The organism is Photorhabdus temperata (assembly GCF_025384845.1).
GTDB classification, from domain to species: domain Bacteria; phylum Pseudomonadota; class Gammaproteobacteria; order Enterobacterales; family Enterobacteriaceae; genus Photorhabdus; species Photorhabdus temperata.
Genome location: NZ_JAJAFX010000040.1, coordinates 1 through 50,008, shown reverse-complemented (window position 1 = coordinate 50,008; position 50,008 = coordinate 1). Strand labels below are relative to the sequence as shown.

The window sequence follows — 50,008 nt, the reverse complement described above, 5'->3', positions numbered from 1 at the left end:
TACATAATGTGAACTTTCGGCGTGCCATTTATAGCACATAAAGAACGTTGCATCAGAACTCAAGGATCCGCATTCATCTGCCGCATAGTAAGGATTTTTCATATGTCATTTCCTTTTCTTGAATAAATTTATCTATATCGGCACTCCGGTCGCCATTAACTTATCCTTAATAGTTCCAGTAAGTCGTATAACTCCAGTATATTCATAATTTTAATTCTGGGAAGAGGTTTTGTAACAAAAATGATTAAATCTGGGGTGAGCTGATAGTAGAAAATATAAAGATTTGAAAAATAGATAGCGTAGTAATCATCACCTCATTTGTAGTTTAAAGTAAAAGTTTCTGGCTGATATTAAAATTTTCAAGTTTCATATTTTCCTTATGGTTAGAATAAAAAGTGCCTATCTTGCTATAAATAGTATTGGTGTTTATGTTTCGCGAGTATTTTTTTCCCGCCAAAGGCTGGGAGAACAGCCAACTAATCGATTAAAAAAGCGGGCAAAATAGGCGGGATCTTTGAATCCAAGCTGATAAGCAACTTCAAATACAGCGCAATCACTGAATAGTAATAACCGTTTGGCTTCACGTAATTGACGGTCGAAAATTAATCGTTTAGGTGGGCGATTGGCAAACCGACGACACATGTCTTTTAACCGCGATTCGGTAATTCCTAGCTTATAGGCATATTCCGGTACGGAAAGATGATTACGATAATAGTTGTCTATTAATTGGTTAAATCGCTGAAATAATCTAATTTCTCCCCGCATCCCATTAACGGGGTGGTCATCAAGGGGAATATTGCGCAATAGCAGGGTAAATAGCGCTTGCGCTAAAAATGTCAGTGATTGCGTCCGCCCGATAAAGTTATTGGATGATTCACGGGCTATTAACGCCCAGTAATGGTTAAAAGCTTCCAGCTCTTCCGGTTTATCTGCGACAGATAAGCAAATAGCCGGAATATCCAGAATATCTTTGTTGGCAGGATAGAGGGATTCTAATAGCGGCAATATTAATTCCTGCCGCACGGTAAGTACATATCCGTCACTGTCATCCTGAGTAAAGAAAGCATGAGGAACGGAGGGCGGCGTCAGGATAAACAGCGGTGCCTGTACAGAATAGTGTTGATCGTCCAATTGCAATTCAATATGACCGGTGATCAAAAAATGAAGCTGGAAGAAACCGTCATGACGATGAGCTTGCATATCACGACCGAAAAATGCCGCCATTCGGCCAAAAGTTTGGTAATGCACATCATCTGTGCCTTGGGTCTCATCATAATCTTTGCTGATATCAATATTGGCAATGATAGGCCCGGTCATGAGGTTTTTCCTTTATTATTGAAAATTACGTTGTTGCTCTCGGTCTGGCATGTTTCATTGGGATCGCACAAATAATGGCTGCACCAATGACCAGTAATCCGGCAACAAAATAGAGACCCGTATTAAAGCTCCCTGTTTGATCTTTCAGCCAGCCGATTAATAACGGGCTGAGTGCCGAACCTATGTTACCTGTGGCGCTAATAACTGCAATGCCGATCGCTCTTGCGCGTAAGCTGATAGCTTGATCCGGCGTTGTCCAGAAGACCGCCATTGCGGTAAATGAACCGGTTGAAGCCATAATAATCCCAATCAACTGAATGAGACTGTGGCTGGTCAGTGAGGTCAATATCCAGCCCACGGCAGCGAACAGATAGGGCAGAGCGGTATGCATTTTACGTTCTTGTAATCGGTCGGAACGGCGGCTCCAGTAAACCATCCCGATAATGGTACAAAACTGAGGAATGGCGGTCAGAATACCGATCGTGATGTTACTGCTGCCCTGATTGAAGCTCTGCACAATCTGTGGCGTCCAGATATTAATCGCGCTCAGTGTGTTGGTCAGACAGAAATAGGACAGGGTATACATCAGCATGATCGGCGTGAAAATCTCATGCCATATACTGCGTTTTTGCATGGCCTGATGAGTTGATGAGCCTGCCGGTTGAACCGGAGCAGGTTGGTCGTTATCCATCATCTCTTGTAAGCATTTTTTATCTTCATCTGTCAGCCATTTGGCTCGCTTTGGTGAATCATCAAGATAGAACCAAACGATAATTCCCAGTAATACCGAAGGAAAACCTTCCAGCAGGAATAGCCATTGCCAACCATGAAGGTTCAGGAGGCCATCCATTGCCAGAATGTAACCGGAAGCTAGAGAGCCAAACGCCATGGTCACCGGCATTGCCACCATAAACAGCGCATTGGCACGGGCGCGGTAGTAAGCCGGGAACCAGTAAGTCAGATAGACCAAGATACCCGGCACGAAACCCGCTTCGGCGATACCGACCAGCATACGTAAGATGTACAGACTGGTTGGTCCGGTGGCGAACATGGTGGCCGTGGAGGAGATCCCCCAGAGCACCATGATCGTGGCTATCCAGCGTCGCGCCCCGACAATACTGAGCATGATATTGCTGGGAATACCGAAGATGACATAAGTCGCATAAAACAGCGTTGCTGCCAGACCGAACATCGTCGCGTTCAATCCAAGATCTTTGCCCATGGTCAGGCCGGCAAACCCGATATTAATTCGATCCAGAAACGAGAATACAAATAAGACGAACAGGAAAATGATCAGGCGACGGAATAGCTTGTTAATGACGGATTGCTGTTGTGCCGTTAGCTGTTTATGTTGACCCGCCGGGAGATCCGGCTGTTGCGCGGCAGTGGATGAATCGCTCATTGTCATTTTCCTTAATTTACTGTTTTATGTGTATTACGTTGTTTAGGAAATAAAAAGCTTATCGGGTAATCGGTTGTTAATATTGTGATTGCTGAGATTAATAAACACTGGATACAGGTGCTGTCGGAAGGTCTTTAACGGCGCCAAACCGTGCTGCCAGCGCTTCTGCCGCCCGAGCCAGTAACGTTGTGTCAATACCAACAGCGACAAACAACGCGCCGAGTTTCAGGTAATGTTCGGCAACATCGGGTGCTGACATCAGAATACCCGGTGCTTTACCCGCCGCTTTGATTTGAGCGATCGCTTGCTCAATTGCTGCTTTCACTTCGGGGTGATGTGGATTATTGGTAAAACCCATATCGGAACTGAGATCCGCCGGGCCGATAAAAACACCATCCACACCGTCTACTTTAAGAATCTCCGGCAAGTTACGCAGTGCTTCACGGGTTTCTACCTGAACCAGAACGCATATTTCATCGTTGGCGCGATGCAGGTAATCAGGAATCCGGTTCCAGTGGGAAGCTCTTGCCAGAGCGCTGCCCACGCCACGAATACCCTCCGGTGGGTAACGGGTGGCGCGAACCGCTTCGTAAGCCTGTTCGGCGTTTTGTATCATGGGTATGAGTAAGGTTTGGGCGCCCACATCCAGCAATTGCTTGATGATCACTGGATCATTCCAAGGCGGGCGTACAATGGGATGGCTTGGATAAGGTGCGACTGCTTGCAATTGGTTCAGAATAGTCTGAACGTTGTTCGGCGCATGTTCGCCATCGATCAATAGCCAGTCGAAACCGGCTCCGGCCACTAATTCTGCGCTGTAGGAGCTGCAAAGCCCCAGCCATAAGCCGATTTGTGGATGGCCTGCTTTTAACGCCTGTTTAAATTTGTTGGTTAATCGATCCATATTTTTCCCCCTTAAACGAAACGGCAACTGATGGAGCCGAGTGGGCCGTAATCCACATGGAAAGTATCCCCTTTACGTGCCGGAACCGGGCGGGTAAAAGATCCGCCAAGGATGATTTGCCCTGCTTCAAGTTGAACGTCATGTGGCGCCAGTTTGTTTGCTAACCATGCAACACCGTTAGCCGGGTGATTAAGTACCGCTGCCGCGACGCCGGATTCTTCAATCACGCCATTGCGATAGAGCAGGGCGCTGATCCAGCGCAGATCAAACTGGTCTGGCTTAATCGGACGACCGCCCATAATCACACCGCCGTTGGCGGCATTGTCAGAAATCGTATCGAACACTTTGCGCGGGCGTTGGGTTTCCGGATCGATGTTGTGGCAACGAGCGTCGATCAATTCCAGCGCCGGAATGACGTAATCTGTTGCATTGTAAACATCAAACAGGGTGCAATTCGGGCCACGCAGCGGTTTTGCCAGGATGAATGCCAGTTCGACTTCAATACGAGGCACAATAAAGCGGTCGCATGGAATATCGCTGCCATCAGGGAAAAACATATCATCCAGCAGAGCGCCATAGTCTGGTTCGCTGATTTGTGAACTGGCTTGCATGGCTTTGGAGGTCAGGCCAATTTTGTGGCCTTTGAGTACGCGACCTTCCGCAATTTTCAAATTCACCCATTCACGCTGAATGGCATAAGCGTCGTCAATGGTGATTTCAGGGTGATCCAACGAGATCTGGCGTATTTGCTCACGACTTTTCTCTGCCTGATGCAGACGGTGTGCAACCTGTGATACGACTTCTTTCTGTAACATGCGGTTAAGCTCCTGTGTCCTCTATGCCACCAAAGCAGAGATATTTCACTTCCAGATAATCTTCGATGCCGTAACGCGAACCTTCGCGCCCCAGCCCTGATTGTTTAATGCCGCCAAATGGAGCGACTTCATTAGAAATTAAACCTTCATTGATGCCGACCATGCCGCTTTCCAGCGCTTCAGCCACACGGTAGATCCGGCCGATATCACGGGAATAAAAATAAGCCGCCAGGCCGAATTCAGTATCATTTGCCAGATGAATGGCTTCTGCTTCATCACGGAATTTGAAGAGGGGTGCGATAGGCCCGAATGTTTCCTCACGGGAGATAAGCATGGATTCAGTGACGTCAACCAGCACGGTAGGTTCGAAGAATAAACCGCCCAGAGCGTGTGATTTACCGCCAGCCAGTATGCGTGCACCATGAGAAACGGCATCACTGAGGTGTTCTTGCACTTTATCGACAGCTGCTTGATTGATCAGCGGGCCTTGCTGTGATTTGACGTCGCTGGCTGGGCCAACCTGCAACGTATTGACTGCTTGTGCCAAACGTTCTGCAAAGGTGTCATAAATGGTTTCCTGAACCAGGATACGGTTAGCGCAAACGCATGTTTGACCGCTGTTGCGGAATTTAGCGGTAAGTGCGCCCTGCACAGCGGCATCAATATCCGCGTCATCGAAAACGATAAATGGCGCATTGCCGCCCAGTTCCAGTGATAGCTTTTTCACCGTATCGGCGCTTTGGGCCATCAGTAATTTGCCGACACCAGTTGAGCCGGTAAACGAGAGTTTGCGCACAATCGGGCTTTGGGTCATAACACCGCCGATAGCCTTAGCATCTTTTCCCGTGACAACATTCAGTACGCCAGCGGGGATGCCCGCTTGTTCAGCCAACGCGGCTAAAGCCAGAGCTGAAAGTGGTGTTTCTGCGGCAGGTTTCAGTACCACAGTACAGCCAGCGGCCAATGCCGGGCCAACTTTGCGGGCAATCATGGCATTAGGGAAGTTCCACGGCGTAATAGCAGCGACAACGCCGATAGGTTGTTTGATCGTGATGATCCGGCGACCGGGCAGCGGGCTTGGGATCGTTTCACCATAGGTACGTTTACCTTCTTCGGCAAACCACTCAATGAAACTGGCGCCATAAGCGATCTCTCCCATCGCTTCCGCCTGCGGTTTCCCTTGCTCCAGACTCAACAATGCTGCCAGAGCCTGTTGATTCTCCATCATTAACCGAAACCAGCGTTGCAGAAGCTGGCTGCGTTGTTTGGCGGTCATTGCTCTCCAGGCAGGCAGGGCTTGTTGAGCGGCGGCAATTGCCCGTTCTGTTTCCGCCGCACCCATATTACTGACGTGTGCAATAACCTCGCCATTTGCCGGGTTAGTCACCTTGAATGTGACTTTGTTATCGGCATCGATCCATTGCCCATTGATATAAGCTTGCTGGCGCAATAGTTCTGTATTCACATTATTTGTCATTGTTTTTTTCTCCTGAAAACACTTGGATGAGTTGCGTCTGTTGGTGAGAAGTTGCCAGTAGCTGGCATAACCAACTCAACCCGGCGCAAACGGCCATCACAAGGGCCATAGCAAAAGGGGTTTCATCTTGTAATAAAGAGACGGCAACGCTGGCGAGCGCCGCCATCGCGAATTGCGAAGAGATAGCGAGTGCGCTGGCGCTGCCGGCAAGTTGACCACGATGTTGAAGCAATAGGGAGAGGCCGTTAGTACCAATGGCATTAACCAGCGAGATTACTAGCATGACCAAAATAACGATAACAGTCAGATTTTGCTGATAAAAAATAACCAGTAAAATACCAAACAGTAATTGAGCGCTGGTTTGGATAAATAACAGGCCGGAAAGGTTATAAAATTTCAGTAACCGAACATTGATCAGCACCATCACTATCATGCCCAGTGCATTACAGCCGAACAGTAATCCGTAGTAGTTCGCCGGAACCTGAAAGTAATTGATATAGACGAAAGGCGAACCACTGATAAAAGCGAACATGGCGGCGCAGGTGAATGACAATGTGCCGATGGTTGCCATTGCTTCACGGTCAGCCAGCAATTTGCCGTAGTTTTTAAACGCGGTGATAAGTTTTCCGCCGTCATTATTGGCAGGCAGCGTTTCCGGCAACAAAAATAATAATAGTAACCCACTGATACAACCGACCAGCGTCAGTAAAATAAATATGGCCTGCCAGTTGAAATAGGTTAACAGTAAGCCACCGAGTAAGGGGGCGATAAGTGGCGCTATCATTGTCACCAGCGTCATCAGTGACAGCACTCGGGGTAATTCCGCAGGGCGATAGATATCACGGGCGATGGCTCGGGCCATAACAACCGCCGCGCCGCTGCCAAATGCCTGTAATGCACGCAGTAAAATCAAATGTTCAACTTGCGTTACCCATGTACACGCCCCACTGGCGATGACGAATAACGCCATGCCACTGAGCAACAGCTTTCTGCGTCCTAAACGGTCGCTCAATGGGCCATATAACAGCATTCCAATGCAAAAACCGGCGAAAAATGCGCCCAGAGTATATTGCATCTGCCCTTGTGTCGCCTGTAATTGCCTTGCCATTTCCGGCAAGGCTGGCAGGTACATATCAATCGACAAAGGCCCGAATGCCACCAGCGCACCCAATAACGGGATCAGCCAGCGCGGGGGATGTTGATTAAAGGGCTTCGGCATCACTATTCCTTACGAAACAAAGCGTGAACGTTGTTTTGTTTGTAGTTCAGTACCGGGTCCAATTCTTCCATCGAAAAAGAGAGGGCGAGGTAACGCTGTGCCATCAGTGAGGCAAAATGTTCTTTGATCAGGCTGAACAGCATCTCGCCAACCTGTTGACGACTTTCAAGGCTGCGTCCGGCGCCGATTTTTAGCGTCATATGGACGAAAGCGTAATCATGTTCACCGTCAGCCATGTGCCAGGTATCCAGCCAGACAGCACGGCTGCGTATTCCTGCTAATGGAAAAATGCCGGTATCCGCCAGTGCTTGATTCACTTTAGCAAACAGCGCTGGCAGATTGGCTTGTTCACGGATATTTTCCGTACATTCAGCATAAAAATGTGGCATAGGTGACTCCAAATCAGGCTGTGGCTTGCTCATCGGTAATGTCATCAGGCAACGGGAATACCGCGTTGACTTGCCCGGTACCGGAACTGGGGAACAGTTCGGTCAGGAATTCCACTTTACCACCATATTTATCCCAACCGAGCAGGCCCAGCAGCATCACGGTATCGTGCATATTGCCTTCGCCGTAGCAGTAATCCGCATATTCCGGCAGCATCTTGCAGAACTCTTTGAATTTACCCTCTTTCCAAAGCTGTACCACCCGGCGATCCATCTGTTCATCAAATTCGCGGGTGTAGCTGTTCATGCCCTCTTCCGCGCGCTGATCATCAATAAAACGGTGAGAAAGAGAGCCACTGGCCAGCACCGCAACTGTGCCGTCATATTTCTCAATCGCTTTCAGAATGGCTTCCCCAAGACGACGACTGTCCTCAAAAGCATGAACAGTACAGAACGCGGAGATAGAGATGATTTTAAAATGCCGGTCACTATTCATGTAACGCATTGGTACCAACGTGCCGTATTCCAGTGTCAGGCTTGGGATTTCATGTGCCTGAGCGCGAACCCCCATATTGCGCGCCTCTTCCGCGATCATTTGTCCCAATTCAGGGTTGCCGTCATATTCATAACTCATATCGCGGATGAAATGTGGCAATTCATTACTGGTGTAAATACCGGAAAAATGGTCGGCGCAATTGATGTGATAGGCACTGTTTACCAGCCAGTGGGTATCAAACACGATAATCGTATCAACACCCATTTCACGGCAACGACGGCTGATCTCTTTGTGCCCGTCAATGGCTCCCTGACGGCAACCATGATGTTTTCCCGGCAGTTCAGAAAGATACATTGATGGCACATGTGTAATTTTGGCCGCTAACGCTAACTTACCCATAAAATCCTCATTTGATATCAGGACGGCGAACCGGAGTCCGCCGTGGTTAACGCTGATGAAACCGTTATACCCCCCAACGCGGGATTGGATGATCCCCCATAGAGATACAGACGTTTTTCATCTCTGCAAACACTTCAAAACTGTATTCACCGCCTTCACGACCGGTACCAGAGGCTTTCACTCCGCCGAATGGCTGGCGCAGGTCGCGGACATTCTGGGTATTGACGAATACCATGCCTGCTTCAATATTACGGGCCAGGCGCAATACTTTGCTGACATCCTGAGTCCAGATGTAAGAAGCCAGACCATATTCCACGTCGTTTGCCAGGCGCAGACCTTCTGCTTCATCTTTGAATGGCAACAGGCACGCGACAGGGCCGAAGATCTCTTCCTGCGCAACGCGCATACGGTTATCGACATCCGCCAGAACTGTTGGGCGTAGGAAGTTGCCGCCTTTCAGGTGTTCCGGCAAATCAGTGGGTTTATCTGGGCCGCCTGCCAGCAGCGTTGCCCCTTCTTCGATGCCCAGACGGATGTAACCGGAGACTTTTTCCCAATGCTGTTTGCTGATAAGCGCACCAACCTGCGTGCCTGGATCTTGTGGATCGCCAACCCGCAGACGATTCGCACGTTCGGCAAAACGTTGCACAAATTCAGGGTAGATGCTTGCTTGAATAAAAATGCGTGAACCGGCGGTACAACGTTCACCATTGATAGAGAAAATGGTGAACAGAGCGGCATCCAGCGCACGTTCAATATCGGCGTCTTCGAAGATCAGAACCGGCGATTTACCGCCCAGCTCCATTGAGTATTTTTTCAGACCGGCATTTTTCATGATCTGGCGGCCAGTTGCAGTACCGCCGGTAAAAGAGACCGCCCGAACATCGTGATGTTTCACTAATGCATCACCGGCAGTAGCGCCGTATCCTTGCACTACGTTTAAAACACCGGCAGGGATGCCGGCTTCCAGCGCCAGTTCTCCCAGGCGGTTTGCGGTTAATGGCGAGAGTTCTGACATTTTCAGCACCGCGGTGTTACCCAGCGCCAGACAAGGTGCGACTTTCCAGGTCGCGGTCATAAATGGCACATTCCACGGCGAAATCAGCGCACAAACACCGACTGGCTGCACCAGCGTATAGTTGAGCATCTTGTCGTCAACCGGATAGGTCCGGCCATTCATTTGCTGACAAATCTCAGCAAAGAAGTTGAAGTTGTGAGAAGCGCGTGGGATCAGGACATTTTGCGTTTGATGAATAGGCAAACCGGTGTCTTTGGTTTCCATTGCCGCGATTTCAGGCACATTCTCATCAATTAGCTCACCCAAACGGCGCATCAGGCGTGCGCGTTCTTTCATCGGCAGATCAGCCCATTTGGGGAAAGCTGCTTTTGCCGCGGCTACCGCTTGATCAATCTCTTCCTGACCACCGGAAGCCACTTCAGCCAGCACTTCACCGCTAGCTGGGTTGGTGGTTGCAAAATACTCTTTACTGCTGACGTTTTTGCCGTTGATCCAATGATTAATCATCGTCATGACAGGCTATCCTCATATTCTTGCTGGCTGACAATACGGTTGGCCAGACGTCCAACGCCTTCAACCTCAACAATAACTTCATCTCCCGGTACGACATCAGACAACCCTTTGGGTGTCCCGGTGGCGATCATGTCTCCCGGTTGCAGCGTCATAAAGTCGCTCAGATAGGCGATCAGGAATGGGATATCGAAGATCAGATCGGTGGTGGTGCCGCGTTGACGCAGTTCACCATTGACCCAGGTGCTTAATGCCAGATTATGTGGATCCGGGACATCTTCTTTATCAATGATCCACGGGCCAATGGGGGTCAGGGTGTCGCGGCTTTTTACCCGGAGGTTAGGGCGATAATAGTTTTCCAGATAGTCACGGATCGCATAGTCGTTACAAACGGTGTATCCGGCAACGTAATCCATCGCCTGTTCTTTGGCGACTTTATGGGCGGTCTTGCCGATGACAACCACCAGCTCGGATTCATAATGCATGTATTCCACATTATCCGGGCGAACGGAAACCTGACGATGGCCGATCAGCGTATTGGATGCCTTGATAAAAACCAGTGGTTCTTCCGGTGGCTTAAATTCAAGTTCAGTGGCGTGATCGGCATAGTTCAGACCGAGGGCAAACAGAGTTCCATCTGCGGGGGGCAGCCATTGAACGGATTCACTGCTGACTTTGCTGCCATCCGGCAGGCAGACATTTTCCTGATCATCAACCGTCACATTCAGATCCTGACCCTGATAACGAACTCTTGCGTGTTTCATGCTTTTTCTCCTGCCTGCACAACCCGATTCTCCAGCGATGGGAAACCTGCTGCCTGAATAACCACATTATCACCTGGTTTGATGGAAACCCGTTGATGCGGAGTGCCAAGCAAGATCACATCACCTTCTTTCAGGGTGACGAAATCACTTAATGCTGCGACTAATTCCGCTGCTGGACGCACCAGATCGGTTGTTGACCAGCGATCAACTTCCTGACCATTGATTTCAGTAATGATGTCCAGCGCATCAGTGGATTCAGGATTGATCATTTGACCTATAGGGCAAAAACCGTCACGACATTTCGCTTTAATGGCCGGGCGATAGAACGCCGTTTCAGGCAGGCTGACTTCATTGGCTAATGCATAACCTGCGATATATTCGGCTGCGTTTTCAGCGGCAACTTTACGGGCAGTTTTACCTATCACCAGTGCCAGTGTTGCGCCGCTCTGCACCTCCTCCCCCGCAGGATGGGGAATAACGTCCCCGGAGGTGATAACGGTATTCCGCGGTTTGATAAACCATACCGGGGTCTTAGGCAGGGTGTTATAAGGTGCTTGCTGAAATGAGTCATGCCAGAAATCGACCTGGCTCTGATGGTTGAGGGCTACGGCGAAGACAGTGCCTTTCATTAACGACTCCTCTGGGCTTAAACAGACAGCTTTAAGATGTATTTATTAATATATTAATAAACTATAAATCAATTTGTTGCAATATGTTAACGTATTTGTTAATTTTAATTGTGATCTCAGTAACAATATCTCTGCTAAATTTGTTTTTTATCATTATTAATCAACATGTTAATATTTTTCAAAATAAAATTATTACTACTGTATTAACTTTTTATTGACCTCGTTTTCAGGGTTTATTTTTGTTTACTTATTAATATTTTTATGATTTTTTCTTTGAGGTTGGTGGAGTGACGTGCTAGTCTTTTTACTGTGGTTATAGTGACATAGACGCTCTCGACAGAGAGTAAATCAGTGATTAACTAAGATGAGAGCCTCCATTACCCATGCATGAATCTCTGACAATTGCATTACTTCAGGCGCGGGAAACTGCGATGGGTTTTTTCCGCCCAATCCTTAAGAGTCATAATTTGACTGAACAGCAGTGGCGTATTATTCGCGTGCTGTCTGATAGCCGGTCAATTGATTTTTATGATTTATCCTGCCAGACCTGTATTCTTCGTCCAAGTTTGACTGGGATATTGACTCGCATGGAACGTGATGGATTGATTTTTCGTCTTAAACCGATGAATGACCAGCGCAAACTTTATGTCTCTTTGACGCAGGATGGTCAGAAACTTTATGAAAAGGCGAAAGAGCAGGTGGAACAGGGATATCAGGCCATTGAAAAAGCCTTTTCGCCGGAGAAGATGGTTCAGCTTTCAGTATTGTTGGAGGAGTTAATTGCTGTTGGTAAGAACTCACCGGGAAATAAGGATAAGGAAACGAAATAAAAATTTTATTCAGAATTATGATGATGAATAATAGTAAAATTGCTGATCAGGGACGGTATCAGCAATTATTATTTTGGACTATTGAATAATCAGCGTTAATATTTCCTGTGGATAGATAATAAATTGCCCACGGAATACTGTACCTGCCAGATAATGAGGGGGGAGTGTTTCCCGCAACACTAATGTTATTGCATTATTTTCGAGGGACAGGGCAGTAATTTCAGCCGCTTCAAAGCCAAAGAACCTTTTTACTTGTGGATAAAGCGCTTTATACAAGCTTTCTTTTACCGAAAAAGCGAGGATAAACGCCTGTTCAAGGGGCAAATGACAATGTTTCAGGAGTTGTATTTCTCTGTCATTCACGATCATTGTTGTGAGTTCATCCACATTTTGACGGCTGACAATAGTTTCGATATCGACACCAATTAATCTGTTATTCGTTTGCGGTGCTGCCAGTACAATTGCACAATGAGCTGAATGAGAAACAGAACCGCAAATATCCTTAGGCCAGATTGGGGCGCGATCATTGCCTGAGATCAGATTAAACTCCGGTTGCCCTAATTGTGCTAAAAGTTGTCTGGCGCAATAGCGTGCTGCCAGATATTCAGCCCGCCGCTTATTGACAGCTTTGGCTAATTGAGCTGGGAAGGGGAGATCTAACTGTTCGAACAGTTCATCGTGATAATGTGACAGATCAAAACGGGTTCGCCAAAGATGTACCTGAGGATATTGAATAACGGTTCCATACTCGATTCGAGTGATAAAGCCATTGCCATATTCTGGCAGCGGTGCCTGAGCGGTGTGTATAACTGTCTGTTCCATGTTCATTATCCAGATAATGAGATATGCTACAGTCTATACTTAATATCACTCATATTGAATTGTAAAATGTGCTGTGGCGTTAGCTTCTCCACCTGTTATTTTATTATCAGTTTGGTAATAACGGGCGATGAAAGGTAATGTATAGGTAGTGTTTGCTGTTGCATATCCGAAAACCAACGGATTTTCTAGAGAAACCGGTGTTGTTCCCATATATAAGATTTGTACACCAACTCCTTTAGCTGTATTTTTACTGTTGGGGTTATTTAATTGAATTACACTATCTGGAGCATAATTTACTTTTTCTCCTGAAAAAGTAATTTTTGGTTTAACATTTTCTGTACATTTAATGTCGATATTAAAACCTGCATTACCCGCAGTAGAGCTTATACCTTTAAATAAATAACTATTCACACTACCAAAATCTACCATTGGCCTTGGGGTTGTTGTCGAGCAAGTTTGAGTTTTTATCGTGTAGTTATTTTTAGTTTTTATTCTTATTAATTCTGTACCTGCAAGTGTCTGTAACATAGCAATCTTTCTTGGCCTGAGTACTTTACCCGATGGCAACGTCCCTTCTTGGTAAAGATAAACACTGATTTTTCCTATATCTTTTAATGTCATTCCATCTTTATATTTATAAATGTAATTACTGCCGCTTGTTGTGGGTAATTTCATATTTTCTTCTTCTCCAGAGGCAATAAGATAGAAATAGAGATTATCTATTCCTGTGGTTATCATACCTGTGCCATGAGGCGTATTTCCAGGTTTAGATGGGTATACATCTCCCATAAAAATAAGAGGTTCTCCGGTTGGAGAGCAATCATGGGGATTAAGAAGCGGCGTATTTTCATTAATATTCATCAGTTGGGCGAGTTGCAATGGTCTGAACTCGCCAACAAGAATGCTTTTTTTCTCATTTATATTGGGATTAATGTTAATACTATTAAGTTCAATATCTAAGCTAATTTGTCTTGCATTTAATAAGCAGCGTGCATATGTATTTGTAATACTGAGTAATATTAATGTAAATATTGTGATTATCATTAAGTAGCGTTTCATATATATTCCAGTTGAGATTTATTCTTAATTACTGATAATTCAATGAAGCCAGAATAATGCTATTATCTTTCTGATATAATTTACTGATGAAATTAATATATACCCTTCATCTTTCAAGTTGCTGCTTTGTTGGCTGCTTTCACTTACCCCAGTCACATAGTTATCTATGCTCCTGGGGATGCGTTCATTTGCCGCCGCGCTGCAACTTGAAATCTATTGGGTATAGCAGATTTATTTATCACATAAATCTGCTTTTAATTCTTGGTTAACACGACTGCGGAGAGTTTCTCTTTTTATATGTTAGCATAATGTTAATATGCTAATCTCAATAGAGGAAATTGTAAAGCTATTTGTATTCAATTGTAAAATGTACTGTGGCATTAGCTTTTCCCCCAGTTATTTTATCGTCGGTTTGATAATAGTGGGCAGTAAGTGGTAAATAATAGAGCTCTTTTTCACTACTTCCCCATTCAGCTATAGGAATACGTGTGTTCATATAAACAGGTCTATTTTCATGTAACAATTGAACACCAATACCGCTGGCTGTATTTCCATCGCCGTATTGATGTAGTTTAATAATGTTATTTAGGCTTGAGCTCACTACTTCCCCTGAGAAACTAATATCAGGGATATTTTTATCTTTACATTGAATAAAAATATAAAAATCATTACGACCGGCTATAGAGCCTTTTCCTTTAAATGCAGAAGAATGAATTTTTCCGAGTTTTATTTCTTTATAGGGTGTTGATGTCATACAGCTTTTATTGCCAATGATATTGTCTTTGTTATATATGATATTTATTAATTTTTTACCATCATCTGTTGATAAAGAAGATATCAATCCTTTTTTTAATATAGAGCCTGATCGGATATTTCTTTCTTGAACAAGCTCAATTTTTATTTTCCCGATATCTCTTAAAGTTATTTTTTTATTGATACCATCATGAGAACTACCATTTCCATCATAGGATACGACAAAATATAAATTATCTACGCTTGTATTTATCCAGCCACTATTTTTGGATAGTTTTATTTCACCTGATTTTGTTTTATGAACTATATTTTCATTATTATCACAGATAGCAATAGTTGTATCGGATTTAATTCCCACTTTGTTAGCCAGCTCCATTGGGCCATATTCAGCGATGGTAATAGGTCTTCGAGTGTTAAAATCTGCATTGATAATTTCATTTATATTAACATTTAAATCAATAGCCTTAAATTTTTTGTTTAATGTACATGTGGCAATTGATTCTGTAATATTGAATAGTGTCAATGTTGATATTGCCAGTGTAATTAATTTATTTTTCATATTGTTCCGGGATAAATACTATTTTATTTACTGACAACTCAATGAAGCCAGGATAATACCATTGTTTTTATGATATAATTTACTGTCAAAATTAATATAACAGCTTTGTTTATCGCCTAAATCAGATTTTAATTCTGCTGTGTCACCTACACCGCTAAGGAAGACTTCACTTCTTTCGTTAACCATACCATTGACGCCATTTTTGCCGGTGATGACCGTTCCGAAAGGGAGTTTTTTACCTTTATGCTGTAAAGTTAAAAATACTCTATGACCGACGCGAATAGAATAATCCGCCAGTACCAATGCGCCTTTCGTTGGAATAACTTTAGCTGTCGGGTTGTCAATATCGACGTCATCACTGAATGTATTTGTATCAAGAGATAACGAATTTTCCCGATATTGCGATATATAAGGAACCACGGTATATCCCCGCCAGTCTGTACTGATAGAAGTATTATTAAGGACTTTTGCGTTGACTGCCCCAGGGGCGCGGATTAAGGCACTGGCGCCGCTTTCGCTGATATTTTGAGCCAGTGTAACACCATAGGGATGTGCAATAATTGCACCCTCTAATCCATAATTAATGCGTTGATTTTTACCATGATCCGTGGTGTAACCGGCATTAATTGAACCATATGAGCCTCTATAATGCAGGCTGGCGGCATTACCTGATTCTTTTTCTTTCTCTGATTTTTCGTAACTGTAATCCTGAGAAATCGTATAATTTAGATTCTGTTGTTCCAGTAACGAGCCGGATAATGTCATCGAATGCTGGCTGTCACCGTTTGTATTATAAGAGGTGTTATAATCTACGGTTGCACTGTGATTACCTGATGGCAACCATTTGTCTAAAGGGACACTGATATTGAGTGAAAAAACCTGATCGTTATTAATTCGTGAGCGATTGCGGTGATAATTGTAGCCCAATGATAAAGAGATATCATGAATACTGGTGTTATAAGACATCGAATATGATTGATTCTTGCTGGTTTTATCTTGCCAGTAATCTTGCTGCCAGGCAGATAATGAAAAATTGCCATATTGACCTAAACTCTGGCTCATTGTTATTTGCATCCGATTTTTTGGCGCACTATTTCGGTGGTTATCAGTAAATTGGTGGTTATTATTGGCATCGCTAAAGCTGTAATAACCATTGGTATTATAACGATAGCCCGCTAATGTCACCGTTGTATTGGTCGCGGTAAAACCTTTGCTGTAACGTATTTGATAAGACTGGCCGGTTTTCTTTTCTCCGGTTGGGAAATGCGTTTTTGCATTTGTCACATCTATTGACACCGCACCAAGTGAGCCAAGATTATGTCCTAAGCCTAATGCACTACCTAAATAATCAGGAGAAATAATGGCGCCACCATAAATCGTGGTGCTGTCCCATAGCCCGTAAATAGCCTCTGTTTGAATAAACCTTTTTTTACTGGTTTGTTTGCCGCCACTGAATTTACCGAGATTAGCCAAGTATTTTATTTGGCCTTCACGGATCATCAACGGTGAGGCAGAAAAGGGCTGAGTAAATTTCCTGACTTTGCCATTTTCTTCATAAATGGATACTTCCAGATCACCATTTAGGTTGCTGGGATAAATATCAGTAATTTCAAAGGCACCCGGTGGAACAAAAGTTTGATAAATAAGATTATCTTTCTGATGGACTTCTATTCTGGCGTGAGTCATGGCAATACTGCGAACAACAGGGGCAAAACCTTGCTGGCTATCTGGCAGCATTTGGCTATCAGACATCAATTTAACACCATTAAAAGTGAAACTATCGAATACCATACTGTCGGTTGATGTTTCACCTAATACCAGACGGGATCTTAATGGACGAATGTCCCGTTCAGCATAGGCTTTAAGTGATTTCCATTCAGATGTTGTGTTATTACGGCTGTAATAACTACTATGGCGGACACGCCACGGACCTAAATTAACACCACTGCGTAAATTCAGATATTGATTCTGTTCACGTTGATTTTTTTTCCCGGATTGCATCCCTGTCAAATGATAATTGGTGAAAAACATAGGCAAACCATCATTCCACTGATCAGGAGAGATATCACCCCTGATTTGTGATTTCATTGCCGCCTGAGGAAAATTCAGGTGCAAAGTAAGCTGACTTAAATCCAGCTCTGTTGATGCCTGTTTGATATATTTCTCTGGTTGAGAAATAATTTCTTGTTCAGAAAGTGACGCTAATTCAGGAAAGCTTTCTGTTTTTACCCCGATTTCCTTTAGTAAACTGACAGATAGTTCAGGGCAAAGTTTATTTCCACACTCAATAAAGGAGAGATTTTTAATGCCGATATCTTTTTTATTGACAATAACATTCACTTTATAGATACCTGGAATGTGAGAGTCTGTTTTTGCTAGGCTATCGAGGTTAATATTTTCTCGGTCTTCATCTGATAATTGTAATGCATTGATATCAAAGTACAGCTCTGCATAGGCTGGCAATGATAAACAATAAGCAATTAAAGCAACGCTGATTATTTTTTTCACAATACACTCATCAGATTATTTGATCAAAAACTAAATTGGCGCTCTTCTGTTGTTCCACCGTAGTCATTGATAGCAGTCAGAGTCACCCTTTTTATGCCATTTTGGGTGGGAAATACCTTGTTGCTAAAAGGTGGGATAAATCCGGGTTTATCGATTGATTTCCCGTCAATTCTCATTTCATTAAGATTAACGTAATAGGCAGTGGGATTAGTTAACTGAATGCCATTGGTATTACGTGATATTTCTAAACGATTGATTGCATTATTAGCGTCATTATCAGATAGCCCGGTTGGACGATAAATCAGTTTGATAATGTTTTTTATCGTGATGATCATTTTGCTGTTGTCATTTTTTTCCACTGCTGGAATAGCGTTGACATTTAGCAAAAATATTGATTCCCGATCCGCTGGCAGATGATTGCCGATATATGAAACACGGATCTGATGCTCGCTCTCTTTTGACACTTTAAACAGTGGTGGGGTGATAACAAACGGTACTTTTTTCTGGCTGTTATCGATATTATCTACCCACGACTGAACAAGATAAGGTCTTTCTGTGTCCGAGTTTGTGATAGAAATAGTGGCTTCTTTTTGTGAGCCATTATAGATAAGGCGTGTGCCGCCTAAGGTAATCCCTGCTTGTACTTGTCCCATAAAAAGGACAAGTAAAAAGGGAGTAATGAAGCGAAGCATTTTTACTCCTTTAGTTATAAATAAACTTTAATAAAGTTTTTAACTGAATTTTATGGGTAAATAAGTGTGAAGTTTACATCTGAATGAATCGCACCATCACCTACTGTAGCATGTGTTGATTGTAATTTTGCGATAAGAGGAATTGTGGCTTTTTGTGTTGTGATTGTATAACCAGATGCTTTTGTATTGGCATTTATTTTAGTTCCATCATTTTTAGCTAATAGGATACCTGCACCAGAAACCGTTGTGGAGTATAGAGTAGAATCATTCCTATCTTTTTCACCAATAAATTCAATATCAACAGTTGAACCTGGGCAACTGGTTAGTTCTATAGAAAAACTCTTAGTAATTGCCACAGTTCCTGGTGTACTTCCAAGAGCGCTTTTAGATATTTTTCCAAAATCAACTGTTTGATCTTTCCCGCTACTAATGGTACAGCCGTTATTAATAATTGTCCCTCTGAATTTAATGACTCCATCATAAGACAATGCATTGAAACTGGTAAAAATCCCCAAGACCATAGCCAAGGAAGCCCAAATAAAATTCTTTCTCATTTAAAAATACCTTCCCTTAATAAAGATGTGTGTGATTTTTTTGTGCAATAAAACTATATACCCAACCAGAGTTATAATTTAATGGCTGATTATATAATTGAATTAATTTACATAGTGATATAACTCGATTGAGTTTTTACCTCTATTTTGTATATGCGTTTAACTTTCTACTAAGCGTTTTTTACTGATAAATAGTTTGTCAGTAATTTCTGTGATCTTTTCTGGATATATCATCATGTTTGTTAATAATAATGTTTGATATTAATTTTAGCCCAAGGAGCAATTTTTTCTCCCAAGTATCATTTATTACTGCAAATCTCTTAACGTTATTAATAATGATTCTTATTTTTGTTAAAATATCGCAAGTACTAAGATACGATAAATTTTCATACCAATCATGAAATTTTTACAAGGTGATTGCTATAATGCAGTGAAAAGCTCTTGTGGGTAAGATATATGCATGGATAAATTTATCTTTATTGTCTGTTGAGCGGATGTCCACTAGTGAAATAACTGCATTAATGAAAATGAACCATTACTGTTAAGCTCGGTACATGTATCTTACACAGAGATTTACATCAATGTTCTGATTGAGCTAACCGTAGTGTTGCTATATTAATACAATTAGACAAGCTGCCATCTTGATTATAACTATGATAGCAATAAATTTTTCTTAATATCATTAACTTGTTTTCAAATTGGAACTTTCATCTTTACTTTAGGGCTATTCTCATGCGATGGAGAGGAGTATTAACTAAAATATGATCTTTTTCAACAACTTAAATAAAAAAAGAGTGTTTTTTTTCTGTTTTATAAAAATATCTTGTTATTTCATAATGTTATAATTATAAATTAATCGTTTGATTTGGTGTGTTTGTATGTGATTTTCAGATTTAAACAATTGATTAAATGATTTGAATAGAGGAAATAGTAGTGATATTTATTATCTAATCTAATGTTTTATCATTAATAATGATATGAATCAGACGATTTAGTTCGTTTTTTCTGGTAGTTTGTTGGAATATTCTATTGTTAGTGATTCTAACGTGTATTTTATGATCAAAATCATTATCGATAGTTTTGATTGTGAAGATTTAATCATTAATCAGGCAAAAATAACGGTGTTAGCAAGGGCTAATCTGTGTTTCCGCTGTTTTTTTATCGTAGGCCCTAATAGTAGTAACTTAGGGAAGTTATAGGGGGATCATGAATATGGACGTTGTAATGGAAAGATGAACTATCATAATAAGGTAGATGGAAAAGGAAACCATCAGTTTCAGATAGGTTTTCCGACAGAATAATAATTGATTTTTAAATGTGCTATGTGGTTCATGGATTCGATGGTTTTATATCTCATTTCGTAGTTGGTGAAATTCAATTCAAGAAAAAATTCAGTCAGAAGAGAAGCCAAGGTGATTAACAGGGCGTATACACAGTGTTGAGTGAAAAAAATTAGCCATTGTTATTTCCCATGTATTGACTATCGAGCAGGCAATATTTGTGTTATCAGGGCTTGAATTAGTGATGTTGCAGTATTAGCGTATACGCATCAGTAATACAGCATTACATGTTATAGAAAATAAAGCGGTGGGAGGTAAGAAAATAAAACGTATGACTGCAAAATTTGAACGATTGCACCAGCTCGCCCAGCACGTCGATTTTTCGGCTCTTATTCCCCCTTTGGTAGCACTTCCTGCCAATGAAGCACCTGCTATCACAGCGGTTTCTCCACAGGCTGATGCTGCTCTGCTATGCACCATCTACAGCAAGTATATTACTGAGCAGCACGATTGGGTTAAACAGGTAGTGGAAGTCTGTGGTCCGCCTCCCTGGATTGTTCGTAGCGCTGGTCTGGAGGATGGTGACACTTTCGTCAATGCGGGTGGCTATGCCAGTGTAATCTGCCCTCGCACAGCAGATTTTGCCGATACTGTTGCTGCGGTTACTTTTAGTGGATTTGAACCTCAGGCGATTGCACAGCAGCGGCTAATAAATCCGGATTATCAACCACAACCAATCGCGTGTTTTGTTCAGCAGTTGATCGAAGGCATTCCCTCTCTAGTGGAACCTTTACAGGCACCCTATCTGACTGCTGATGTATGTCATGATTTGTACAAAATTATCATGCAGTTGCATCAACATTTTTCTGAAGTTGCGTTAGATACTGAGTGGGTATTGGAAACAGATCATGGCCTGGTATCAGCCACCGGACTGACCTTGGCCGCCTCCGATGGTGTTCGGGGAGAACTGGCGTTTGGTTTTGGCTTTGCGTCGGCGCAATCACCTGGTTCAAGGGTAAACTCGGTCGCCTATCATTGGCCGACATTAGCCGCTCCCTTGTGGTATGGCTCACAATTACGCCAAGTGCATGTAAATAAACTTTGGTTAGTACAGGTACGCCCTGCACCGGGTTACACGCTTGAACGTCGTGTTCAACGGTTAACAGCCGAGGTGCGAACCGAGTTGGCGCGTTGTATGCGCGCAGTACCGGTGACAACTCTATTGCATCCTACCGCGCCCTCTTTAGGGAGCTTCCTTTCTGCGTCGACATTGGATGATGCCTGGTCTCGTTATCTGCGTCTTCCCCCATCGGTGCAAACGGCGCTTACCGCTGTCTTTGTTGAATATGGGGTGGCTAGTGAACATGCCGGCATCATGTTTCGCCAACAAAATTTGCCGGTTTTTCTTACCCAACTAACAGATCTACCCGCTGTTCCCTGGGTAGTCATTGATGGTATGGATGAACTGGCCTACTTTAGTGCACAAAAACCGCTTATTGTACTGAAAACGGAAACTGCCGAATCGGTTAATTTGCCGGCTTTAGTGCAACGTGTGTTTGACGACAGTGAATCCCTGCCGATAGCGGAGCTTACATCTCAATGTATTACCGATCTTCTGCAAAACGCGTTGACCGGTTTACCTGTGTTAACGGAAGAAGCCTATACTACTCTTAAACAACGCTCAATTTTTCCAACAGACACCTGGCTACAAAAGGGTAATGTTGTCCGAAGCCCCAGTTTAACCGGTTGGCTCCTTACACAGGCAGGTGAGAGAGCCATGGAGTTTCTACCTTTTGATTGGTCGGCAACTGATGTAACAGCAGATTATCTTTGTGTTCTCACAGCTAAAAGCAATCCGCAATCTGCGTTACCGTGCTTATGCAAGGCTATCCCAACACTTGCAGACCGGGTCATCCAACTCAATGATTTGCGCCTGCTTATGCAATTAATCAAAACCGAAGCATGGATTGAGAAATTGCCATCCATCCGATTGGTACCATGGGTTGATGCTACGATAACCACACCGTATGGCGATGCACACTTGTTGCTGGAATGTATACTTCATGTACTCGCAGATACAGAAATGCTGCCCATTTACGAGGATGCCGATCGGCTAACTATCGTACATGCTTTGGTCAGTGCAGCAGAATCCGGGCTTTCTCCTGCCTTTCTATTAGAAATAATACACCACAGCCAATTAGCACCGACTGCGCTTGCTAGCCTGGTATGTGCACCCAAAGCATTTGCCGCCTATCTGGCTTTTTTGGCTCCGCTCAAACGCTTTAAGGTGGCTGCTGCATTGGCTGACGCCAGCGAAGCAGCCGATTTACTGCAAGCTACAGCCAGCCTGATGAAGGCCCTGCATGATGCAAACTTACCAACATTGAAGGGGCTCTGTCGTATTGACCTGGTGGATACTTATGATCAGGTGCTTAAGGCTGTATTAACCGATGTGGTAGATCGGCGTGATCCCATTGCATATCAACGTTACTTGGATCTGCTGAGTGGTTGGCTTGCCTTTGCTCAACTGTCGACTCTTTCTGCCACGGAGGAGGCTGCATTACGCTCTTTCTTAAGATGGATAGAGCGTGCTCGTTATCAATCCATACCAGATAATTTTTTTCTTGAGTTAAAAGAAGATATTGCGGAATGTTTGGGAGACGACTTCTTACGTTGGCAAGTTCTAATTCCCATTGCCGGTAATATGGATCCTGAGCAGCTCCCTTTAGAAAATGCACATCAACTACACAATCTCTTACATCAGTGGATGCTGGCTCGCTTCCGAACTGGATCAGGTTCTGAACTGCCTGCTCCTCTACGCAAACTGATAAATATCGCAGATGGTTTTGGCGATGCACGCTCTTGTTTGCTGAGGTTAACACGGAACATTTTAGAGATCTCACTCCCCTTTGTGGTACACAAGGCCAGCTTCCTTTTCAATGAGAAAGAGTTGATTGTTGAATTTGCCGAATTACCGAATGCTCTGGAAGAGGACATTGGCCGTTTACATGTATTCGAAGCGTTGGCATTGCGTATCGTCGAATGGGAACCTATATGGCGGGTATCATTGAATCGGGTCTGTCAGTTAGGCACCTGGACGCTTTTTTTGCGCATGCAGCGTACTGATGGTGCAGGTTGGCAAGCTAAGGATCTACATCAATTGGTGCTCTGGTTGCGAGTGCTGTTCGATACAGCTTATGACTTCTCGTATGTTCCTAACGATGACGTTTCTCATGTATATGAAATGGTTGGTCATCCTCCTTGGCGTGAGCTGTTTCGCGCTTATGCCACTTACCGGGCAGCGGTTGATTTTTCTACTCAACGTATTACCGTCTATTCATTGCCCTTTGCCACAACGTTAGCAGCACTCTGCCTGAATCGGTCTGTACGTGATGAGGTCACTGGAGCTTGCATTGCCGGTTTTGAAAGTGCCTGGAAAGCCTTCCATTGTATTGTTGAAAAACTGGAGAGAGCCGAAACTGACCAAAACCAGTGGGGGATCCTTCACACTACAGCAGGGCAACTGGGATTGCTGCTTTCAGCGATGTGGCCGGAGCAGACACTGACACGGATGATACAAGCGCCATTATCACCTGTTGCCGCTGAACGAATTGGTGTCAGTCTGTTACATCGTCGCGGCCTGACTGCCACGTTGCAACAGCTGATTACAGTGCCGGAAAATGCGGCTTTGCGTGATTTGGTGTTACACCATGTTCCTGAAATCGCTGTGAATGTAAACTCTGCCTCCACAATTGCAGATGAAGTGACAGGCTGGAAAAGTAAGTTTAAGCGCTGCAAGGAATACCTGCTTGCTCATCATGCCAATTTACTCTCTGACAGCCAATGCCAGCAATGCGTCAAACAGCTCGGACTGGTGCCCTATGGCATAACTGAGGAAATTGAAACCTCGATTCAACGTGCTCTGGTTCACACAGCCGCAGAGGTGAAAGGTCGTTTTAAACTGGCCGAAGTTGACCCTATTGCTATTATTCGCGCCATTGGTACGGAGGCTGGCGCCAGTGCGCTTCAATGCAAATCAGGTAGTTTGTCATGCGGAAAGATTTTGGGAGAAACCAAGTCAATATCAATGAATTACATTCGGCAATTGATAATCAAAGTCGCCTGCGACACGACAGGTGATAATGCAGAAGAATTAATCGAGCGCGGACGGTTGGAGATCCCTCCACGTGATGCGATTGAATTTGTGGTACGTCTGGAAGCACTGTTTGACTGTACTTTGGGGTGGTTGAGATACGAGCCTTTGTCAATAGAGATTAATGAATTTTCGGCGGTCGTGAATAATGCTCTTAATGCGCGCGTATATACTGTATCAACATTATTTTTACCCAAAAACAGGTAGAACAACATGAAGAATTCTGAAATCCAAAGTGTCGTATTACCGTTGGAGTGTTCTCGCTAAATTATGAGCAACTTCATATGTGACGACAAGCGAATCTCTGCACAAGGAACATGCGTGTTATGAGTAACACTTTTTATCAAAGGGCTGAATGCTATGCACTAACGGCAGCGGCGCTTAATGGCACAATTGGTGTGTTGACATATTTCGGGCTCAACGCTGGGGCCAGTCACCATCAGGTGGCATTCTGGAAGTGTTTTATCGCTTTCTTGATATTGGTGGTGTATTGCCTGGCGAAGCCTTCTGAGCGGCGTACGTTGTGTGCTTTACGACACAAAAGTCACCAGTTTGCTTTGCTCGCTTTCTTCGGGATTTTCTGTTTGTACTTCTTTGAAACTTGGGCGTTCAAGGAAGCGTCTGTTCCGTTAGTCTCTTTCCTGACCTATGCTGCTGGTGGTATCACGCTCATCCTGTCGTCGCTGTTTTTAAGGGAGAGAATGAACATCAACAAGTGCCTGTCGTTTGTGTTGATCATGGTGGGTGTCTATTGCTTGTTTAGTTTCGCGGGACAGACTTCTAGCAGCTATATTGGCATTCTGCTGGCACTGTTGGCTGGACTGGGATACGCTCTGTTCATCTTTCTTTCCAAGCAGGGCTATCAGGCGTGGCAGCTCAGTGAGGCGAATTCAGCTAAAGAAAGCATTAATCAATAAGAATATCGCCATGTTTGAGTGGATCCATGTTCATATCAAGTCATTTAATTGGTCGAGTAGCCCGAGGGGATCTCACCCGCAGGCCCTCACGCAACCGGACATGAATCTCTCGATTCATCCGGCTCCTATCGTCCAGTCATACCAGCATGAGTAATCGGCCAATGAGCGAATAGACTAGGCCACCGCGCGACTACACGCTTTAGCCATGCCGTTGCCCGTGAAGCGCTACCCAGCCGTTTATATTTCCGTTTTGCCCATCGCACAAGAGCATAGTTCAGTTGATCCAAAACCGGAGCAAGCTTCGATCTATAAAATTTGCCATAGTAGTTGATCCAACCCCGTAAAACAGGGTTGAGACTATTAGCCAGTTCCTTGATCGATAACTGTGTCCATCGGTGCGTTTTCCATCTTCGAATTTTCTCCCGCATCGCCTTAGCTGCTTTCACACTGACAGCAGGTAGAAAGCTGAGGAACAGCGTTCCATCCCGACGCTGTGCACATCGAGGTTGGAACCTGTACCCGAGAAAATCAAAATGGATCACCGGATAATCTCCTCGTCTTGTGCCATCTTTGCAATAAACTACCTTCGTCTTGTCCGGGTGCAGTGTTAATCCACACTCAGTGAATCGCTGGCCAATGTCCCGAAACAGCCTTTCGGCTGCCTTTTGCGATTTGCAGTGAACAATCACATCATCAGCATAACGCTCAAATGGCTTGTTCGGGTGGTTGCGCTGCATCCATTTGTCAAACGCATAATGCAAAAACAGATTGGCTAAGAGCGGACTGATAACCCCACCTTGTGGCGTACCCTTGTCCCGAGACTGAACTGTTCCATCCGGCAACTGAACGGGAGCACTAAGCCATCTTTCGATGTACAGTACCACCCACTGGCACGATGTATGTTTCCGTACTGCCCGCATAAGCAATTCATGATCCATACTGTCGAAGAAAGCCTTGATATCCAGATCAACAACCCAATCGAAGTGCCAACACCGACGCCGGGCAACGCCGACAGCATCAGTAGCAGCCCGACCGGGTCGATAACCATAGGAGTTCGGGTGGAAGTGAGGTTCTACTTCTGGCTCCAGTACCAGTTTGACGACCATCTGTGCGATTCGATCTGAAACAGTCGGAATGCCCAGTGGTCGTGTACCACCGCCGTTTTTGGGAATATCTACCCGCCGTACCGGTGGCGGAAAGTAACTCCCGGATGCCATCCGATTCCAGAGTTTGTAGAGATTTGCCTTTAGGTTCATCTCAAAGTCTGTGATCGACTGGCGATCCACACCCGCACTTCCCCTGTTCGCTTTGATACATTGGTATGCTTTCCACACGATGGCTTTGGAAATATTGAATGACTTTACCTTTTCCAACGGAATCCTCCCATTGCTGGTTGTTCTGTCTTGAAGGCTGAACGATGCAGCCCCTTCGCTCCAATCCCATTACAGGATCTTCCTCACTACTACGGACTGCTCCGCCCCTGTGCCTCGCATCGGTACTCAAATCCTTACGGGGTCTCCGCTTGGATCGCTCCCTTAGCATCGAGGCGACAGGTTCTCACGTTCCGTATCAAAGCTTGTACTCAGTTCACGCCATCTCTATGCCGGTCGCCACTTGGGCAGTAAACAGGGCATCCCCCAAGCTGATCCTGGAATGCAGCTAGTCTCCAGTTTTGACGACATCTTATGCTTTCGACACCTCAACGATGGTTCGTTTGCACTCGTCTCCTGAGCACCTACCTGACGCATTTACCTGCGCCTTTTCCTTGACGCTCACTACAACAGCTCTTTACTGATGCAGCTCAAGGTGGTTTGGAACCTGCGCCTGTACGCCGATCCCGAGGGACCCGCCCTCATCTTTGATACAGCATTGCACCTGAAGCTTACACTTTGGTGCATTCGTGACACACTAGCGGCTTGCATTTGAAAATCGCCATGCTTGCAATTATCACTTTTTTTCTTGCATTAAGTGACAACAAAACTGCTATTTATTGTTTAAAAAATAATGGATAACGAACTGGCTTAGGTATTTAGTCCCAGATTTTGATGGTATGATAATTTCCATTCAATCGAAGAAGCAATTATGGGACAGATTTTACACCGGTGCGTCACAACGACTGAGGCAATGCGTCGAGGAATACAAAATAGTCAAGAAAGCCTAAAAGTCCTTGCTGAACGTTATTATATTAATCCCAAGACCGTGGCTAAATGGAAAAAACGGGGTGGGAAAACATCGAATGAATTATTTAAGGTAATATGAACATGCTTACTTCCAGATTAACGATGTTGCACTTATTATGTGAATCTGCCAGTTAATTTGATTGTTCTTTTTGATTGAATGGGCTTAAGTTTAGCTCACTCAGTATCTTGAAATGAGGTTGAACTGAGCCAGATTTGCCACTAATATTTATCTGCAATCCCTTAAAAGAGTAAAAGGGATTGCAGCATATTAATTATTGCCTTGCTAGTCGGAAATGGGAAGGTTTAAAAGGTGTATTGCTACGCCAAGGATTAATATCTAGGCCTCCTCTGCGAGTGTAACGAGCATAAACTGCAAGGTATTCTGGTTTACAGAAATAGTTCAGGTCATTAAAAATACGTTCCACACATTGCTCATGGAACTCATTGTGTTGTCTGAATGATACTAAATATCTAAGAAGTGCTTCCCTATTGATACGACGACCCTGATAATGAATCTGAACCGATCCCCAATCAGGTTGATTTGTAATGAGGCAGTTCGATTTCAGCAAATGGCTGACAAGCGTTTCTTCTATATACTCATCACCTATTGCATTGTTCAGGTAAGCATTACTGAATCTAAAATCCGCGATATTTATATCCTGATTATCAATGCATACCCCTTCAAAGTTTCCAGCCTGTTGAACACTGATGTCAGTAACAGGATAGAGTTCTAATGCTACGTTTCCAGAAGCGCAATTTTCGAGATCGTTAACTATGGTATTATGCACATCGTCCCAGTTTTCAAAATTTGTCTGATTCAGGCTGTTTAAATAGAGCTTGAAACTTTTAGACTCTATCAGATTTTTACTGTGAGCATTAATGGACACTCTTCCTGTGGCAACTTGTGGTAAACCATTTTTATTTAACCAGGATAGCTCATAAAGATTCCAGATATCCTCACCATACTCAGGTGTATCCTTAATTGATAAGGATGATCTGCCGAGAGATCTGGGGACACCATGAAGTAAGTCTGGTGAATATTTTTCTGGATAAGTTGTATCTTTACCAAGTGGTAATTCTGAAATAGTGAAATGGGAATCGCTCATTTTAGCTCCTTTTATTTCTGGTAAATAAATTTATTAAATAGATATCTGAACATGTATATAGGTACGATGCCAATAATTGCATAAATGAGTTTAATAAGAAGCTGACCTCCAATCATACTCCATACCATATGTTGCCCCAGGTGGTGGAAAGCCATGTTTATAAATATAAAACTATCAACAAAGGATGATATGATCGTGCTAGTTATTACCCTGAATGGGAGGAATCTGGCCTTTGTCAATAATTTTAGCCGGTAAAGAAGATAAGCGTTTGTGTGTTCAGAAACTATGTATGATACAGATGAGGCAAACAAAACTCCCATCATATCGAACACAATACTGTTGAAACTGGAAGAAAATTCCCAATTATCCAGTGCCGGTATTTTCGTACTTAGGTAAAGCAGAAAACAAAATGTAAGGTTATTCAGAAAAGCAGAATTAATCGCTTTTCTTGCAAAACGTAATCCATAAAATTCGTTAAGTATATCTGAAATTATATATGTTAATGGATAAATGAATATGGCGGCAGGAACTGTTAATCCAAATACATGGGCTGGTTTTATACCAATAATGTTAGATGATAGATATAACACTGATAAAAAGATGCAAAGATAAAGATATAAAAACCAATTTCTTTCGTTTCGCTCCTCAAATTCATAATATGATTTTGTTGTTCCACTCGAGTATAGCTTTCTGTATATCTCCTTATTTTCCATGTGAGAGAGATTTTCAATTATGTCGCTTTCTACAATTTTATCCAAGGGAGACGTGAATGTTTTCCCTGTTGTAGTCACTAATATTATTGCCTTTACACACTTTCCCCGTTTAAATCCCATTAACTTAAATTTTCTCATCAACCCTTTCCTCAATAATATAACCAATCAACAAGTCGTCAGAGACTATTTCACCTTTAATCTCAATGTTTTTATTCCTAATTGTTACGAGTAATTCATCATCATTACCCTTAAAAAAACGGCGAACAAATAACATCTCGCCACGAAGATAGTATGGTTTTTTATCTGATTCTAACTTGATGCAAATGATGTTCCTTTCATTTGTGTAACAGTATGTGTTATCACACTCAACGATTAATTGGCTAATTTTTCTTGAAAATTTTTTATGAAGTTGGCTTTCTTTTATGATGGGTACGCTTATAGGGTTTATGTTTCCGTCAGGATTATTCTCTGATTCTTCTATGGAAGCAATGTCGTGCTCTTCCAATAGTTTTACAGAAACGCCAAAGAAATTGGCAACTTTTTCTACTGTGCCTTTCTGTATGTTTTTTATCTTGCCATCAAGAATCTTATACACAGTGGATCTTGTTACACCTGACTTTTCTGAGAAAGATAATTTGGACTCTTCTCTGCTTTTTATTAAATAGTTAATGTTTTTAACTATATTATCTTTTGTTTTTTTGACAGGTAAGGGCATTTTCCATTCTCTAATGCGTTTCGGTAATCCAGCAATTCTATTCTATTAAGAAACTATTTAAAAATCAAAAGGATTCATGAAAAAGGACAGTTTGTGTGTGTTTTTGTGTTTTAATCTGGTACGATTTCCATTGATAACTGTATTTTCTTTATTTCAATTTTTCAATGTAATGTCAGACAACTCCCAACTGGTACGAATTGGGCGGAGGAGTTGCCTGTCCTACAAGTTAAATCTGGGTAACTATATGAAATCGTGGTATATTCTCTATCATCATGAACGCCGTTCCCCTTCAATAATGAATACACTCTCTCGAGAGGGAGTGGAATGTTATATGCCCGTCAGGGAATGCTTTGTTCCTCGTTCAGATCGCAAGTCATTGCGTAGGGCAAAACCCAAAGCTTTGTTTCCTTGCTATATGTTCGTTTTTTTTAATCCTGAAGATATTCATACAACCAAGATATCGGCGATTGATGGTGCCATTGGGTTTGTCCGATTCGGGAGTTATCCCTGCAAAGTACCTGAAAGCATTATTGCTGAACTTAAACTTTGCTGCCCAGAGATGTTGAGTGCAAATAATGAATGCCTCGAGTTCAGGGATCCTCCCGATATTTTGTCAGAGAACACTCACCTTCTAAGTACGGTTCTAGCAGGAAAATTAAAAAGGGAAATCAGAAAGGTAATCGAAATTCCTGATGGATATTTACGTTTAATGGCTCTGCTTGATCTTATTGGTATTAGTGAACAACACATTAAGCTTACGGCCTGAGATTTATGTTTTGGAAAGACTTAAGCCCTGAACAGGTGGCTGATTATTTGAAGCAACATGAAGGGATATCTTTGCATCATGAGACGATTTATCAAGATAAAATAGAGGTGGGTGATTTATGGCAACATATGCGAATTGCCAGAAAACCTTATCGCAAGCGCTATGGTCGCTGTGAAAGAAGAGGTAAAATTAAAAATCGGGTCAGTATTGATGAACGCCCGGAAGTTGTTGATAAAAAAGAACGTATTGGTGACTGGGAAGGAGATACGATAATAGGGAAAGATAAAAAAGTGTATTATTAACACTCGTTGACCGCAAAACGCTGTATATAATTATCGTTAAACTTGATAGCAAGCGGGCATCAGAAGTCTCGAAAGCGGCAGTGAAAGTATTATGCCAGTTAAAACAAATGGTTAAGACCATCATGTTCGATAACAGTTTGGAGTTCGCAGATCATGAAATCATCAGTGAAAAATTAGAAACCCAAATTTACTTTGCTCACCCTTACTCGCTTTGGGAAAGAGGGAACAATGAGAATATCAATGGGTTAATCAGACAATCTTTTCCAAAGGGAACCGATTTTAATGAAATCTCTGATCAGGAAATAAATTTTGTGGTAAGCCGAGTAAGTAATCGCCTCCGAAAAACACGGGGTGGGAAAACACCAAATGAATTATTTAAGAGAATACGAACATGTTTACTTCAAGATTAACGATGTTGCACTTATTATGTGAATCTACCAAATAATTTTATTTTGAATGTTTAATTGAACGATGTAGAAGGAATATAATGCGTAATCCTCATCGATTATGTGTACTTTTTCTTTCTGTTATACTGTCTTTTCCGTTATTTGTTATTTATGATAAATTTTGGGCATTATTATCTGCTAGGATATGCACTTATATATTAAATGATTTAATGAAAAATAATGTTTTAAGGACTGCTTGTATATGATTCAATCGAGATGCAAAAATTTTCCTTTAATTACGCATCAATTAACAAATATGTGGGATAGAAGCTCTGAACTGTGGTTTGTAAAAGATAGAGAATGTCGTTTAATTTACGCAAACAGAGCATTTATTCAAGTTAATAAACTCCCTAAAAATTTTGATGTTATTGGATATTCTGAAAAAGAACTACTCACACCATTTAGTCATTTTGCCCATTTGTTTGAAGAGCACGACAGTAAGGTCTTAAAGCATATGCAGAAAATATCAGCCATAGGGATTTACCCAGTAGAGAAAATTAAACGATTTAGATCTTATTTTTATAACAAGTTCCCATTAATGGATGAAAATAATCAATGTATTGGTGTAGCTTCTCACGCCAGAGAAATAGAGTATTTTGCAATATCTCATTATATTAAACACCATATGTTTATTCCTGTTAATTTTAGGCCGCCGAACGATATATTAAAAGAGAAAGAGTGGATAGTCATTTACCTGTTTTGCTGCGGCCTCAATAATAAAGATATAGCTGTAGAAATGAAGATATCATGCTGTACTGTGGAAAAATGTTTTGAAAGTATCTATGAGAAATTATCTGTCGGATCAATTATAGAATTAAGATGCCTTTGTAAAGAAAAGGGTTATGACCTATATGTTCCGCCAAAATATTATCAAGATGTGGGTTATTTTTTATTAAATTAGTTTAATGTCTAGTGAGGGGAAAATCCATAATTACCGCGCCACATCCGACTCTACCTGTTTGCTGCATGACGACGACATGAAGGCCCTCTTATGGCAAGTCTATGGTGGTTTGCCATTTCGAGGGAGGGGTTGGCTAAGGTATTGACTTGGCTGGCTGTCAATACCTGACGCCTTGCCTTCGCTGTTTTGTATTCTATCCGGTGAAATGAGAGAAAATGACGGGTAGGTCAGATAATCACAGAAGCTTTCGGCAGTTCTTCTCTGCTGTTTTTTCTGATTTTCATTTGTTTGAAGAGCTACTCACTTTAGATTCACATATTACTGATAAAGCCACTCACTACATTCAGAAATTGGGCATGGATCATAAAGTAAAAGTAGTAGATGGAAAATTCTCTGCCATAAATATATCCACTGGTCAGCGTAAAAGATTAGCTTTAGTATCTGCTTATTTAGAGGATCGTCCTATTTATATTTTTGATGAATGGGCGGCAGATCAAGACCCAATTTTTAAAAGAGTGTTTTATACGGAATTATTACCTGAATTAAAGGCGCGTGGCAAAACCGTTATTGTTATTACTCATGATGACTCTTATTTCGGAGTGGCAGATAGAGTAGTGAAGTTAGATAATGGACATATGAAGGATATCTAAATAAGATGGCAGCTGTTCGGGCAATATTGACTATAGCTGGAAGATCTAAATTAGCTAATCCTCATCACGAACGGTTAAGTAATCATGCTCTCGGGTTATCCGGGGCCAGTCGGGAGGGGACTAAAATAGCGATGTTCACGTTCCTCAGTCAATCGCTGGATAAATTGGTTTACATTATCTGGCTTGGAAGGGTTAAAAAGCCTGCTGGCAGGTCTGGCATTTATCTCCACGTTTTACTTTACTGTCGTTATTCTGGGCATTTCCTTACCTTATGTTTTATACAGCTACGGTTTTGACAACTGAAAATTATAAGAAAAAGGCCTGTATGCCAGGCCCGTTAAGTTTCACTGATTAGCTTATCATCAGCGATAGTACTGGTGTTTTCTTCTGGAGTTGTGCTTCCAACTTCTGGCTACATCATAAGCATCAGAAGGATAATCATCCCAGGGGTCTGCCAGTAGCTTTCCACGCGCAGCTCTCAGCTTAAGTGGATAACCTTTATACACAATAAGATGTAAATAATAATAGCTCTTTTCCTGCCTGGTACTGAAGCGTTTGTGTAACCAACTCTTCAGTAGAGGGTAATAAGCCCAATCACGGCGAATGCCTGAGAACACCTCAGAGTACTTATACTGTTGTTTCAGTTTTTTCATAATACTTCCAGATTAATTAACGATACCTAGAAGTGATCCTCTGCGTAGTAATTCATAGTGCCTCCAAGTACTAACTATAATTTTATATTATTTAATTACAAGCATCACATCCGGTAGTTGGGGGCCTGAAGGTAGTCTTGCAGGCTAGTCACGCAACCCCTTCTTTGTCTGGTTGAAGTCATGCCCATGATGAATTTGCGCTGAGTCTGCCAATCAGGGCGGAAGTTTTATGCGTAAGGGTTTGTGACGCCGTTGGTAGGATCGCCCTCGGCGAGCATCTCAACTAGGCGTTGTCGTTCGCTCTCATCGGGCAATACACCCGTTGTCTCTGCCTCCAGAACGGTGATTCCATCGCCATTGATGACACGAATCTCCGCCTTGGCACGTCCTTTCTCGTCACTTTCGAGAATGACCCAGTCACAGGTCAAGGTTTCGTCGGCATAGATAGGTCGCTTAAATCGGAACGACATACTCATTGCAAGCCAGCCAATCTGGCCGCCGATTTCAGTGATCAGACTCGCTGTGAGGAGGCCGTGGGCAATAGGAGCCCGAAGACCTTTGAGCTTCGCATAATTGCTATCGCAATGTACCGGGTTGTAGTCTCTGGAAAGACTCGCGAAGGATACTATTTCCTCGGGGGTGAAACGGCGCGTTATCGTAAATCGATCTCCTATACGGAGCCCTTCGGCAGCGAGCTGCCTGATGTTTGTCATGGATGTTCCTCGTAAAGTAGTTTGAACATGTCAGCCTTAGGTTTGCTTTTGAACGGCATGCTATCTTGAAGAATTCGTCAGAAAGAATGCTCGTCTCCGGGAAAAGTACCACCTTCTACGATAGGAGCCAAAAGGTAAATCTGCAATCACCAGTGCACGTTGGGTGGAACGAGATACGGTACGCACAAGGGGAATAAGGTCATTGACGGTAATTGGCAATGAGGTGTCATATCCAAAGATGTTATTGGACGCCGAGTCGCCGACCAATAGCACTGGTATACCAGCCTCTTCAAAGATGGCCGCAGTGTACATATCGTAGTTGGTAAGCATGGCCCATTTGTGGCCTTGTTCTTTCATTTCCCGAAGATGCTGAATACGAACCTTACCAGTGTTGCTGATCGGATTTTTTCCATACGGGGAAATCTGTTCATCCATCTTAATCTCCTTAAATTTTCTAAATTACTGTTTCGGCCAGAAGCACGAGGGCAATACCAATCATCGCCGCACCGGAGATCCGGCTCACCAGCTTCGCAGCAGCAGGTCTAGTTTTAAGAACTACCCGAGAACCGTAACCAACCAACAAATAAACAACGCCACAACTAACTATATGGATACTCCCCAGGGTCAATATTTGTGTAGGCAGTGGCCATGAACTCTTCGGGTCGGAAAATTGTGGAAGTAGAGCCAGAAACAATAAAAACACTTTGGGGTTTAAACCGCTGACGCCTACCCCCTTCAGTATCCACCGCATGGCGTTATCTGGTGTGTCAGTAAGTTCAGTGGTTGGTACCGCAGGATTGCGGATTAAACCAACCCCAAGCCAAAGCAGGTAACCGGCACCTACGATGGTCAGCATGGTCAGTGCGAGGGGCATATTCGCTACCAAAGCGCCGACACCCGCAGCAACTAAACCGGTAGCTGCCAAATGACCAAGCAACATGCCACTAACAGCTGGCATAACCATTCTGCCGCGAATACCCGCCGAGATGGCATACGCCCAGTCCATCCCAGGGGTGATAACAAACAAGAAAGACACAGCCCAAAACGTTGCCAGAACACTCGGAGACACATTTAATCCCTCATCACCGCTAAAATATAATGGGAAGAATATCCCTGTTTTGATAAAATGTGCTTCCAAAATAAACCCAAAAAGACAGTAAAGATGGAAGTAAAATGGCAATTGATAGTTTTGATAAGAAAATTCTTGCGGAGCTCCAATTGGATGGCAGGCTAACAGTGACAGAATTAGCCGAAAGAATTGGTTTGAGCTTGTCACCCTGCCACCGCCGCTTGAAGGCTCTAGAGCAATCAGGTGCGATACGAGATTATAGAGCTCAACTTGACCCGCTTGCCCTTGGGTTGAATTTCTCAGCATTGGTGTTCGTGACGATGAGGGATGGCAACCAGACAAGCGTGGCTAAGTTCGAGGCCGCTGTTATCGATATACCCCAAGTTATCGAAGCAAGACGACTGTTCGGCGATCCTGACTACATGCTAAATGTGGTGGCAAAAGACCTTGAGGCCTTCCAGAAGCTTTATGACAATCAGCTCTCGGCTATGCCCGGCGTGCAGCGCCTGACTTCCACGCTGGTCATGAAGAGCGTGATCCAGAATAGGGCGCTTCCATTGTGATGAATCGGGATACACCTAGCCTTGTCAGAGCGATATTTTAATCAATTTAGGAAAGTTGAGTAACCAACATACAACATCGTGTTAATCAGACCGCTGACAAACTTCGTTGAAAAGAACGAGGTTTGTTTTTTTCATGATGAAAGGGGCCGTAAAATAGCCCGCATCCAACCCAACCGCGAGGGGAGCCAGGGAGAATCTCTTGAGCTGACGCGCCAGGCACCCAATAAAAGGCCGGCTGTCGTGGACATTGCCCGGTGTGGCGTAGGTATCGGTGATGATGCCGACTTTCCCCTCCACGTTACGATGGTCAATATGAAAGAACCCCCTGGGTTTATTGGTCCGGTGCATAAATCCGCTTTCCGGAGCAGTGATACTGACCTTCGTCTTTCTCTGCCGCTCCTTCATGGCTGGTTTTAGGCTTTTTTTCCCGACGCGGCCCGGTCTTCATTGACGGCCTTTTCTAATGTCTTAAGGTAGGCACTGGGGGGCACAGAACGCAGTTCGTTCTTTGATTTATGCGGATTGGCACTGGCTTTCAGGTGGGTACTGTCAGTATAGGCAAGCCAACCATACATCAAAATGAGTGTTGCAAAAACGGGGGTGACCATAGATTTTATGCTCTCGGTTGGGGTATATGTTTCTGTTTGGAATCGTCTCAGAAACCACGTTAAGAAGCTAATTTATTGTTTAAACTAATTGTATAAACATAACTGCGCTTTTGCGCGGCATTGACTAACAGTTTTTCCCGTTCGGCCTAATATAAGGCTGATGTGGGTCGAAAACCGTCGTTAATCACAGGCTTGACGGTTATAATTATCTGGCAGAATTAAGCCATTAATGCGATATGAGAGAATTGAAATCCTGTTGCTGCAACGACGTTACGCAAAGTTTTCAAAGTCGGATTGCCTTTAGGCGACAGCGTTCGGTACAGAGTCTCTCGTGAAACACCTGCCTTATCTGCAATCTGTGCCATTCCTCCTCGCGCTTCTACAACATGACGTAATGCCATAAGAAATGCTTCCTGCCCACCTTCTTCATCCATGTCAACAAATGCCTGATGCAGATAATGCTGAGCAAACTCAGGATCTTCACGGAGAAGCTGCACCATTGCATCATCATGTAAACGTGCTTTGGCCATAATCACCTCTTCAAATAGTCCTTCAGACATTCAATCGCCTGATCTATATCGGCGTCTTGGGTTCGTTTATCGCCCCCAACTAACAATAACACCACTTCACGACCAACTAAGCTGTAATACACTCTGTAGCCTGGCCCCTGATCTATGCGAAGCTCCCAGACACCCTCTCGACAAGGTTTATGATCACCAAAATTTCCGGTAGCCATTCGGTTAACCCGTGACGAGATTTTCGATTTCGCTATAGGGTCACGAATACCTTTCAGGAACTCCATATACAAGTCACGGTTATCGGAGGTGAGATAATGTTTGATCGTGTTCATATAAATTATTGTATCTTTAAAGCTACGAACCTGTCAATGTAGCATCTTTCGGTACGAATAATGGGGTTATCGGGTTACTCATATGCCTACAGGCACTGCATTTGAATTTGATGCCCGGGGTAACTCAATTTTGCATGTTGAATTTTTTATCGTCATCCTCTCTGGTTTTGCACAGCATGCTTCTCGGTATCAGGTAATCATATGATTAGACTCTAATCACAACTTGAATAAGTCGCATTAAGCGCTGTTTGGATAATATTGCATTTTTTTATTGGTTGAACTGACGATGTCCCTGATTCGAGAAGCGTTCAAACGCCGGCACTATCCTGTTGATATCATCGCTCAGTGTGTTCGCTGGTATCTAGCCTATGCGCTGAACCTGCGTAATCTGGAAGAAATGATGGCGGAGCGTGGGATTGCCATTGATCATTCCCCCCTCTCTCGTTGGGTTCATCGTTTAGTTCCGTTGATGATTAAACGCTACCGGCGTAGTAAGCCCGCTGTTGGGCGTCGGTGGCGAATGGATGAAATCAAAATCAAAGGACAATGGAGTTACCTTTACCGGGCAGTGGATTCGGGCGGTAATACAATTGATTTTTTGCTGACAGCTCATCGGGATAAGAAGACCGCACTGCGTTTCTTTAAAAAGGCGATGCGTCAGCATGGGCAGCCTGACGTGGTGACCATAGATTTTATGCTCTATATGAACGCATCCCGTTTGCAAGACAAAAATTACTCTGACATCGATGGTAGATTGCAGCTCTATATCCGGCCTTATTGCAGCCAGAGCTGCGGGCCTCTATGTAATCCGCTGACTGGCTCCTCACTCTCCTAACGAGCTTTAAGCTCAGAGCATAAATCAGGTTTAGCAAGTCACGGTCTTACCTGTCTTTGTCATCATTATCATTGCCTTAGCAATCTTTCTGCATTCATCCTTGTAGTTAACATTCGAGCCGAAACCAAATGGTGAACGTGATACCCCCGAAATTGAACTCATTGTGGGAGCCGACAGGTTGGAGCACCTGGCAGGCAACAGGTTTACCGGAGGCCATACTGACAAATTGCAGAAGGAGACCAACCACCGGGGGCGCAGGCGTCGGCGAGTTTGCAGAGATGAATGACGGAACACAGGAGATCCGGAGGGGCTGTCTGGGTGACTGGGCAGCTCTACTCAACCACCGCCCCTTATTTTATTAGCCTTATAGGTTTGCTCCCAAGCTATGTGGAGCAAACCTACGCAATAAAGCTTAAAGACCGAATTTTTCTTTAAGTTTATCAAGCTGCTGTTGTTGAAATAGCTCAAATTCAGCTCTTGGCTGCTGCAAGCGTATAAAATCTAACATTGGATCTTTGACTTCAGTACGAATGCCACTCATCTGTTCAAGTACAGCCAATCCACAGAATGGTACATAAGACTCCGCATACCCGCCTTCATGAACAACGACTAGTTTTCCGTCGCATAAACTATTAGCTGTCTGTTGCACTAGCTGGGTCAGCTCCCGAAAACTTTCACTATGGAGCTGCATCCTTGCCAAAGGATCCACCGCATTCGCATCATAGCCACAAGCAACAATAATCAGTTCCGGTTTAAAACGTTCAAGCGCAGGAAGTACTATCTGTGTCATTGCATAGATATAGCTATTATGTCCAGCTCCAGCAAGTAATGGGATATTCAGGTTATAACCTATCCCTTCACCTTCCCCGATATCATCTTCACCGCTGTATCCTGGGGGAAAACAACCATCCTGATGTAGCGAGATGGTCAAAACATCAGAGCGATCCCAATAAATATACTGAGTACCATTACCGTGGTGAACATCCCAATCAATAACCGCAACTCGTTTTAAATCAAAACGTGCTTTTGCCTGTTCAATTGCCAATGGGATATTTGCTAGAAAGCAAAATCCCATTGGCTTATCAGGCAAACAGTGATGACCTGGTGGTCGAGAAAGGCTGTAAGCATTATCAAACTCACCGCTAAGCACTGCTTCCACCGCAGCACAAGCAAGGCTGGCTGAGAGCTTAGCAATTTCATAGCTTCCCGGTCCCAAAGAGGCTTCTATACCAAGCATTCCTCCACCATTATCACTGACTTGCTTAAACTGCTTCAGATACTCTTCAGGATGAATTTTACGTAGTGTTTGCTCATCAATAGTCGATGCCGAAGAAAGGTGCAAAGAGTGGCTCAAACCAGATACATCCATCAAATTTTTCAACCGCCTTTTTGTTTCCGGCGATTCAGCATGTGCAGTGCCAGAAGGAGGCTGAACCCAACCACCGACAGGAAGAGTCGTTATATGCATGCCAGTACTATGCCAAAAACAATGTTCATCAAAGAAAAACCCCGTTTTTCGTCTCATCATCCCTTCCTTTTTCTATTCAATTAATTCACATATCATTAGCATAATTAAAAATACAAAAACAGATTAAGATACCGGGTCATGTCGGGTTTTGATATTGGTCAATATCCGTATCAGCTGCATTCGGGTGGGTGTTCTGAAACTCTTCGGGTGTAAATCTATGGTCACTCCCGTTTTTGCAACACTCATTTTGATGAATTTTGGGCTTACTTAAATCTATCCGGCGTCATTATAGGCAAGGATGTCCGCTCCCCAATGAGTTACGCGCCTGATGCGCCTAAAAAAACCGTTCGGCTTCAAAGAGCCATTTTTATGCTTAGGTTCATCATCAGGCCGTTCATGTCATCAATAATCAGTCTTCGCAAAACCAGATGGGGAATCGGTTTAAATCAACGATAACGTCGCTGCTTAGGGTAATTTTATCGTTATCTTTCAAACACGGTTTGTCGTGTTGTTATGGCCCAGGCTATACGCGCTAACTTGTTGGCGAGCGCACAGGCCACAATATTCGAATGTTTTCGTTCAAGTTGAATTCTAACCCAATCCGCTAATCGCCCTGATTGGTGGTCAATACGTTGTATAAAAACGCGGGCGTATTGGACTAATAGCAGCCGGAGCTTTTTATCTCTTCGCTTACTGATACCGAGCAAGATATTTTTCCCTCACGTGCTGTATTGACGGGGAATCAAGCCTGTTGAGCTTCAGTTCTGGGTTGAACAAAACGTATTGAAGGACGTGAGGCGGCTTCGCAGGTGGCTTCGGCATCAATAAAATCATTTATTCGTCCTACCATAAAATGAGCGCCGGCACAAGCCTCCATGACAACGGTTGCTGATGGGCAGTTAGCTAAAAATGCCATTAACTGGGTTCGAGTGAATTTTTTATGGGGAAGGGCTTTACCTGATTTATCCTGGCAGTGGATATGAAAGGTATGTTTGCCGAGATCGATACCAATAAGGGTGATATTATTCATGGCGATGGCCTCTTGCAAAAGAAATCACCCTGCCAACATACGCCTACAGGACAGGGTGAGGGTGACCATCTCATTAACAGCAATTTTTACCTAAGCGTTCTAGACAATTAGCAATGCTTTTCTAGCTCAAATAGATCTTAACGTGTCTACGATATTCGGATTTTTCTCTATTAAAAATAGCATCTTCAATGCGACCCCTGATGGTATTCTCTGGTTTTGTTCCCAACTTTGTACCAGTCTAATGCTCACCCCTACCATTTCCGCAAACTCGGATTGTTTCATACCGAAATTTTTGCGGATTAATTTAACATTAGGGATAGCATGACGGTGAACATGTTCAGGCTTAGGCTGAAATTCACCGTTTTCTATAGCGACCATCTCATTTACACTACTCAAAAGCTCTTTAAACATGTTTTCTTCCATAATTTATCCTCAATACGTTAGATCATTCCCTGGAAAATTTAGATATAAAATTGGAGAAGTTAACCGCCTGAAGGCTGCATTTTATTTCATATGCTGAACAGCATTTTTCAATTGTGCTTTCTGATCTTGTGTCAGGTCTTCTTGTACATTTTTCGGATAAATAAACAACAAATACAATCGACCACTTAACGTCCTGACATAGTAAATAACTCGTACCCCACCGCGCTTACCCATCCCTTTGCGACCCCAGCGAATCTTTTTGCACCCACCAGTTTGACTAATCGTGTCGCCATGTTCGTGATACTTCAACAAGTAAGTTTGAAGCTCCTGAAACTCATTATCTTTTATGAGTTCTGCTCTAACCCTACTGAAAGCGGTAGTTTCGATAAATTCCAAATAATCCATCGTAACTGCTGTCTATGATGACATCATACTGACACGCTGTGTTACTTTTCAAGTAAAAAAATGACACTACGTGTTAGTTTGGCTAAATTTAAATCTTTTCAATATATAATATGTGTGGTTTATATTAGACCTTCATTATTGGGGGGATAATTTTCATTTTTTCATGTTGAATTTTTTATCGTCATCCTTTCTGGTTTTGCCCAGTATGCTTCCCTGTATCGGGTAATCATATGATTAGACTCTAATCATGATCTAAATAAGTCGCATTTCTGTGTCTGCTGTTTTGTCAGGCAATCCGATAGTACTGAAAAGTATGCCAGGCACAGTGCTAAATAAAACAAACAAGGATGTTGTGTGGTATGACAACTGAAATGCCTCCTCTGTCGCCGACGTCTGAAGCTGAAATTAACAGCTTGCGGCAGGCGGCTTCTCAAAGACCCAATCCAGGTTGTTGTCGTTAAAAAAATGTCTGGGGTATCTGTCAATATTGCTTGTTATTGTCAGCATCGCATTTCTGGCATTCGTGGTACGGCAGCAACATCATCAGTTAGTAGAATTTCAGTCATTGATGCGAAATGGATCATTCCGACATTTGCCTGATGAGGTGCAAAAGCTGCATGAACGGCTTGATAAAGCGGATACCGGCTTTGTCTCCCGTCAGGACTGGCAAATGCAAAATGACCGGTTTCATCAGGCATTGATAGCGCAACAGGGAGCCGTCAACGACCAACAGAAACCACTGGTACAGTCAGTGACTGATTTAAGCCGTGCGCATCAGGATCTTACCGAAGCAGTGAATGTATTGAAAAATACCGGGAAACAGCAGGAAATGCGCGTTGACGCATTAATCACGTGGAAATCTCAGCAGGAAAAGCATTCTGGCAGAAAAGTTGGCATACCTGGCCGGGAGGTTCTTCGAACGAAGAAACGGATAGTGGCTCCTTTCATGCTTTCTGGTATTGAACGTCGGGGAGAACAAGTTTATGCCGTTATTATTCCACGAGACACAAATCCTCATTCCCAAATATCTCAAATGCGTTTACTGACTCCGGGTGAAAGTGCATTTGAGTGGACGTTGGTCAGTATCTCCGATCATCAGGCTTTGTTCCAGGTACAGGGGCATCGTCAAACCCTGTCAGTCAATGGAGGGTAATGATGAGAAAAGATTTTTTCAGCCAGAGGAAGGGGTTGGTGCTAATTGGCGTTGTTATGTCTCTGTCAGCTTCGGCGGCACAGGTTGCTATCTCTGAACAGACAGAAACGGGAATGAAAGCGACTCAGAAACAGGTCACGCAGGCTGAAAACCACCGTATTCAGGCGCAAATATGGGGACTGACAGAAGCAGAGTTTCAGCGTTATCAGCAATTGATGCAGGGTAAACGGGGCATTCAGTCTCCCGGGCTCGATCCGTTGAGTGCATTGGGTATTGAGGCAGAAACAGTACAGGAGCGTCAACGTTATGCAGAATTGTGGGTTAAACAGGAATATGTCCGTACTGAAAAGGAACTGGCGTTCCAGCGGGCGGTGGATGCGGCCTGGAAACGTCTGGCACCGAATATTTTGCCGGTTAATTTAGGCAAGGGGGCCGGAATCGCGCAGGGTAATCAGGGGCGGCTGGCGTTGTTTGTGAAAGATGATTGCGCAGCCTGTGATGCCCGGCTGGCTGCTGCCTTGTCAGCTGACCGTGAGGTGGATATTTACCTGGTGGATAGCGAAGGCAACGATGATGTTTTACGTACCTGGGCAGGTAAACATCATATTCCATCAGAAAAAGTCCGTAGCCGAAAAATCACACTCAATCATGACAACGGGCGCTGGCGACAATTTGGTCAGGGGAAAATGCCGGTCGTACTACAACATGAGAATGACGGATGGCGTGTGGTGGCATTTTGAGTCTCGCTGTGGCGGGCAGCTTTTTTTGGATGACCGAAAGTATGGCCGCGGCGGTAAAACAGGTCGTTCCGCCTGGGTACCAGCAGATGGCGCGGGTTCATGGTGTCCCGGCTGAAGTGCTGTATTCGCTGGTATTGGCTGAATCGGCAAATTGGCCGTGGACGCTCAATGTGGCCGGAAAGAGTTATCGTTATGCAACCCGGCAGGCAGCCTGGCAGGCGTTACAGGGATTTATGCGTAGCGTACCCCTCAAACGTATTGATGTGGGTATCGCCCAAGTGAATTTGGGTTGGAATGGCCATTATTTTCGCTCTTACCAGGACGCATTTGACCCCTATACCAATCTCCATGTAGCCGCCCGTATTCTGAAAGCATGTTATCAGTCTAAGTCCAACTCTGGCAGTTGGTTGAATGCGGCAGGCTGTTATCACCATCCCGCTGGCGGTCAGCCCGCGAGCAAGTATCGGAAAATCGTCACACGTAAGCTAAGTACCCTGGAGACCCGATATCCTGTTTTGTCCACTAATATTACTGTGGCTAATACGACACTGACCTGGATTGAACCGAAGGAAAAATAAAGAAGATGTTAATCCTTAACTTAACCTGTTATCGCTGCCGTTTATTTTTAATGGTGATGATATTGACACCTTGTTCTCAGGCTGCACTTACGGTTGTGGCTGATTTAGGTGGGCAATCCACGTCAGCGTATTTTGATGTCATTAATGCTCAGGACAATGAACTGACGACTTCTTCAAATACGGAGGTGATCCCGCCAGATTTAACCGAAGGGGGCATGTTACCCGTGGAAACGCCGGAATTGTCTCCTGGACCTGTTGACGCTCGTCCGTTGCAATTGCCGGGAATGGGGGCGTTGTTCATGATTGGGGATGATGCCCGGTCAAAACAGTGGTTGAAGAAAAATTTGGTTGGTCTTCGGAAAAAGCAGGCGGTGGGGTTGCTGGTCAGTGTGCGAGATAAAACACAACTGGATGAACTGCGTCAGCTTGCAGAGGGATTAGTATTGGCACCCGCTTCCGGCAGTGATTTGGTCCGGCGGTTGAACTTGCGGCATTATCCAGTGTTGATTACCGATACTGGCTTAACCCAGCAGGTGCGTTGATGTGGCCCCGTCATCCGGTATTAGACACCGTGTGGCAGCAGGGCTGTCCAGCATGGTTACTGCTACTGGTGGGGCTGTTGCTGACGATTGTGGTGTTGTGGCTCAACATGCCTTCATTATCAGCCCGGTCATGGCGTCATCGTCACTACCAGGCACAGGCTGCCCGTATTCTGGTTCGGTTACCTCAATTAGCGGGAGATGCACAACGCCTGAGATATTTACGCAAAATCAACCCGTATGTTTTTGAAGAGTTATTGTTGTTGGCATTCGAGCGTCAGGGACTGACCGTCATCCACAACTGTCGCTACAGCGGTGATGGTGGTTTGGACGGTCAGGTGTTTATCGCCAGGCAGCGTTATCTGATTCAGGCCAAACGTTACAGCCAGTTTATTGCAGCCCGTCATATTCAGGCATTTGGTACGTTGCTTATTAAAGAGCAATGTGGTGGCTTCTTTATTCATACCGGCCGCATCGGCCCGACAAGCCGAACATTACTGAAATCGCATCCACGTATTCAGCTTATCAGTGGTCAGCGCCTGCTTGATTTGCTGGCAGAGAAACGAGACTGGCTGTGCCCTTCACATTTTCAACAGTCATGTTATTGATGAGTGATCGCTATGTGATTGAAACCCTGTTGCGTCCGGCGGTAGAACTGAATACGGCTGTGGTTGCAGCGGTAGCCGCGGGGATTTGTCTCTCAGCCCCCTGGGCTGTGGCGCTGTCACCGTCGGTTAGTGATGTCACAGCGGTGGGTTTTGGGGTGTTGTCCGGTATCCGGTTTCGGCAAGGGCTGCGGGTCCTGCGTTACCGGCGTCATATCCGGCGATTGCCCCGTTATGTGATGGCCAGTCACCAGGTGCCAGTCAGCCATCAGCGGCTATTTCTGGGGAAGGGATTCCTCTGGCAGCAGAAACACACTCAACGTTTGCTGGATACCCTGCGTCCGGAAGTCGAACGTTATGTTCAACCTCCCCGGTATTATCAATTAACGCGGTCATTTGAGCGGCGGTTTGAGTATCAGTTACCTGCTCTGTGCCGTCTGACACAACGTGATTCTCCATGGAACCCGTTGAGGCCATTGCCGCCGGTTGGGGGCAATCCGGCATTGCATGGTATTGAACCGGATGAAGTCAATGTGTCAATGGATTTGCGTGAGCGGGTCGGGCACATGTTAGTACTTGGCACAACCCGTGTTGGTAAGACCCGTCTGGCAGAGTTGCTTATCACCCAGGATATCCGGCGGGGTAATATTACGATTGTGTTTGATCCGAAAGGGGATGCAGACCTGCTCAAACGCATGTGGGCGGAAGCGCATCGTGCCGGGCGGGAAGATGAATTCCATGTCTTTCATCTGGGCTGGCCGGATATTAGTGCTCGCTACAATGCTGTTGGACGTTTTGGTCGGGTTTCAGAAGTCGCTTCTCGTATAGCAGGACAATTGAGTGGAGCAGGTAATAGTGCCGCTTTTCGTGAGTTTGCCTGGCGTTTTGTCAATATCGTTACTCGTGCTTTGGTGGCACTGGGGCAGCGACCAGATTACACCCTGATATTACGTTATGTCACCAATATTGGGGAACTGTATGAAACTTATGCTGAAAAAATTATCAGGCAACGCCTGCCTGTGTTATGGGAACAGGTGAAAAAAAGCCTGGGTTTGCTGACGGAAGACGATTTGCCACGCAATATGCAGGGGCAGGCGAATGCAGTGAAAATCTGGGCGATTGAAATGGCATTAAGCTCAGAAGTGGGGAAAAAACTCTATGATCCGATACTGGACGGGTTGCGCAGTGCGGTTCGTTATGATCGCACCTATTTTGACAAAATTGTGGCATCCCTGTTGCCATTACTGGAAAAGCTGACGACGGGGAAAACAGCTGCACTGCTGGCACCGGATTACACGGATATGAACGATCAGCGTCCCATCTTTGACTGGCAGCAGGTGATACGTAAGAAAGGTATCGTCTATGTGGGGCTGGACGCTTTATCGGATGCAGAAGTGGCTTCGGCAGTAGGCAATTCCATGTTCGCAGACTTGGTTTCCGTTGCTGGTCATATCTACAAATTTGGTCTGGATGATGGCTTGCCAGAAGGTAAAACGAGAAAACTCCCCATTAGCTTACATTGTGATGAATTCAATGAACTGATGGGGGATGAGTTTATTCCGCTGATAAACAAAGGGGGTGGCGCAGGGATTGAGGTAACCGCTTACACCCAGACCTTGTCTGATATTGAGGCCCGTATTGGCAGCAGTGCTAAAGCAGCACAGGTAACAGGAAATTTTAATACCCTGGTTATGCTGCGGGTCAGGGAAAATAACACCGCCGAGCTGCTAACCCGCCAGTTGCCAGAGGTGGAAGTGTACACTAAAACTTTGGTCTCTGGGATTACCGATATCTCCAGTCCGGAGCAGGGCAGTCACTTTACCTCTAATACTCAGGACCGGGTTAGCACGATCAGAATGCCGTTAATTACTCCCGCCGAGGTGATTAATCTGCCGAAAGGTCAGGCATTTGCTCTGCTTGAAGGGGGACGATTATGGAAGATCCGGATGCCGTTGCCGGCAGCCGATGATGATGACCTGATGCCGGAAAGTTTGCAAAAAATCGCTGATGATATGCGTAAACATTACCGTACCAGTGAATCCTGGTGGTCGGGTAGCGCAATGCCAGATGACAGACAGGTTGACCTGAATGCGGTGTTAAAAACTGCTGTGTTGACTGATGACTCTGATATGGAGATGGCAGATAATGGCACAAGCGAAAACTGAGTCGCCGCAGACACCATCGAAAAAGTCAGGACCATTAAAAACGGTTTTGTGGGATTTTCCGTGGATGTTTATTGGCTTGTTGCTGGCTTCGTTGTTTTTCAGTCTGGTGATTGAATATTTTGGGATCGCCTTTTTCTGGCCGGAACAGGGAGAGAGACACAGCCAGCAAGTTATGATCACGAAAAGCGGTTGGTTGTCTAAAGAATTTACCCGCAGCTTACTGTTATCAGAGCCGGCTACTACGCTCAGTATCGGGTTAAAATGGAGTTATCAGTGGGTGTTTGTAGACAGTGGTGCACTGGACTGGATTAACCAACAGCATACAGTACAAGCTCGGAGACACTATGAAATGGTGAGAGAGTTGAGCGATTGGAGTGTATGGCTGGCGGAAAGTTTGCGGAAGTACCTGCTGGCAACAGTGTATGTAACGATAACCTTTATTATCCGGCTCACTATCCTGGTATTGTCTTTGCCATTGTTTGTGATAGTTATAGGCGTTGCTGTAGTTGAAGGACTAAGCCGACGTGACCTACGGCGTTATGGAGCCGCTTATGAGTCGAGTTTTGTTTATCATCATGCCAAACGGTTTGTGAAACCGGCGTTTTGTGTACCCTGTCTGTTATATCTCTCTTGGCCATCGGCTGTGTATCCCAATTTATTATTGTTACCCGCAGCTCTCCTATTAGGGCTTGCTATTACCGTGATGATGAGTACTTTTAAGAAATATCTTTGAGGTAAAAGCGGTATGATGTGGATTTTTGGGTATTCCCATAGGATTGGTTTGGAAAATCAGTGTACTCGACTATGAGATTTTCAATGAGCTTAATGACTAAGATGATCTGGTGCGTAAATTTAGCATTTCTATCCAGTGGACTTACATTAGATTGACGAACTTTTAAAAGGGAGTTGGAATTGTTTTTAGAATAAATTATTCAATGACTAATAAGAATGAGTAAGATATATCAATCAAGTCTGCACGATTAGTCAGATGGTAGATTGAATATGATCTCTCCACGTTATGTTCCATCTGTTCTTATTTTTCAGGCGTAGGAAAAGAGATTGTAATTTACCTTCCATAATTTTCTTCTTTATCCAAGCAAATATTTGCTAGTAAGTGGTTTAAGGATTTACTGTTGCTCCGTTCTGCGGGCTAGCATTGACAACCCGACAGTATCAAAAATACCAACTTATTTGTCAAGATATTTAATATTATCCATAATTTCATGAAATTAGATGAGCATCAAGGAAAATAACTATTTGACTTTTTACGCCTACCTATGTATAAGTCCTAAGGACTTATACATAGGTAGCGTTACATGATGAATGAAACTATTCCTCTCCGGGAAGCTCTGCGGCGAACATTACTCAACAAGTATGATAACCCAGCGATCGGATTACATGAGTTCAACAGGTTTATCTACACCTTATACCGTGATAAATCATTTGAGGGTGTACGGATTGGGAAGATATCAGCTCCAGAGCCGGATAGCAGAGTCCTGGATATCACACTGAGTGACTTAAAGACTCAAGGAATTCTTTCTCCTGTGATTGAGGGCGTGGTTTACCAAATCAGTAACAAGGATCAGGCGAGCGCACAGCAGATTGCCTGTAGTATCACTCCTTACTCCTATTTGGCCTATTTGACGGCAATGGAATGGCATGGCATAACGGATCGTATTCCTCATATCGTGCATTTAGTCCAATCTTCTCAAGCACAGGCCAAAAAATTGCTGAATGAACAACTCGCTCAAGAGTTTCCAGGTATCAGTGATATTCATCCTTTGCTGCCGAAGAAAGTGTCATCCGTAGGGAAGATCGATGGCAAGGAGTTGCTCATTCATAATAAGAAAAACTTCGTGATGAAGCGAGAGCTCTATGGTTCAGGGGGGATAAGGGTGACTAATATTGGTGAGACCTTTCTTGATATGCTCAAAAAGCCTGAAATGTGTGGCGGTTTTATGCATGTGATGGAGGTGTTTGAAGAGTATGCAAAAGAATATCTGCCTTTAATTGTAAAAACCGTTGAGAAGGATGGAAACTCCATTGATAAAGCCAGAGCGGGCTATATTCTGGAAGACGTTTGTCACCTTAAACACCGAACGATAGACACTTGGAAGCGGTCGGTTCAACGTGGTGGAAGCCGGAAATTAGTGGCCTCGCAGCCGTACAAAGAGGTGTACTCAGAAGTCTGGTGCATATCTCTCAATCTTTAGAACAGAAAAAGTGGCATATGGAATACTCAATTGAGCAGTGGGTTGCAGAAGCACCGAAGGATAGGATCACTTTTCGACAGGCAGTCCATATCGTTCTTCAGGCCATTGCGTCCAGCGACTATCTTAAACCCAAGATGATCATGAAAGGTGGGTTGC

Annotated in this window: 46 protein-coding genes and 7 pseudogenes; 21 read left to right on the top strand and 32 right to left on the bottom strand. The window is 44.0% G+C overall.

The annotated features are described in order from the left end of the window. Positions 1–426: 426 nt before the first annotated feature. The 11 genes from hpaA to LGZ99_RS15870 all read right to left on the bottom strand — a co-directional run bounded on the left by hpaA (position 427) and on the right by LGZ99_RS15870 (position 11,336). Entirely contained in the window at positions 427–1,317 is an 891-nt protein-coding gene (gene hpaA / locus LGZ99_RS15920) for a 4-hydroxyphenylacetate catabolism regulatory protein HpaA (RefSeq protein ID WP_021324257.1), read from the bottom strand. 25 nt (positions 1,318–1,342) lie between these two features. After that, positions 1,343–2,719, bottom strand: a complete 1,377-nt coding sequence (gene hpaX / locus LGZ99_RS15915; RefSeq protein ID WP_262979335.1) for a 4-hydroxyphenylacetate permease — start codon at positions 2,717–2,719, stop codon at positions 1,343–1,345. 97 nt (positions 2,720–2,816) lie between these two features. Further along, positions 2,817–3,623 (bottom strand): 4-hydroxy-2-oxoheptanedioate aldolase, encoded by an 807-nt coding sequence (hpaI, locus tag LGZ99_RS15910; protein ID WP_262979334.1) that lies wholly within the window; start codon positions 3,621–3,623, stop codon positions 2,817–2,819. A gap of 11 nt (positions 3,624–3,634) precedes the next feature. Further along, on the bottom strand, positions 3,635–4,438 hold the full coding sequence (hpaH, locus tag LGZ99_RS15905) for a 2-oxo-hept-4-ene-1,7-dioate hydratase (protein WP_021324259.1): 804 nt from the start codon (positions 4,436–4,438) through the stop codon (positions 3,635–3,637). A 4-nt stretch (positions 4,439–4,442) separates the two neighbouring features. Then, a complete protein-coding gene (locus LGZ99_RS15900; protein ID WP_262979333.1) occupies positions 4,443–5,915 on the bottom strand; it encodes an NAD-dependent succinate-semialdehyde dehydrogenase in 1,473 nt (490 codons plus the stop codon). After that, entirely contained in the window at positions 5,905–7,134 is a 1,230-nt protein-coding gene (locus tag LGZ99_RS15895) for a Bcr/CflA family multidrug efflux MFS transporter (protein WP_262979332.1), read from the bottom strand. The genes LGZ99_RS15900 and LGZ99_RS15895 overlap by 11 nt, the downstream gene beginning before the upstream one ends. A 2-nt stretch (positions 7,135–7,136) precedes the next feature. Continuing rightward, positions 7,137–7,523, bottom strand: coding sequence for a 5-carboxymethyl-2-hydroxymuconate Delta-isomerase (locus LGZ99_RS15890; RefSeq protein WP_021324262.1), 387 nt, complete (start codon positions 7,521–7,523; stop codon positions 7,137–7,139). A gap of 13 nt (positions 7,524–7,536) precedes the next feature. Then, on the bottom strand, positions 7,537–8,415 hold the full coding sequence (gene hpaD / locus LGZ99_RS15885) for a 3,4-dihydroxyphenylacetate 2,3-dioxygenase (RefSeq protein ID WP_262979331.1): 879 nt from the start codon (positions 8,413–8,415) through the stop codon (positions 7,537–7,539). A 64-nt stretch (positions 8,416–8,479) separates the two neighbouring features. Beyond that, on the bottom strand, positions 8,480–9,946 hold the full coding sequence (gene hpaE / locus LGZ99_RS15880; protein WP_262979330.1) for a 5-carboxymethyl-2-hydroxymuconate semialdehyde dehydrogenase: 1,467 nt from the start codon (positions 9,944–9,946) through the stop codon (positions 8,480–8,482). Beyond that, entirely contained in the window at positions 9,943–10,707 is a 765-nt protein-coding gene (locus LGZ99_RS15875) for a fumarylacetoacetate hydrolase family protein (RefSeq protein ID WP_262979329.1), read from the bottom strand. Before LGZ99_RS15875 ends, hpaE begins: the two co-directional genes overlap by 4 nt. Continuing rightward, the gene (locus LGZ99_RS15870) at positions 10,704–11,336 is read right to left on the bottom strand and encodes a fumarylacetoacetate hydrolase family protein (protein ID WP_262979328.1); all 633 of its coding nucleotides are present in this window, start codon (positions 11,334–11,336) and stop codon (positions 10,704–10,706) included. Before LGZ99_RS15870 ends, LGZ99_RS15875 begins: the two co-directional genes overlap by 4 nt. A 383-nt stretch (positions 11,337–11,719) precedes the next feature. Between LGZ99_RS15870 and hpaR the strand changes: the two genes are divergently transcribed. Then, positions 11,720–12,166, top strand: a complete 447-nt coding sequence (gene hpaR, locus LGZ99_RS15865; protein ID WP_036839903.1) for a homoprotocatechuate degradation operon regulator HpaR — start codon at positions 11,720–11,722, stop codon at positions 12,164–12,166. Positions 12,167–12,244: 78 nt separating this feature from the next. On the opposite strand, the gene LGZ99_RS15860 is transcribed toward hpaR, so the two are convergent. The 6 genes from LGZ99_RS15860 to LGZ99_RS15835 form a co-directional block, all read right to left on the bottom strand. Then, positions 12,245–12,988, bottom strand: coding sequence for a 4'-phosphopantetheinyl transferase family protein (locus LGZ99_RS15860; protein ID WP_262979327.1), 744 nt, complete (start codon positions 12,986–12,988; stop codon positions 12,245–12,247). 45 nt (positions 12,989–13,033) lie between these two features. Beyond that, entirely contained in the window at positions 13,034–14,047 is a 1,014-nt protein-coding gene (locus tag LGZ99_RS15855; RefSeq protein WP_262979326.1) for a fimbrial protein, read from the bottom strand. A 346-nt stretch (positions 14,048–14,393) separates the two neighbouring features. Continuing rightward, positions 14,394–15,359: a fimbrial protein gene (locus LGZ99_RS15850; RefSeq protein ID WP_051769546.1), complete on the bottom strand. Its 966-nt coding sequence runs from the start codon at positions 15,357–15,359 to the stop codon at positions 14,394–14,396. Between the two features lie 27 nt (positions 15,360–15,386). Continuing rightward, positions 15,387–17,867 (bottom strand): fimbria/pilus outer membrane usher protein, encoded by a 2,481-nt coding sequence (locus LGZ99_RS15845; protein WP_036839898.1) that lies wholly within the window; start codon positions 17,865–17,867, stop codon positions 15,387–15,389. A 23-nt stretch (positions 17,868–17,890) separates the two neighbouring features. Then, positions 17,891–18,559, bottom strand: a complete 669-nt coding sequence (locus LGZ99_RS15840; protein ID WP_021324269.1) for a fimbrial biogenesis chaperone — start codon at positions 18,557–18,559, stop codon at positions 17,891–17,893. A gap of 50 nt (positions 18,560–18,609) precedes the next feature. Then, positions 18,610–19,113: a fimbrial protein gene (locus LGZ99_RS15835; protein ID WP_023043575.1), complete on the bottom strand. Its 504-nt coding sequence runs from the start codon at positions 19,111–19,113 to the stop codon at positions 18,610–18,612. Between the two features lie 1,611 nt (positions 19,114–20,724). On the opposite strand from LGZ99_RS15835, the gene LGZ99_RS15830 reads away from it, so the two are divergent. Both LGZ99_RS15830 and LGZ99_RS15825 read left to right on the top strand, forming a co-directional pair. Continuing rightward, the gene (locus LGZ99_RS15830) at positions 20,725–24,753 is read left to right on the top strand and encodes a DUF6137 domain-containing protein (RefSeq protein WP_262979325.1); all 4,029 of its coding nucleotides are present in this window, start codon (positions 20,725–20,727) and stop codon (positions 24,751–24,753) included. Positions 24,754–24,872: 119 nt separating this feature from the next. After that, positions 24,873–25,463 carry a DMT family transporter gene (locus LGZ99_RS15825; protein WP_235184780.1) on the top strand — a complete coding sequence of 197 codons (591 nt, stop codon included), beginning with the start codon at positions 24,873–24,875 and terminating at the stop codon, positions 25,461–25,463. 125 nt (positions 25,464–25,588) lie between these two features. On the opposite strand, the gene ltrA is transcribed toward LGZ99_RS15825, so the two are convergent. After that, the gene (gene ltrA / locus LGZ99_RS15820) at positions 25,589–26,797 is read right to left on the bottom strand and encodes a group II intron reverse transcriptase/maturase (RefSeq protein ID WP_262979338.1); all 1,209 of its coding nucleotides are present in this window, start codon (positions 26,795–26,797) and stop codon (positions 25,589–25,591) included. 748 nt (positions 26,798–27,545) lie between these two features. Between ltrA and LGZ99_RS15815 the strand changes: the two are divergent. Next, positions 27,546–27,683, top strand: a pseudogene (locus LGZ99_RS15815) (IS481 family transposase); the annotation flags it as partial. A gap of 232 nt (positions 27,684–27,915) precedes the next feature. Here the strand turns inward: LGZ99_RS15815 and queF are convergent. Genes queF through LGZ99_RS15800 form a run of 3 tightly spaced genes read right to left on the bottom strand, consistent with a single transcriptional unit; the run spans position 27,916 to position 30,177 of the window. Then, positions 27,916–28,749, bottom strand: coding sequence for an NADPH-dependent 7-cyano-7-deazaguanine reductase QueF (gene queF, locus LGZ99_RS15810; RefSeq protein ID WP_023043570.1), 834 nt, complete (start codon positions 28,747–28,749; stop codon positions 27,916–27,918). 11 nt (positions 28,750–28,760) lie between these two features. Beyond that, positions 28,761–29,600 carry a queuosine precursor transporter gene (locus LGZ99_RS15805; RefSeq protein WP_021324278.1) on the bottom strand — a complete coding sequence of 280 codons (840 nt, stop codon included), beginning with the start codon at positions 29,598–29,600 and terminating at the stop codon, positions 28,761–28,763. After that, entirely contained in the window at positions 29,587–30,177 is a 591-nt protein-coding gene (locus tag LGZ99_RS15800) for a helix-turn-helix domain-containing protein (RefSeq protein ID WP_023043569.1), read from the bottom strand. The genes LGZ99_RS15805 and LGZ99_RS15800 overlap by 14 nt, the downstream gene beginning before the upstream one ends. Positions 30,178–30,421: 244 nt before the next feature. On the opposite strand from LGZ99_RS15800, the gene LGZ99_RS24880 reads away from it, so the two are divergent. The 6 genes and pseudogenes from LGZ99_RS24880 to LGZ99_RS24875 all read left to right on the top strand — a co-directional run. Then, positions 30,422–30,943 carry a transcription termination/antitermination NusG family protein gene (locus LGZ99_RS24880; RefSeq protein ID WP_390894027.1) on the top strand — a complete coding sequence of 174 codons (522 nt, stop codon included), beginning with the start codon at positions 30,422–30,424 and terminating at the stop codon, positions 30,941–30,943. An 8-nt stretch (positions 30,944–30,951) separates the two neighbouring features. Continuing rightward, a pseudogene (locus tag LGZ99_RS15790) lies at positions 30,952–31,655 on the top strand (IS30 family transposase); the annotation flags it as partial. A gap of 238 nt (positions 31,656–31,893) precedes the next feature. After that, positions 31,894–32,592, top strand: coding sequence for a helix-turn-helix transcriptional regulator (locus LGZ99_RS15785; protein WP_262979324.1), 699 nt, complete (start codon positions 31,894–31,896; stop codon positions 32,590–32,592). Positions 32,593–32,807: 215 nt separating this feature from the next. Next, entirely contained in the window at positions 32,808–33,242 is a 435-nt protein-coding gene (locus LGZ99_RS15780; RefSeq protein WP_315903506.1) for an ATP-binding cassette domain-containing protein, read from the top strand. Beyond that, positions 33,242–33,376: pseudogene (locus LGZ99_RS15775) on the top strand (integrase domain-containing protein); the annotation flags it as partial. The gene LGZ99_RS15780 and the pseudogene LGZ99_RS15775, both read left to right, overlap by 1 nt. Then, positions 33,375–33,455, top strand: a pseudogene (locus tag LGZ99_RS24875) (hypothetical protein); the annotation flags it as partial. The pseudogenes LGZ99_RS15775 and LGZ99_RS24875, both read left to right, overlap by 2 nt. Positions 33,456–33,604: 149 nt before the next feature. Here the strand turns inward: LGZ99_RS24875 and LGZ99_RS15770 are convergent. The 4 genes from LGZ99_RS15770 to LGZ99_RS15755 all read right to left on the bottom strand — a co-directional run bounded on the left by LGZ99_RS15770 (position 33,605) and on the right by LGZ99_RS15755 (position 35,677). Then, entirely contained in the window at positions 33,605–33,895 is a 291-nt protein-coding gene (locus LGZ99_RS15770; RefSeq protein WP_021324282.1) for a hypothetical protein, read from the bottom strand. A gap of 227 nt (positions 33,896–34,122) precedes the next feature. Further along, positions 34,123–34,608: a MaoC family dehydratase gene (locus tag LGZ99_RS15765; protein WP_262979323.1), complete on the bottom strand. Its 486-nt coding sequence runs from the start codon at positions 34,606–34,608 to the stop codon at positions 34,123–34,125. Between the two features lie 60 nt (positions 34,609–34,668). Next, positions 34,669–35,043 (bottom strand): 3-methyl-2-oxobutanoate hydroxymethyltransferase, encoded by a 375-nt coding sequence (locus LGZ99_RS15760; protein ID WP_023046147.1) that lies wholly within the window; start codon positions 35,041–35,043, stop codon positions 34,669–34,671. Between the two features lie 19 nt (positions 35,044–35,062). Then, positions 35,063–35,677 (bottom strand): LysE family translocator, encoded by a 615-nt coding sequence (locus LGZ99_RS15755; protein ID WP_262979322.1) that lies wholly within the window; start codon positions 35,675–35,677, stop codon positions 35,063–35,065. Between the two features lie 110 nt (positions 35,678–35,787). On the opposite strand from LGZ99_RS15755, the gene LGZ99_RS15750 reads away from it, so the two are divergent. Then, a complete protein-coding gene (locus LGZ99_RS15750) occupies positions 35,788–36,240 on the top strand; it encodes an Lrp/AsnC family transcriptional regulator (protein ID WP_031281544.1) in 453 nt (150 codons plus the stop codon). Positions 36,241–36,381: 141 nt separating this feature from the next. Here LGZ99_RS15750 and LGZ99_RS15745 read toward each other — a convergent pair. The 3 genes and pseudogenes from LGZ99_RS15745 to LGZ99_RS15735 all read right to left on the bottom strand — a co-directional run. Next, positions 36,382–36,809 (bottom strand): annotated as a pseudogene (locus LGZ99_RS15745) (IS5/IS1182 family transposase); the annotation flags it as partial. Positions 36,810–37,066: 257 nt separating this feature from the next. Next, a complete protein-coding gene (locus LGZ99_RS15740; protein ID WP_021324288.1) occupies positions 37,067–37,378 on the bottom strand; it encodes an addiction module antidote protein in 312 nt (103 codons plus the stop codon). A 2-nt stretch (positions 37,379–37,380) separates the two neighbouring features. Next, entirely contained in the window at positions 37,381–37,698 is a 318-nt protein-coding gene (locus LGZ99_RS15735; RefSeq protein ID WP_021324289.1) for a type II toxin-antitoxin system RelE/ParE family toxin, read from the bottom strand. Between the two features lie 286 nt (positions 37,699–37,984). Between LGZ99_RS15735 and LGZ99_RS15730 the strand changes: the two are divergent. Continuing rightward, positions 37,985–38,389, top strand: a pseudogene (locus LGZ99_RS15730) (IS6 family transposase); the annotation flags it as partial. A 272-nt stretch (positions 38,390–38,661) separates the two neighbouring features. Next, entirely contained in the window at positions 38,662–38,895 is a 234-nt protein-coding gene (locus LGZ99_RS15725; protein WP_021324291.1) for a hypothetical protein, read from the top strand. Positions 38,896–38,945: 50 nt separating this feature from the next. Here LGZ99_RS15725 and LGZ99_RS15720 read toward each other — a convergent pair whose 3' ends face one another. The 4 genes and pseudogenes from LGZ99_RS15720 to LGZ99_RS15705 form a co-directional block, all read right to left on the bottom strand. Then, positions 38,946–40,058 carry a histone deacetylase-like amidohydrolase gene (locus LGZ99_RS15720; RefSeq protein ID WP_021324292.1) on the bottom strand — a complete coding sequence of 371 codons (1,113 nt, stop codon included), beginning with the start codon at positions 40,056–40,058 and terminating at the stop codon, positions 38,946–38,948. 425 nt (positions 40,059–40,483) lie between these two features. Beyond that, a pseudogene (locus LGZ99_RS15715) lies at positions 40,484–41,031 on the bottom strand (hypothetical protein). A 126-nt stretch (positions 41,032–41,157) separates the two neighbouring features. Beyond that, positions 41,158–41,454, bottom strand: coding sequence for a NadS family protein (gene nadS / locus LGZ99_RS15710; protein WP_046975160.1), 297 nt, complete (start codon positions 41,452–41,454; stop codon positions 41,158–41,160). Between the two features lie 81 nt (positions 41,455–41,535). Continuing rightward, positions 41,536–41,859 carry a type II toxin-antitoxin system RelE/ParE family toxin gene (locus LGZ99_RS15705; protein WP_262979320.1) on the bottom strand — a complete coding sequence of 108 codons (324 nt, stop codon included), beginning with the start codon at positions 41,857–41,859 and terminating at the stop codon, positions 41,536–41,538. A 487-nt stretch (positions 41,860–42,346) separates the two neighbouring features. On the opposite strand from LGZ99_RS15705, the gene LGZ99_RS15700 reads away from it, so the two are divergent. The 8 genes from LGZ99_RS15700 to LGZ99_RS15665 all read left to right on the top strand — a co-directional run bounded on the left by LGZ99_RS15700 (position 42,347) and on the right by LGZ99_RS15665 (position 49,852). Further along, positions 42,347–43,012, top strand: a complete 666-nt coding sequence (locus LGZ99_RS15700; protein WP_262979319.1) for a hypothetical protein — start codon at positions 42,347–42,349, stop codon at positions 43,010–43,012. 2 nt (positions 43,013–43,014) lie between these two features. Next, the gene (locus LGZ99_RS15695) at positions 43,015–43,752 is read left to right on the top strand and encodes a TIGR03759 family integrating conjugative element protein (protein WP_262979318.1); all 738 of its coding nucleotides are present in this window, start codon (positions 43,015–43,017) and stop codon (positions 43,750–43,752) included. Continuing rightward, on the top strand, positions 43,731–44,330 hold the full coding sequence (locus LGZ99_RS15690; RefSeq protein WP_390894026.1) for a transglycosylase SLT domain-containing protein: 600 nt from the start codon (positions 43,731–43,733) through the stop codon (positions 44,328–44,330). The genes LGZ99_RS15695 and LGZ99_RS15690 overlap by 22 nt, the downstream gene beginning before the upstream one ends. A gap of 5 nt (positions 44,331–44,335) precedes the next feature. After that, positions 44,336–44,872 (top strand): integrating conjugative element protein, encoded by a 537-nt coding sequence (locus LGZ99_RS15685; protein WP_262979317.1) that lies wholly within the window; start codon positions 44,336–44,338, stop codon positions 44,870–44,872. Continuing rightward, positions 44,869–45,477 (top strand): restriction endonuclease, encoded by a 609-nt coding sequence (locus tag LGZ99_RS15680; protein ID WP_390894025.1) that lies wholly within the window; start codon positions 44,869–44,871, stop codon positions 45,475–45,477. The genes LGZ99_RS15685 and LGZ99_RS15680 overlap by 4 nt, the downstream gene beginning before the upstream one ends. Beyond that, positions 45,477–47,639: a type IV conjugative transfer system coupling protein TraD gene (gene traD, locus LGZ99_RS15675; RefSeq protein WP_262979336.1), complete on the top strand. Its 2,163-nt coding sequence runs from the start codon at positions 45,477–45,479 to the stop codon at positions 47,637–47,639. The genes LGZ99_RS15680 and traD overlap by 1 nt, the downstream gene beginning before the upstream one ends. Beyond that, a complete protein-coding gene (locus LGZ99_RS15670) occupies positions 47,620–48,372 on the top strand; it encodes a TIGR03747 family integrating conjugative element membrane protein (RefSeq protein WP_262979315.1) in 753 nt (250 codons plus the stop codon). Before traD ends, LGZ99_RS15670 begins: the two co-directional genes overlap by 20 nt. 583 nt (positions 48,373–48,955) lie before the next feature. Continuing rightward, a complete protein-coding gene (locus tag LGZ99_RS15665) occupies positions 48,956–49,852 on the top strand; it encodes a type IV toxin-antitoxin system AbiEi family antitoxin domain-containing protein (protein ID WP_021324377.1) in 897 nt (298 codons plus the stop codon). The last annotated feature ends 156 nt before the right edge of the window (positions 49,853–50,008 follow it).

Coding starts and splice junctions, on each gene's coding strand:
- hpaA (WP_021324257.1), bottom strand. CDS start 1,317: ATGACCGGGCCTATCATTGCCAATATTGATATCAGCAAAGATTATGAT.
- hpaX (WP_262979335.1), bottom strand. CDS start 2,719: ATGAGCGATTCATCCACTGCCGCGCAACAGCCGGATCTCCCGGCGGGT.
- hpaI (WP_262979334.1), bottom strand. CDS start 3,623: ATGGATCGATTAACCAACAAATTTAAACAGGCGTTAAAAGCAGGCCAT.
- hpaH (WP_021324259.1), bottom strand. CDS start 4,438: ATGTTACAGAAAGAAGTCGTATCACAGGTTGCACACCGTCTGCATCAG.
- LGZ99_RS15900 (WP_262979333.1), bottom strand. CDS start 5,915: ATGACAAATAATGTGAATACAGAACTATTGCGCCAGCAAGCTTATATC.
- LGZ99_RS15895 (WP_262979332.1), bottom strand. CDS start 7,134: ATGCCGAAGCCCTTTAATCAACATCCCCCGCGCTGGCTGATCCCGTTA.
- LGZ99_RS15890 (WP_021324262.1), bottom strand. CDS start 7,523: ATGCCACATTTTTATGCTGAATGTACGGAAAATATCCGTGAACAAGCC.
- hpaD (WP_262979331.1), bottom strand. CDS start 8,415: ATGGGTAAGTTAGCGTTAGCGGCCAAAATTACACATGTGCCATCAATG.
- hpaE (WP_262979330.1), bottom strand. CDS start 9,946: ATGACGATGATTAATCATTGGATCAACGGCAAAAACGTCAGCAGTAAA.
- LGZ99_RS15875 (WP_262979329.1), bottom strand. CDS start 10,707: ATGAAACACGCAAGAGTTCGTTATCAGGGTCAGGATCTGAATGTGACG.
- LGZ99_RS15870 (WP_262979328.1), bottom strand. CDS start 11,336: ATGAAAGGCACTGTCTTCGCCGTAGCCCTCAACCATCAGAGCCAGGTC.
- hpaR (WP_036839903.1), top strand. CDS start 11,720: ATGCATGAATCTCTGACAATTGCATTACTTCAGGCGCGGGAAACTGCG.
- LGZ99_RS15860 (WP_262979327.1), bottom strand. CDS start 12,988: ATGGAACAGACAGTTATACACACCGCTCAGGCACCGCTGCCAGAATAT.
- LGZ99_RS15855 (WP_262979326.1), bottom strand. CDS start 14,047: ATGAAACGCTACTTAATGATAATCACAATATTTACATTAATATTACTC.
- LGZ99_RS15850 (WP_051769546.1), bottom strand. CDS start 15,359: ATGAAAAATAAATTAATTACACTGGCAATATCAACATTGACACTATTC.
- LGZ99_RS15840 (WP_021324269.1), bottom strand. CDS start 18,559: ATGCTTCGCTTCATTACTCCCTTTTTACTTGTCCTTTTTATGGGACAA.
- LGZ99_RS15835 (WP_023043575.1), bottom strand. CDS start 19,113: ATGAGAAAGAATTTTATTTGGGCTTCCTTGGCTATGGTCTTGGGGATT.
- LGZ99_RS15830 (WP_262979325.1), top strand. CDS start 20,725: ATGACTGCAAAATTTGAACGATTGCACCAGCTCGCCCAGCACGTCGAT.
- LGZ99_RS15825 (WP_235184780.1), top strand. CDS start 24,873: ATGAGTAACACTTTTTATCAAAGGGCTGAATGCTATGCACTAACGGCA.
- queF (WP_023043570.1), bottom strand. CDS start 28,749: ATGAGCGATTCCCATTTCACTATTTCAGAATTACCACTTGGTAAAGAT.
- LGZ99_RS15805 (WP_021324278.1), bottom strand. CDS start 29,600: ATGAGAAAATTTAAGTTAATGGGATTTAAACGGGGAAAGTGTGTAAAG.
- LGZ99_RS15800 (WP_023043569.1), bottom strand. CDS start 30,177: ATGCCCTTACCTGTCAAAAAAACAAAAGATAATATAGTTAAAAACATT.
- LGZ99_RS24880 (WP_390894027.1), top strand. CDS start 30,422: ATGAAATCGTGGTATATTCTCTATCATCATGAACGCCGTTCCCCTTCA.
- LGZ99_RS15785 (WP_262979324.1), top strand. CDS start 31,894: ATGATTCAATCGAGATGCAAAAATTTTCCTTTAATTACGCATCAATTA.
- LGZ99_RS15780 (WP_315903506.1), top strand. CDS start 32,808: ATGACGGGTAGGTCAGATAATCACAGAAGCTTTCGGCAGTTCTTCTCT.
- LGZ99_RS15770 (WP_021324282.1), bottom strand. CDS start 33,895: ATGAAAAAACTGAAACAACAGTATAAGTACTCTGAGGTGTTCTCAGGC.
- LGZ99_RS15765 (WP_262979323.1), bottom strand. CDS start 34,608: ATGACAAACATCAGGCAGCTCGCTGCCGAAGGGCTCCGTATAGGAGAT.
- LGZ99_RS15760 (WP_023046147.1), bottom strand. CDS start 35,043: ATGGATGAACAGATTTCCCCGTATGGAAAAAATCCGATCAGCAACACT.
- LGZ99_RS15740 (WP_021324288.1), bottom strand. CDS start 37,378: ATGGCCAAAGCACGTTTACATGATGATGCAATGGTGCAGCTTCTCCGT.
- LGZ99_RS15735 (WP_021324289.1), bottom strand. CDS start 37,698: ATGAACACGATCAAACATTATCTCACCTCCGATAACCGTGACTTGTAT.
- LGZ99_RS15725 (WP_021324291.1), top strand. CDS start 38,662: ATGGTGAACGTGATACCCCCGAAATTGAACTCATTGTGGGAGCCGACA.
- LGZ99_RS15720 (WP_021324292.1), bottom strand. CDS start 40,058: ATGAGACGAAAAACGGGGTTTTTCTTTGATGAACATTGTTTTTGGCAT.
- nadS (WP_046975160.1), bottom strand. CDS start 41,454: ATGGAAGAAAACATGTTTAAAGAGCTTTTGAGTAGTGTAAATGAGATG.
- LGZ99_RS15705 (WP_262979320.1), bottom strand. CDS start 41,859: ATGGATTATTTGGAATTTATCGAAACTACCGCTTTCAGTAGGGTTAGA.
- LGZ99_RS15695 (WP_262979318.1), top strand. CDS start 43,015: ATGAGAAAAGATTTTTTCAGCCAGAGGAAGGGGTTGGTGCTAATTGGC.
- LGZ99_RS15690 (WP_390894026.1), top strand. CDS start 43,731: ATGGCGTGTGGTGGCATTTTGAGTCTCGCTGTGGCGGGCAGCTTTTTT.
- LGZ99_RS15685 (WP_262979317.1), top strand. CDS start 44,336: ATGTTAATCCTTAACTTAACCTGTTATCGCTGCCGTTTATTTTTAATG.
- traD (WP_262979336.1), top strand. CDS start 45,477: ATGAGTGATCGCTATGTGATTGAAACCCTGTTGCGTCCGGCGGTAGAA.
- LGZ99_RS15670 (WP_262979315.1), top strand. CDS start 47,620: ATGGCACAAGCGAAAACTGAGTCGCCGCAGACACCATCGAAAAAGTCA.
- LGZ99_RS15665 (WP_021324377.1), top strand. CDS start 48,956: ATGATGAATGAAACTATTCCTCTCCGGGAAGCTCTGCGGCGAACATTA.